Annotated in this window: 52 protein-coding genes (2 of these 52 cut by a window edge); 21 read left to right on the top strand and 31 right to left on the bottom strand. The window is 68.8% G+C overall.

Going from position 1 to position 55,808, the window contains the following annotated elements:
• Positions 1–21: the beginning of a catalase/peroxidase HPI gene (gene katG, locus ABD927_RS06890; protein WP_345247672.1), read on the bottom strand. The gene continues 2,181 nt to the left of window position 1, outside the view; only the first 21 of its 2,202 coding nucleotides appear in the window; its start codon is at positions 19–21; its stop codon lies off the left edge, out of view.
• Between the two features lie 259 nt (positions 22–280).
• Between katG and ABD927_RS06895 the strand changes: the two genes are divergently transcribed.
• The 5 genes from ABD927_RS06895 (at position 281) to phoU (ending at position 6,520) form a co-directional block, all read left to right on the top strand.
• On the top strand, positions 281–2,752 hold the full coding sequence (locus ABD927_RS06895) for an ABC transporter permease (protein ID WP_345247909.1): 2,472 nt from the start codon (positions 281–283) through the stop codon (positions 2,750–2,752).
• A gap of 9 nt (positions 2,753–2,761) precedes the next feature.
• Complete coding sequence (locus tag ABD927_RS06900) at positions 2,762–3,199, top strand: group II truncated hemoglobin (RefSeq protein WP_345247674.1); 438 nt, start codon at positions 2,762–2,764, stop codon at positions 3,197–3,199.
• A 241-nt stretch (positions 3,200–3,440) separates the two neighbouring features.
• Positions 3,441–4,925, top strand: coding sequence for a DNA recombination protein RmuC (locus tag ABD927_RS06905; protein ID WP_345247676.1), 1,485 nt, complete (start codon positions 3,441–3,443; stop codon positions 4,923–4,925).
• Between the two features lie 109 nt (positions 4,926–5,034).
• Positions 5,035–5,721, top strand: coding sequence for a ribose-5-phosphate isomerase RpiA (gene rpiA, locus ABD927_RS06910; RefSeq protein WP_345247678.1), 687 nt, complete (start codon positions 5,035–5,037; stop codon positions 5,719–5,721).
• A gap of 100 nt (positions 5,722–5,821) precedes the next feature.
• A complete protein-coding gene (gene phoU, locus ABD927_RS06915) occupies positions 5,822–6,520 on the top strand; it encodes a phosphate signaling complex protein PhoU (protein ID WP_345247680.1) in 699 nt (232 codons plus the stop codon).
• Positions 6,521–6,591: 71 nt separating this feature from the next.
• Here phoU and ABD927_RS06920 read toward each other — a convergent pair whose 3' ends face one another.
• The 8 genes from ABD927_RS06920 to ABD927_RS06955 form a co-directional block, all read right to left on the bottom strand.
• Positions 6,592–6,864 (bottom strand): oxidative damage protection protein, encoded by a 273-nt coding sequence (locus tag ABD927_RS06920; RefSeq protein ID WP_345247682.1) that lies wholly within the window; start codon positions 6,862–6,864, stop codon positions 6,592–6,594.
• 47 nt (positions 6,865–6,911) lie between these two features.
• Positions 6,912–7,220 carry a DUF4387 domain-containing protein gene (locus ABD927_RS06925; protein WP_345247684.1) on the bottom strand — a complete coding sequence of 103 codons (309 nt, stop codon included), beginning with the start codon at positions 7,218–7,220 and terminating at the stop codon, positions 6,912–6,914.
• A gap of 11 nt (positions 7,221–7,231) precedes the next feature.
• Positions 7,232–8,620 (bottom strand): acyclic terpene utilization AtuA family protein, encoded by a 1,389-nt coding sequence (locus tag ABD927_RS06930; protein WP_345247686.1) that lies wholly within the window; start codon positions 8,618–8,620, stop codon positions 7,232–7,234.
• A 46-nt stretch (positions 8,621–8,666) separates the two neighbouring features.
• Positions 8,667–9,689, bottom strand: coding sequence for a phosphoglycerate dehydrogenase (locus ABD927_RS06935; protein WP_345247688.1), 1,023 nt, complete (start codon positions 9,687–9,689; stop codon positions 8,667–8,669).
• A 33-nt stretch (positions 9,690–9,722) separates the two neighbouring features.
• Entirely contained in the window at positions 9,723–11,849 is a 2,127-nt protein-coding gene (locus tag ABD927_RS06940) for a hydantoinase/oxoprolinase family protein (protein WP_345247690.1), read from the bottom strand.
• A 3-nt stretch (positions 11,850–11,852) separates the two neighbouring features.
• Positions 11,853–13,517: a hydantoinase B/oxoprolinase family protein gene (locus ABD927_RS06945; RefSeq protein WP_345247692.1), complete on the bottom strand. Its 1,665-nt coding sequence runs from the start codon at positions 13,515–13,517 to the stop codon at positions 11,853–11,855.
• Positions 13,518–13,654: 137 nt separating this feature from the next.
• Entirely contained in the window at positions 13,655–14,545 is an 891-nt protein-coding gene (locus ABD927_RS06950) for a LysR family transcriptional regulator (RefSeq protein WP_345247694.1), read from the bottom strand.
• A gap of 5 nt (positions 14,546–14,550) precedes the next feature.
• Positions 14,551–15,468, bottom strand: coding sequence for a LysR family transcriptional regulator (locus ABD927_RS06955; protein WP_345247696.1), 918 nt, complete (start codon positions 15,466–15,468; stop codon positions 14,551–14,553).
• A 109-nt stretch (positions 15,469–15,577) separates the two neighbouring features.
• Between ABD927_RS06955 and ABD927_RS06960 the strand changes: the two genes are divergently transcribed.
• From ABD927_RS06960 to ABD927_RS06975, 4 genes are all read left to right on the top strand, one after another.
• Complete coding sequence (locus ABD927_RS06960) at positions 15,578–16,570, top strand: Bug family tripartite tricarboxylate transporter substrate binding protein (RefSeq protein ID WP_345247698.1); 993 nt, start codon at positions 15,578–15,580, stop codon at positions 16,568–16,570.
• A gap of 16 nt (positions 16,571–16,586) precedes the next feature.
• Positions 16,587–18,002 (top strand): 3-isopropylmalate dehydratase large subunit, encoded by a 1,416-nt coding sequence (gene leuC, locus ABD927_RS06965; RefSeq protein WP_345247700.1) that lies wholly within the window; start codon positions 16,587–16,589, stop codon positions 18,000–18,002.
• Positions 17,995–18,630: a 3-isopropylmalate dehydratase small subunit gene (gene leuD, locus ABD927_RS06970; RefSeq protein ID WP_345247702.1), complete on the top strand. Its 636-nt coding sequence runs from the start codon at positions 17,995–17,997 to the stop codon at positions 18,628–18,630. The genes leuC and leuD overlap by 8 nt, the downstream gene beginning before the upstream one ends.
• Before the next feature lie 115 nt (positions 18,631–18,745).
• A complete protein-coding gene (locus tag ABD927_RS06975) occupies positions 18,746–19,486 on the top strand; it encodes an IclR family transcriptional regulator (protein WP_345247704.1) in 741 nt (246 codons plus the stop codon).
• A gap of 48 nt (positions 19,487–19,534) precedes the next feature.
• Here the strand turns inward: ABD927_RS06975 and ABD927_RS06980 are convergent, their stop codons facing one another.
• Positions 19,535–20,314, bottom strand: coding sequence for an HpcH/HpaI aldolase family protein (locus ABD927_RS06980; RefSeq protein ID WP_345247706.1), 780 nt, complete (start codon positions 20,312–20,314; stop codon positions 19,535–19,537).
• Between the two features lie 36 nt (positions 20,315–20,350).
• Positions 20,351–21,721 carry a Rieske 2Fe-2S domain-containing protein gene (locus ABD927_RS06985; RefSeq protein WP_345247708.1) on the bottom strand — a complete coding sequence of 457 codons (1,371 nt, stop codon included), beginning with the start codon at positions 21,719–21,721 and terminating at the stop codon, positions 20,351–20,353.
• Between the two features lie 189 nt (positions 21,722–21,910).
• On the opposite strand from ABD927_RS06985, the gene ABD927_RS06990 reads away from it, so the two are divergent.
• A complete protein-coding gene (locus tag ABD927_RS06990) occupies positions 21,911–22,894 on the top strand; it encodes a Bug family tripartite tricarboxylate transporter substrate binding protein (RefSeq protein ID WP_345247710.1) in 984 nt (327 codons plus the stop codon).
• 36 nt (positions 22,895–22,930) lie between these two features.
• On the opposite strand, the gene argA is transcribed toward ABD927_RS06990, so the two are convergent.
• A complete protein-coding gene (gene argA, locus ABD927_RS06995) occupies positions 22,931–24,280 on the bottom strand; it encodes an amino-acid N-acetyltransferase (protein WP_345247712.1) in 1,350 nt (449 codons plus the stop codon).
• A 38-nt stretch (positions 24,281–24,318) separates the two neighbouring features.
• Between argA and hrpA the strand changes: the two genes are divergently transcribed.
• Positions 24,319–28,221: an ATP-dependent RNA helicase HrpA gene (hrpA, locus tag ABD927_RS07000; RefSeq protein ID WP_425570203.1), complete on the top strand. Its 3,903-nt coding sequence runs from the start codon at positions 24,319–24,321 to the stop codon at positions 28,219–28,221.
• 4 nt (positions 28,222–28,225) lie between these two features.
• Here hrpA and ABD927_RS07005 read toward each other — a convergent pair whose 3' ends face one another.
• Positions 28,226–28,609: a thioredoxin family protein gene (locus tag ABD927_RS07005; RefSeq protein WP_345247714.1), complete on the bottom strand. Its 384-nt coding sequence runs from the start codon at positions 28,607–28,609 to the stop codon at positions 28,226–28,228.
• An 84-nt stretch (positions 28,610–28,693) separates the two neighbouring features.
• On the opposite strand from ABD927_RS07005, the gene ABD927_RS07010 reads away from it, so the two are divergent.
• Both ABD927_RS07010 and ABD927_RS07015 read left to right on the top strand, forming a co-directional pair.
• Positions 28,694–29,497, top strand: coding sequence for an EI24 domain-containing protein (locus ABD927_RS07010; protein WP_345247716.1), 804 nt, complete (start codon positions 28,694–28,696; stop codon positions 29,495–29,497).
• Entirely contained in the window at positions 29,494–30,303 is an 810-nt protein-coding gene (locus ABD927_RS07015) for a competence/damage-inducible protein A (protein WP_345247718.1), read from the top strand. Before ABD927_RS07010 ends, ABD927_RS07015 begins: the two co-directional genes overlap by 4 nt.
• A 70-nt stretch (positions 30,304–30,373) precedes the next feature.
• On the opposite strand, the gene ABD927_RS07020 is transcribed toward ABD927_RS07015, so the two are convergent.
• The 4 genes from ABD927_RS07020 to ABD927_RS07035 all read right to left on the bottom strand — a co-directional run bounded on the left by ABD927_RS07020 (position 30,374) and on the right by ABD927_RS07035 (position 34,155).
• Positions 30,374–31,354 carry a Bug family tripartite tricarboxylate transporter substrate binding protein gene (locus tag ABD927_RS07020; RefSeq protein ID WP_345247719.1) on the bottom strand — a complete coding sequence of 327 codons (981 nt, stop codon included), beginning with the start codon at positions 31,352–31,354 and terminating at the stop codon, positions 30,374–30,376.
• Positions 31,355–31,383: 29 nt separating this feature from the next.
• Positions 31,384–32,316, bottom strand: a complete 933-nt coding sequence (locus ABD927_RS07025) for an amidohydrolase family protein (protein ID WP_345247721.1) — start codon at positions 32,314–32,316, stop codon at positions 31,384–31,386.
• 15 nt (positions 32,317–32,331) lie between these two features.
• The gene (locus ABD927_RS07030) at positions 32,332–33,270 is read right to left on the bottom strand and encodes a hydroxyacid dehydrogenase (protein WP_345247723.1); all 939 of its coding nucleotides are present in this window, start codon (positions 33,268–33,270) and stop codon (positions 32,332–32,334) included.
• Between the two features lie 81 nt (positions 33,271–33,351).
• Positions 33,352–34,155, bottom strand: coding sequence for an HpcH/HpaI aldolase family protein (locus ABD927_RS07035; protein ID WP_345247725.1), 804 nt, complete (start codon positions 34,153–34,155; stop codon positions 33,352–33,354).
• Between the two features lie 147 nt (positions 34,156–34,302).
• On the opposite strand from ABD927_RS07035, the gene ABD927_RS07040 reads away from it, so the two are divergent.
• Positions 34,303–35,259 (top strand): LysR family transcriptional regulator, encoded by a 957-nt coding sequence (locus ABD927_RS07040; protein ID WP_345247727.1) that lies wholly within the window; start codon positions 34,303–34,305, stop codon positions 35,257–35,259.
• 73 nt (positions 35,260–35,332) lie between these two features.
• On the opposite strand, the gene phaP is transcribed toward ABD927_RS07040, so the two are convergent.
• Entirely contained in the window at positions 35,333–35,914 is a 582-nt protein-coding gene (gene phaP, locus ABD927_RS07045; RefSeq protein WP_345247729.1) for a TIGR01841 family phasin, read from the bottom strand.
• 390 nt (positions 35,915–36,304) lie between these two features.
• Between phaP and ABD927_RS07050 the strand changes: the two genes are divergently transcribed.
• From ABD927_RS07050 to ABD927_RS07060, 3 genes are all read left to right on the top strand, one after another.
• Positions 36,305–37,291: a tripartite tricarboxylate transporter substrate binding protein BugD gene (locus tag ABD927_RS07050; protein WP_425570204.1), complete on the top strand. Its 987-nt coding sequence runs from the start codon at positions 36,305–36,307 to the stop codon at positions 37,289–37,291.
• Between the two features lie 477 nt (positions 37,292–37,768).
• A complete protein-coding gene (locus ABD927_RS07055) occupies positions 37,769–38,542 on the top strand; it encodes a response regulator (RefSeq protein WP_345247731.1) in 774 nt (257 codons plus the stop codon).
• 4 nt (positions 38,543–38,546) lie between these two features.
• Positions 38,547–39,389 (top strand): response regulator, encoded by an 843-nt coding sequence (locus ABD927_RS07060; RefSeq protein ID WP_345247733.1) that lies wholly within the window; start codon positions 38,547–38,549, stop codon positions 39,387–39,389.
• Between the two features lie 45 nt (positions 39,390–39,434).
• Here ABD927_RS07060 and ABD927_RS07065 read toward each other — a convergent pair whose 3' ends face one another.
• The 6 genes from ABD927_RS07065 to ABD927_RS07090 all read right to left on the bottom strand — a co-directional run bounded on the left by ABD927_RS07065 (position 39,435) and on the right by ABD927_RS07090 (position 45,187).
• Positions 39,435–40,322, bottom strand: coding sequence for a beta-keto acid cleavage family enzyme (locus tag ABD927_RS07065; RefSeq protein ID WP_345247735.1), 888 nt, complete (start codon positions 40,320–40,322; stop codon positions 39,435–39,437).
• Positions 40,319–41,362 (bottom strand): amidohydrolase family protein, encoded by a 1,044-nt coding sequence (locus tag ABD927_RS07070; protein WP_345247737.1) that lies wholly within the window; start codon positions 41,360–41,362, stop codon positions 40,319–40,321. The genes ABD927_RS07065 and ABD927_RS07070 overlap by 4 nt, the downstream gene beginning before the upstream one ends.
• A 113-nt stretch (positions 41,363–41,475) precedes the next feature.
• Positions 41,476–42,441, bottom strand: a complete 966-nt coding sequence (locus ABD927_RS07075) for a tripartite tricarboxylate transporter substrate binding protein (protein WP_345247739.1) — start codon at positions 42,439–42,441, stop codon at positions 41,476–41,478.
• A gap of 160 nt (positions 42,442–42,601) precedes the next feature.
• Entirely contained in the window at positions 42,602–42,913 is a 312-nt protein-coding gene (locus ABD927_RS07080; protein ID WP_345247741.1) for an AtuA-related protein, read from the bottom strand.
• Entirely contained in the window at positions 42,910–44,295 is a 1,386-nt protein-coding gene (locus ABD927_RS07085; protein ID WP_345247743.1) for an acyclic terpene utilization AtuA family protein, read from the bottom strand. Before ABD927_RS07085 ends, ABD927_RS07080 begins: the two co-directional genes overlap by 4 nt.
• A gap of 19 nt (positions 44,296–44,314) precedes the next feature.
• Positions 44,315–45,187, bottom strand: a complete 873-nt coding sequence (locus ABD927_RS07090) for an IclR family transcriptional regulator (protein WP_345247745.1) — start codon at positions 45,185–45,187, stop codon at positions 44,315–44,317.
• 236 nt (positions 45,188–45,423) lie between these two features.
• Between ABD927_RS07090 and pbpG the strand changes: the two genes are divergently transcribed.
• A complete protein-coding gene (gene pbpG, locus ABD927_RS07095; RefSeq protein ID WP_345247747.1) occupies positions 45,424–46,458 on the top strand; it encodes a D-alanyl-D-alanine endopeptidase in 1,035 nt (344 codons plus the stop codon).
• 159 nt (positions 46,459–46,617) lie between these two features.
• Here pbpG and ABD927_RS07100 read toward each other — a convergent pair whose 3' ends face one another.
• The 7 genes from ABD927_RS07100 to ABD927_RS07130 form a co-directional block, all read right to left on the bottom strand.
• Positions 46,618–47,427, bottom strand: coding sequence for an IclR family transcriptional regulator (locus tag ABD927_RS07100; RefSeq protein ID WP_345247749.1), 810 nt, complete (start codon positions 47,425–47,427; stop codon positions 46,618–46,620).
• 184 nt (positions 47,428–47,611) lie between these two features.
• Positions 47,612–48,643, bottom strand: coding sequence for an aldo/keto reductase (locus tag ABD927_RS07105; RefSeq protein WP_345247751.1), 1,032 nt, complete (start codon positions 48,641–48,643; stop codon positions 47,612–47,614).
• A gap of 151 nt (positions 48,644–48,794) precedes the next feature.
• The gene (locus ABD927_RS07110) at positions 48,795–49,823 is read right to left on the bottom strand and encodes a quinone-dependent dihydroorotate dehydrogenase (protein ID WP_345247753.1); all 1,029 of its coding nucleotides are present in this window, start codon (positions 49,821–49,823) and stop codon (positions 48,795–48,797) included.
• A 13-nt stretch (positions 49,824–49,836) separates the two neighbouring features.
• Positions 49,837–50,583 carry an arginyltransferase gene (locus tag ABD927_RS07115; protein WP_345247755.1) on the bottom strand — a complete coding sequence of 249 codons (747 nt, stop codon included), beginning with the start codon at positions 50,581–50,583 and terminating at the stop codon, positions 49,837–49,839.
• Positions 50,580–51,446 (bottom strand): leucyl/phenylalanyl-tRNA--protein transferase, encoded by an 867-nt coding sequence (aat, locus tag ABD927_RS07120; RefSeq protein ID WP_345247913.1) that lies wholly within the window; start codon positions 51,444–51,446, stop codon positions 50,580–50,582. The genes ABD927_RS07115 and aat overlap by 4 nt, the downstream gene beginning before the upstream one ends.
• Positions 51,447–51,549: 103 nt before the next feature.
• Positions 51,550–52,164 (bottom strand): NUDIX hydrolase, encoded by a 615-nt coding sequence (locus ABD927_RS07125; RefSeq protein ID WP_345247757.1) that lies wholly within the window; start codon positions 52,162–52,164, stop codon positions 51,550–51,552.
• A 90-nt stretch (positions 52,165–52,254) separates the two neighbouring features.
• Positions 52,255–53,655, bottom strand: a complete 1,401-nt coding sequence (locus ABD927_RS07130) for an MFS transporter (protein ID WP_345247759.1) — start codon at positions 53,653–53,655, stop codon at positions 52,255–52,257.
• Positions 53,656–53,807: 152 nt separating this feature from the next.
• Here ABD927_RS07130 and ABD927_RS07135 point away from each other — a divergent pair, with 152 nt between their 5' ends.
• The 3 genes from ABD927_RS07135 to ABD927_RS07145 form a co-directional block, all read left to right on the top strand.
• Complete coding sequence (locus ABD927_RS07135; protein ID WP_345247761.1) at positions 53,808–54,677, top strand: pirin family protein; 870 nt, start codon at positions 53,808–53,810, stop codon at positions 54,675–54,677.
• A 149-nt stretch (positions 54,678–54,826) separates the two neighbouring features.
• Positions 54,827–55,621, top strand: coding sequence for a class II aldolase/adducin family protein (locus ABD927_RS07140; RefSeq protein ID WP_345247763.1), 795 nt, complete (start codon positions 54,827–54,829; stop codon positions 55,619–55,621).
• A gap of 34 nt (positions 55,622–55,655) precedes the next feature.
• A protein-coding gene (locus ABD927_RS07145) for a Bug family tripartite tricarboxylate transporter substrate binding protein (RefSeq protein ID WP_345247765.1) crosses the window boundary here: on the top strand, positions 55,656–55,808 show its 5' end (the start). 828 nt of this gene lie beyond the right edge of the window; the window shows 153 of its 981 coding nt (coding positions 1–153); the start codon lies at positions 55,656–55,658; its stop codon lies beyond the right edge, outside the window.

Here is a 55,808-nt window from a genome sequence, read left to right on the forward strand (position 1 = left end):
GCACTTCGATTCGGTAGACATGTGTTTTCCCCTTCTATGTCGACGACTGCCGGGTGGCGAATCCGTATGGGCAAGATACGCGTGCGGGCATCATTCGTAAAATTAATTACCTGTATTGAAACGTTAGGTAATTTCAAATGGATACATCGCTTGCCGATCGTACTGTTCAGCCCAGGTAACTTCCGTAAACAAATATTATGTGGATGGGCCGGATTCTCCGGCTCGTTCCGGGAGCACGGTCTTGCGTGATTTTTCGTCCTTGTTGAGCCAGGCCTGGCGCATGGCGGCGCGCGACTGGCGGGCCGGCGAATTGCGGCTGCTGGCCCTGGCGCTGGTGATCGCGGTGTCGGCTGTAACCAGCGTCGGTTTCCTGGCCGACCGCATCCGCGGCGCATTGGTGCGCGATGCCGGACAACTGCTCGGCGCCGACCTGGTGATCCAGTCCGACACGCCGCCGTCGGCCGCGCAGCGGGACCGCGCGCGCGAGCTGGGGCTGGAGGTATCGGGAACGATCCAGTTCCCGTCGATGGCCGGCGCCGGCAGCGGCGACGACGCGCGCTCGCAGCTGGCGGCGCTGAAGGCGGTCGAGCCGGGCTATCCGCTGCGCGGCGGCGTGCGCGTGGCGCTCGACCCGGCCGGCCCCGACACGCCGGCCGGCGGTATTCCCGAGCACGGCACGGCATGGGTCGATCCGCAGCTGCTGGGCCTGCTGCAGGCGCGCGTGGGCGACGAACTGCAACTGGGCGACAAGCGTTTCCGGATAGCCCGCCTCATCACGATCGAGCCCGACCGCGGCATGAATTTCATCAATATCGCGCCGCGCGTGATGATCCGCGCCGACGACCTGCCCGGCACCGGGCTGGTGGCCTTCGGCAGCCGTATCACCTACCGCCTGCTGGTTGCCGGCCGGCCCGAGGCCGTCAGGCAGTACGCGGGCTGGGCGGCCGCCAACCTGGAGCGCGGCCAGCGGATCGACACGCTGGATTCGGGCCGGCCCGAGATGCGCCAGACGATCGACCGCGCGCAGCGTTTCCTGTCGCTGGTGGCGCTGCTGGCGGCGCTGATCGCCGCCGTCGCGGTGGCACTGGCGGCGCGCCGCTTCACGCTGCGCCACCTCGACGGCGTGGCCGTGATGCGCTGCCTGGGCGCCACGCAGCGGCGGGTGTCGCAGTTGTTCGCGGCCGAGTTCCTGATCCTCGCGCTGGCCGCCTCGGCAGCGGGCAGCGTGATCGGCTATGCCGCGCACGAAGCGCTGATCGCCGCGCTGGGCGACTTGATCACTACCGAACTGCCGCGCGCCACGGCGCTGCCGGCGCTGCAGGGCTTCCTGGCCGGCGTGTGGCTGCTGCTGGGCTTCGCCCTGCCGCCGCTGGCGCAGTTGCGGCACGTGCCGCCGGTGCGGGTGTTGCGGCGCGATACCGGGATGCCGCAGGCCCGCACCGCGCTCGGCTACGGCGTGGGGGCGTTCGGCTTCGCTTTGCTGTTGCTGTGGTTCGCGCAAGACCTGCTGCTGGGCGCGATGATCGCGGGCGGGTTTTTCGGCGGCTTCCTGGTGTTCGCCGGCGCGGGCTGGTTCGGCGTGCGGCTGCTGGAGCCGGTGCGGCGCTGGCAGCGCGGCTCGGTGGCGCTGCGTTTCGCGCTGGCGGGCGTGGTGCGGCGGCGCGGCGCCACGGTGGCGCAGGTGTGCGCGCTGGCGGTGGGCCTGATGGCGCTGTTGCTGCTGTCCATCACGCGCACCGACCTGGTCGACGGCTGGCGCCGCGCGGCGCCGCCCGATGCGCCCAACCGCTTCCTGATCAACATCCAGCCCGACCAGCGCGACGCGGTCAGGCAGGCGCTGCGGCAGGCGGGGCTGGAACAGGTCGAGTTGTACCCGATGATCCGCGGCCGCCTGATCGCGATCAACGACCGGCCGGTGGGGCCGGCCGACTACGAAGACACGCGCGCCAAGCGGCTGGTGGATCGCGAATTCAACCTGTCGTACATGGACGAACTGCCCGGCCACAACCGGCTGGCCGGCGGGCGCTGGCTGCATCCGGATGCGGCCGAGGTATCGATGGAGGAGGGCATCGCGCAGACCTTGGGCATCCATGTGGGCGACATGCTGCGCTACGACATCGCCGGCAACCAGATAGACGTGCGCGTGGCCGGACTGCGCAAGGTGGACTGGGATTCGATGAAGGTGAATTTCTTCGCGATCATGTCGCCCTCGGTCATGGCCGGCATGCCGCAAAGCTGGATCACCTCGCTGCACGTGCCGGACGACCGCGCCGGCGCGATCGGCGACCTGGTGCGCCGCTTCCCGAACCTGACGGTGTTCGACACCGGCGCCATCCTGCGCCAGGTGCAGGCGGTGCTCGACCAGGTGGTGGCGGCGGTGCAGTTCCTGTTCCTGTTCACGCTGGCCGCCGGTTGTCTGGTACTGTACGCGGCCCTGGCCTCCACGCGCGACGAGCGGGTGCGCGAGGCCGGGCTGCTGCGCGCGCTGGGCGCGACGCGGCAGCAGCTGTCGGCGGCGCAATGGCTGGAGCTGTCGGCCGTCGGCGCGCTGGCCGGCCTGCTGGCCGCGGCCGGCGCCTCGGTGGTGGCCGCGCTGCTGGCGCATTTCGTGTTCGATTTCGGCTGGCAGCCCAAGCTGTGGGTGTGGGTGGCCGGCCTGGCGGCCGGCATGCTGTGCGCCATGGCCGGCGGCTGGATGGGGCTGCGCGGCGTGCTGACGCAGCCGCCGCTGGCCACGCTTCGTGAGGCCTGATAATTTTTTATGCAAGCAGACAACAACACATCGACTTCGCCGGCGGCAACCGCCGAGCCGGCCGTCACGATCTTCGAGCGGATCGGCGGCGAGGAAAAAGTGCGCGCATTGGTCGATCGCTTCTACGACCTGATGGACCTGGATGACGACCTGGCCGAACTGCGCGCGGCGCACGGGCCCTCGCTCGACAACGCCCGCAACAAGCTGTTCTGGTTCCTGTGCGGCTGGATGGGCGGGCCGGACCATTACATCAGCCGCTTCGGCCACCCGCGGCTGCGGGCGCGCCACCTGCCGTTCTCCATCGGCCGCGCCGAACGCGACCAGTGGGTGGTCTGCATGGGCCGCGCGATGCAGGACGTCGGCGTCGAACCCGCCCTGGCCGAGCGGCTGCTGGGGTCGTTCTACGAAACGGCCGACTGGATGCGCAACCGGCAGGAGGCGCCATGAGCGCGCCCGCCCGGCCGCCCGAAGGGCGCGCGCCCTCCCCCGGGGAGGATGTCGCGCAGCGACAGGAGGGTACACCAGTGAGCGCGCCCGCCCGGCCGCCCGAAGGGCGCGCGCCCTCCCCCGGGGAGGATGTCGCGCAGCGACAGGAGGGTACACCAATGAGCGCGCCCGCCCGGCCGCCCGAAGGGGGCGCGCGCCCTCCCTCAGGAAGGATGTCGCGCAGCGACAGGAGGGCACACCCATGACTGAGCTTCTGCCGTGGATCGCCGCGATCGCCGCCGTGGCGGCTGCGGTCGGCGCATGGATCGCCGTCCTGGCGCGCGGCCGGCAGGCGGGCGACGGTCGCCTCGATCAGGTACTGGCGACCCAGGAGCGCCTGGAACGCGCTTTGCGGGCCGAGATCGGCGAAAGCCAGCGCGGCTTGCGCACCGAATTGTCGGAATCCGTGCGCGGCCTGCGCGGCGAGCTGGTGCAGGCGCTGGCGCAGGGCCAGCAGTCCTTTGGGCACCAGCATGCGCAGCAGGCACAGGTATTGAACCAGCAGCTCGACGCCTTCGCGCAGAACCTGGTGGCGCTGACCACGCAGCTGCAGGAACGCTTCGAGACGGTGCGCGCCTCGCTGGCGCGCGACGCGGCGGCCACGCGCGAGGAAAGCAGCCAGTCGCTGCGGCGCTTCGCCGAACAGTTCTCCGAACAGCTGAGGGCGCTGATCGACGTCAACGACCGCCGCATGAACGAAGTGCGGACCGCGGTGGAACAGCGCCTGAAAGACCTGCAGACCGACAACGCGGCCAAGCTCGAAGAGATGCGCCGCACCGTCGACGAGAAGCTGCACGCCACGCTGGAGCAGCGGCTGGGCGAATCGTTCCGGCTGGTGTCCGACCGTCTCGACGCCGTGCACAAGGGGCTGGGCGAGATGCAGACGCTGGCGGCCGGCGTGGGCGACCTCAAACGGGTGCTGACCAACGTCAAGGCGCGCGGCACCTGGGGCGAAGTCCAGCTCGGCATGCTGATCGAGCAGACCATGACGCCGGCCCAGTACGGCCGCAACGTCAAGCCGGTGCCGGGCAGCGACGAGCTGGTGGAGTACGGCATCCGGCTGCCGGGCCGGGGCGACGGCGGCGCGCCGGTCTGGCTGCCGATCGATTCGAAGTTCCCGAAGGAAGAATACGAGCGCCTGGTCGAGGCGCAGGAGCGCGCCGACGCCGAAGCGCTGCGGGCGGCCGGCACGGCCTTCGAGCGCTGCGTCGAGCTGGAGGCCCGGCGCATCGCCGGCAAATACGTGGCGCCGCCGCACACCACCGACTTCGCCATCATGTTCCTGCCCACCGAGAGCCTGTATGCCGAAGTGCTGCGGCGCACCTCGCTGGTCGACCGGCTGCACGGGCTGCGCATCAACGTGGCCGGGCCCAGCACTTTGGCGGCGCTGCTCAACAGCCTGCAGATGGGCTTTCGCACGCTGGCGATCGAGCAGCGTTCGTCGGAGGTCTGGAAGGTGCTGGGCGCGGTCAAGTCCGAATTCGGCAAGTTCGGCGATGCGCTGGCCAGCGTCAAAAAGACGCTGGAGACCGCCAGCAACAAGATCGGCCAGACGGAGACCCGCACGCGGGTGATGCTGCGCAACCTGCGCACGGTCGAGGCGCTGCCCGAAACCGAGGCGCAGCAGTTGCTGGGAAGCGACGACGCCGCCGACGAGGAACCGGGGGCGGAGGCGGGCGGCAACTGAGCCGCCGGGCCGCGACCCTGGCCAGCCTTGCCCGCGGCCGGCCCGCGCGGGGCGGCGCGGCGCTCTGCTAAAGTGTCTTCCTGTCTTTCATCCGCGGGTTCATCGCTCCATGCTTTCCCAACAACAGCTCAAGCAGCAGGCGGCCGATGCCGCCCTGGCCTTCGTCGAGGAAGTCGCCGCGCCCGACGTCGTGATCGGCGTCGGCACCGGCTCGACCGCCGACCTGTTCATCGACGGCCTGGCCGCCTACCGGGGCCGCATCCGCGGCACGGTGGCCAGCTCCGAGCGCAGCGCCGCGCGGCTGGCGGGCCACGGCCTGGCCGTGTTCGACCTGAACGACGTGGCCTCCATGCCGATCTACGTGGACGGCGCCGACGAGATCGACGATCACCTGCACATGATCAAGGGCGGCGGCGGCGCGCTCACGCGCGAGAAAATCGTCGCGTCGGTGGCCGAGCGCTTCATCTGCATCGCCGACGAATCCAAGCTGGTGGAAAACCTGGGCGCCTTCCCGCTGCCGGTGGAAGTGATTACTATGGCGCGCGAGGCGGTGGCGCGCGCGCTGCGCCTGCTGGGCGGCCAGCCGCGCCTGCGCGCCGGCTTCACCACCGACAACGGCAACGTGATCCTCGACGTGCACGGCATCCGGATCGCCGAGCCGAAAGGCCTGGAAAAAGTCATCAACGACATCCCCGGCGTGGTGACCTGCGGGCTGTTCGCGCTGCGCGGCGCCGACGTCGCGCTGCTGGCCACGCAAAACGGCGTGCGGCGCCTAGATAAACCCAGGCATGTATAGAGCCCCTGGCCGGGTGGTCGACATATTCTTGTCATGTACCGTTCATAAACTTCGCTATCCGAAATAAGCGACTGCCCACGACCATTCGTCAGGAGCCGGCATGACCGAACATACCCACAAGCAATTCGATACGGAACTCGAAGAAGTCAGGTCGCGCTTTCTGCAGATGGGCGGTCTGGTCGAGTCCCAGATCACGGCGGCCATCGATGGCCTGGCCAACGGCGACCTGGTCGCGCTCGAGCGCGTGATCGTCCGCGACGCGGAGGTCAACCAGTTCGAGATCGAGCTCGACGAGGCCTGCAGCCACATCATGGCGCGCCGCCAGCCGGCGGCCGGCGATCTGCGCATGCTGATCACCGTGATCAAGATGATCACCGACATGGAGCGCGCCGGGGACGAGGCCGAGAAGATCGCCCGCATGTCCAAGATGATCCACGAAGCCGGCCGCATGAACATGCCCGCGGTCGAGCTGTGGCACATGGCCAACAGCGTGGTGACCATGCTGCGCAAGGCGCTCGACGCCTTCGCCCGGCTCGACGCCCAGGCCGCGGCCCAGGTGGTGCGGCAGGACAAGAGCGTGGACACCGAATGGCAGGGCGTGATCCGCCAGCTGATCACCTACATGATCGAGGATCCGCGCACCATTTCGCGTTCGATCGAGCTGCTGTTCATCGCCAAGGCGCTGGAGCGCATAGGCGACCATGCCAAGAACATGTGCGAGCTGGTGGTCTACATGGTGAAGGGTCGCGACGTGCGGCACACCGGCGTAGACAACGTGGAGCGCGAAGCCGCGAGCTGACCGGGCCGCTCGACGCAAAACAAACGGGCCATGCGGCGTTTCGGCATGGCCCGTTCGTTTGGGGATCGTCTTCAGGCCGAGGGCGGGACGTAGCCCTGGGCTTCGACGTTGCCGTCTTCGAACAGGAAGCGCTGCATCTGCTGCGCCAGGTACTTGCGGGCGCGCGCGTCGGCCAGGTTGAGGCGGTTTTCGTTGACCAGGCGTGTTTGCGTCTGCATCCATTCCTGCCAGGCCTCTTTCGAGACGTTCTGCCAGATCTTGGTGCCGAGTTCGCCGGGGTAGGGCGGGAAGTCGAGCCCTTCGGCTTCGCGCTTCAGCTTGACGCAATAGACTGTTCTTGCCATGGGGCACCTGCCTGCGTGATTCGTTGCGATCCCCGGATTGTATCGAATCAGGGGATTTCGATGTCCACCAGCGGCGCGTACTGCTGGCCGCCGTGGCCGTCGGTGTCGAGCAGGTCGCCCTGGAAGCGCGGGCGCGGGATCGAGGCCTTGAAGGCCAGCGCCTCCGGCACCACGAAGAACTTCACGTCGTCGGGCGGCACCCGGTAGATGCCCGCGATCAGCTCGCGCGTCAGCACCTTGCTGTCGCGCACGCGGCGGAAATTTTCTTCTTCGGCAAACATGATGTCGAAGGTCAGCTCGAACGGCCCTGCGTTCTTGCTGCGGATCAGCCGCGCCAATTCGCCCAGTGTGGTCATGTTCGGTCTCCTCAGCCGACGGTTACGTGTTCGATGGGGAACATTTCGTAGGGGTCGTCCGGTTCGACGACGTGGTTGACGCAGAACCGGTAGGCCGGGCCGCGCTCGATGTGGGCGGGGCTGTAGGTGCAGGCCACGCCGGTGATGAAGCCCTTCCATTCCGGGATCGGCAGGTGCAGGGCCTGGTGGCGCGCCATCGAGACGATGGTGGAGGCGGCTTCCTGGGTGGCGGCGGTCACCTCCAGCACCAGGCAGACCTCGTGCGACTTGACCTCGCGCACCGGTTCCAGCGGCCCCATCACGCCGTCCTTGCCGTAGACGCGGATGTTGAACAGGTGCTTGCCGGCCTCCGGATCGTCGGCGAAGACGTCGGCCACGCGCTTGGCCACGGCGGCGCGCAGGCGTTCCAGCCAGCTGTCGAGCTGGCGGATGATGTAGGGATCGCGGATGCCGCCGATCACGATGCTCTGGTAGCCCGCCATCTCGGCGCCTTCCAGCTTGACGGTGTACGTTTGCGCCGGTTCGAAGCGGCTGCCGCGCACCCGCACGCGGCGGTCGTCCAGCGCCTCGTAGCTGGCGGTGGTCAGGTCCAGCACGCCGCTCGATTCGATCAGGCGGTAGGGGTCGGCGTTTTCGTACAGGCTGTGGGCGGCCACGCTGAGCGGGCTGCAGCGCAGTTCCGGGTCGAGCGGTTCGAGGTCGAAGTGGTCGGCGCGCAGCGTGGCAAGCATCGAGTCGGGGGCAGGGCGCGCCACCGCGGCGGCGGCGCCGCATTCGAGGATCTTGGCGGCGTGCCAGGCGATGCCCGGCGCCACGCCCATGCGGATCGGGATGCCGGCGAAGATCGCGCAGTCGCTGGAGCGGCCGGCGATCACCACCTCGGCGCCTTCGTCGAGCGCGCGCAGATAGGGTTCCTCGCCCATCATGCCGACGATGCGGGTGGAGCGATCGATCACGCCGGCGTCGAATTCGGGCGCCGGCTTCAGCGGCTTGATGCGGCCTTCGGCCAGGCGCTTCTTGAGGTATTCCTTGTCCTGCTCGGCATGGATCAGCGCCAGCTTGAACGACAGCTTCTCCTCGCGCGCGATGTCGAGCACCATCTGCCTGACCAGTTCCAGGTGGGGCTTGCCGCCGGCCGTGCCGGCCGAGCCGAGCAGCAGCGGGATCTTCGCCTTGCGGGCCGCCTTGAGCATCAGCCGCAGGTCGCGCTTGATCGCGCGCAGCGGGAAAGCGGTCTTGCCCGAGCCGAGCGAGAACGGCCCGGGATCGGTGGAGCCGGCGTCGCAGCCGATGAAATGCGGATTGCGGGCCAGGCCCGCCTCCAGCGAACTCTCCTTGAAACCCGAGCCGCATACGCCGGATGCGGCCAGCACCCGTACTTCGACTGAGCTATCGGTCATATCGTGCCTCGTTGGTGTAGTGATTGTCGTCATGCCGGAAAAGGCCTCAGGCGGATTGCGGCCGGTTCGTGCGGCCGTCGGCCACCACGCACTCGGGCGGCGGCGAACCGCCGTCCAGCACCGCCACGATGGAACGCGCCGCGATCATGTTGGTGCGGTCCAGACCTTCCTTGGTCGAGGCGCCGGCGTGCGGCGTGGCGACCACGTTGGGCAGCGCCAGCAGTTCGTCGGTGACGGAACGGTAGGAGGGATCGCTTTCGCTCATGAACACGTCGAGCCCGGCGCCGCCCAGGCGGCCTTCCTTGAGCGCGGCCAGCAGGTGGGCGTCTTCCACCAGGCCGCCGCGGGCGGTGTTGATCAGGATGGCGGTGCGCTTCATCTTCCCGATAGTGTCGCGGTTCACCAGATGGCGGGTGGCGTCGGTGAGCGGCGCGTGCAGGGTCAGGTAGTCGCTCTGCGCGAACAGCGTGGGCAGGTCTGCATAGGCGATGCCGGCCTCGCGCGCATAGGCGGCGTCGGGTCGCGGCGCGTGGACCAGGATGTTGCATTCGAAACCGCGCAGCCGCTGCACCACGCCGCGGCCGATGCGGCCCAGCCCGACCACGCCCACCGTCTTGCGGTAGAGGTCGGTGCCGAGCAGGATCGACCAGTTGCCGTTCAGCATGTTTTGCTGCGATTCGCGCAGGCGGCGGCCGACGGCGATCATCATGCCGATGGCGTGGTCGGCCACCGACGCGGCATTGCCGCCGGCCGCCACCGCCACCACCTTGCCGAGGTCGCGCGCGGCGTCGAGGTCCACGCGTTCGTAGCCGACGCCGCGCCGCGACACCACCTGCAGCTTCGGCAGCGCCTGCAGCAGCGCGCGGGTCACGCGCGCATGGCCGACGATCCAGCCGTGGGCATCCTTCAGCAGGCCAACCAGGTGGTCGTGGGTGAGTTCGCCGTCGGCCTGGCCGGGCGGCAGCTCGGCGATTTCGACCTCGCAGCCGTTGGCGTGCAGATAGGCCAGGGTTTCATCGTCGAAGAAGCGCTGGGTGACGACGATCTTGCGCTTGTTGCTGGGGGGCATGAATCTCCTCCTGGATTCGATGGCGGCGCAAGCTTACGAAGCGTGCGCCGGGGCGGCCTCGGCGGCCTGCGCCCGGGTCTGGCCGTAGTCGATGTCGACCACCAGGTTGTAGTGGTCGTCGATCCGGAACGTGCAGTCGGGGCCGACGCAGCAGGTCGACTCGCGTTCCTCGATCACGGCCGGGCCATGCCATACCTGGCCCGGCTCCATCCCGTAGCGGTCCAGTACCTGGCTGGGCACGTCGCCGAAGCCTGCAAAATACACCGGCCGCTCGCCGCGCAGGGGCGAACCGCTGCCCGACGGGTGCGCCAGGCTGATGCGCCGGCCGGGCAGCGCCGCCGCCAGGCGCCAGTTGGTGACTTCCAGCGGCACGTTGTCGACCACGTGGCCGAACAGGCCGGCATAGGTGTCGGCGAAGGCCTGGCGGATCGCGTCGGCGTGGCTGGCATCCAGCGGGCCCTGGGGCAGGGTGACCGAGATCTCGAAGGCCTGGCCCAGGTAGCGCATGTCGGCGGTCCAGGTCAGGGACAGTTCGCCCAGATCCGAGCCGGCCTGCCGCAGCAGCGCGCGGGCGCAGGCTTCCATCTCGGCGTACAGGGCGTTGACGTGGGCCCAGTCGGCCTGGGCCAGCGCGGTGGCGTAGCCGCGCACCAGGTCGACCGCGGGCGCGGCCACCAGGAAGCCGAAGGCCGAGATCACGCCCGCGCCCGGCGGCACGATCAGCCGCTTCACCTTGAGCAGCTTGGCCAGCGCATAGGCGTGAACCGGGCCGGCGCCGCCGAAGGCGATCAGCGAATAGGCGCGCGGGTCGCGGCCTTTTTCCGACAGGTGCATGCGGGTGGCGGCCGCCATGTTTTCGTCGACGATGCCCTGGATGCCGCGCGCCGCCGCCACCGGGTCGATGCCGAGCGGGTCGGCCAGGCGCCGCTTGAGCGCGTCCTTGACGGCGCCCAGCGACAGCGCCATTTCGCCGCCCAGGAAGTATTGCGGGTTCAGGTAGCCGAGGAACAGGTCGGCGTCGGTCACGGTGGGCTCGGTGCCGCCGCGGCCGTAGGCCACCGGGCCGGGCACGGAACTCGCGCTGCGCGGGCCGACCTTCATCAGGCCGACGCTGTCGATGCCGGCGATCGAACCGCCGCCGGCGCCGATCTCGATCATGTCGACCACGGTTACGCGCAGCGGCAGGCCCGAGCCCTGCTTGAAGCGGTCCAGCCGGCCGGCCTCGAACTCGTGCTTGGTGTGCGGCTGGCCGTTCTCGATCAGGCACATCTTGGCGGTGGTGCCGCCCATGTCGAACGAGATCAGCCGGTTCTCGCCGGTGGCGTGCGCGATGTAGGAGGCCGCCATGGCGCCGGCCGCCGGCCCCGATTCGATCAGCCGCACCGGGTAGGCCTTGGCGTCGTCGACCGTGGTGATGCCGCCGCCCGACAGCATGATGTAGAGGTCGCCTGCGAAGCCCAGGCCGGCCAGGTCGCTGCCCAGGCGGTCCAGGTAGCCATGCACGCGCGGCTGCACGTAGGCGTTGACGCAGGCGGTGTTGCTGCGTTCGTATTCGCGGATCTCGGGCGCCACCTCGGCCGACAGGGTCACCAGCAAGCCGGGGTACATGTCCTTGATGATGGCCAGCGCGCGCCGCTCGTGCGCCGGGTTGCGGTAGGAATGCAGGAAGGCCACCGCCAGCGCCTCGATTTTTTCCTCTTCCACCAGCGCGCGCACCGCGGCCGCCACGCCCTCTTCGTCGAGCGGCGTATGCTGGCTGCCGTCGGCCAGGATGCGGCCGGCCACGCCGCGGCGCAGGTAGCGCGGCACGATGACCGGCACCGGGTCCATGTACAGGTCGTCTACGTCGTAGCGGATCTCGCGGCCCATTTCGAGCACGTCGCGGAAGCCCTCGGTGGTCAGCAGCCCCACCCTGGCGCCGGTGCGCTCCAGCACGGTGTTGGTGATGAGCGTGGTGCCGTGCACGATGCTGTGCAGCTGCGACGGGTGGGTATCGGTTTCGGCCAGCAGCCGGCGGATGCCTTCGACGATGGCCACGCTCGGCGCTTCCGGCGTGGTCAGGCGCTTGCCGGTGCGGGTGATGCCGCGGGCCTCGTCGTGCAGGACGAAGTCGGTGAAGGTGCCGCCGATGTCGACGCCGATCAGTGTGGTTTTTTGCATGGCTTACCTGCTGGCGATGGCGTCGACCCGGGCGCCGTAGTCCTTGCGCGCCTGTTCGAGGGTCGTGTAGCCGTTGCGGATGTCGTAGGCGATGGCATCGAGCGAGCGTTCCTCGGGCGGCCCGTAGCCGCCGCCGCCGGCGAAATACAGCGTGGCGCTGGCGCCCGGTTCGATGGGGGTCTTGGATTTCAGCCGCGGGGTCTTGCCGTTGTCGAGCCGGGCCGAAGCCACCGCGCCGGCCTGGCCGCCCAGGATGCCGAGCGCGGGATGCTTCTCGCGGTCGCCGGTGATGGTCATCTGGATCGGCGTGGACGAGATGTTCTGCACCTCGATCTCCTGGCCCAGGCCGCCGCGGAAGCGGCCGGCGCCGCCCGAGTCCACGCGCAGCTCCTTTTTCTTGAACAGCAGCGACGACACCGATTCCAGCGCCTCGACGCTGCCGGCGCCCGAATTGGTCGGGAAGGCGGTGGCCGACAGGCCGTCGCGCCGAGGCGAGGCGCCCATGCCGGCGCTGGCGAACAGCGCCAGCGTGTAGCGTCCGCCCTGGGCATCGAGGCCCGAGAAACGGGCCCGCATCGCCGGCGCGCCGCCGCTGTCGGCGATTACGCGGTCGGGTATCACCTGCGACAACGCCTGGTAGATGGCGCAGCACAGGATGTGGCCGGTCAGGTGGCGCGCGGCCACCGGGGCCGGGTAGTTGGGATTGACGATGGTGCCGGCCGGCGCCGTCACCTTGATCGGCCGATACGAGCCGGCGTTGCGGCGCGTGCGCGGGTCCAGCAGGCATTTCACCGGGTACAGCGAATAGGCCTTGGTGTAGTTCAGCACGCAGTTGATGCCGCGGTTGATCTGCCTGGAGGTGCCGGCGTAGTCGAGCGTCATCTCGCTGCCGGCCACCGTGACGGTGCACTCGATGTGGGTGGGCTGGTGGTCGAAGCCGTCGGCGTCGACGCCGGCCCGGTAGACGCCGTCGGGAATGGCCTCGATGGCGCGCCGCATCGCCTGTTCGGCCTTGAGGTGGACGATGTGCGACAGGTGCTGGAAGTCCTTGAGCCCGGTGTCCTGCAGGAATTCGATCGCGCGCTGGCGGCACACCTGGTTGGCCGTCAGCTGGGCCTCCAGGTCGCCCAGCACCAGCTTGGGCAGGCGCACGTTCTTCAGGAACAGCTCCAGCATCGCTTCGTTGCGCTCGCCGGCGCGGTACAGCCGCATCGGCGGGATGCAGATGCCTTCCTCGAACAGCTCCTGGTTTTCCGCGCCCAGGCTGCCGCCGATGTCGGCCGAATGCGCGACCGAACCGGTGAAGCCCACCAGCCGGCCTTCGTAGAAAACGGGCGTGACCATCGCGATGTCGGGCAGGTGCCCGGCCGCCAGCCAGGGATCGTTGGTGATGACGCAGTCGCCCGGCTGCCATTCGCGGGCCGGGAATTTGGCCAGGAAGGAGCGGGTGGTGGTGCCCAGCAGGCCGGCGAAGGCGGGGATGCCGCCGCTGCACTCGGCCAGCGTGTCGCCGTCGGCGTTCATCAGCGCGGTGGCGTAGTCGTTGGATTCGCGGATGATGGTGGTGAAGGCCGTGCGCAGCAGCGCGGTCGCCGATTCGTCGGCGATGGCGATCAGCCGGCTCCACCAGATCTCGAGCGTGATGGGGTCGATGTCTTCGTTGTGCATGGAATGGAATCCTCGGTTCGTCGCCTGTTCCCCAGGAGCGAGGGGCGATGATATAGACCGGGGACGGACGCCGGTTTAGCGATGGTGCAAGCGAGCTTTCGCGCTGCGCGAAAGCTGCCCGCGAAGCCGCGCCGCGCCTAGCGCATGGCGTCGGGCGTGCGCAGATGGCCGATGAATTCCTGGGCCGGCGCCGACAGTCCTTGCTCGGAACGGGCGCCCACGTAGATCTCGCGCCGTGCCCAGGATTCGTCGAGCCGCAGCGCGCGGATGTTCATCGAGGCGGCGTGCGGCTGGGTGAACTGCGCCGGCATCACGCCGATGCCCAGGCCCTCGTGCACCATGCGGCAGAAGATGTGGCCGCTGCGGACGTGGAACCGGACCTTGAGCCGCATCGCGCTGTGGGCCAGCAGGGTGTTGAGCAGCGAGCTGCCCAGCGGCTGGCCGATATAGGGGTATTCCAGGGTGTCGACGAAGCGCACGCTGGCGCGGCCGGCCAGCGGGTGGTCGCCCGGCACCACCACGCACAGCTCGTCGGAATGGTAGGGATAGGTGGCCAGGCCGTCGTGCGGGGTGGTGGCGGCGAAGATGCCGATGTCGAAGCGGCCGTCGCGCACGCCGTCGATCACCTCGGTGCTGCGCAGTTCGCTCAGCTCGATCACCACGTTGGGGTGGGCCCGGCTGAAGTGGCTCAGGTCGGTGGGCAGGAACTGGCTGAGCGCGGTGCCGATGGAGGCGATCCGCAGCTGGCCCTTCATGCCGGGCGTGTACTGGTGCAGGTCGGACTGCATCTGGTCGATGCGGAACAGGATCTCGCGCGCGTGCTGCAGCAGCGCATGGCCGGCCGGCGTGAGCGAGACGCCGCGCGCATGCCGCAGGAACAGCGCGGCGCCGCTGGAGGCCTCCAGGTCGGTGATGCGCTTGCTGACGGCGGCGATCGCCAGGTGGACCTTTTCCGCGGCGCCCGACAGGCTGCCTTCTTCGGCAACCGCCACGAAGATCCGCAAGGTGGAGAATTCGAGCTGTTTCATGGTCCCTACCAGTATGCGCCGCCGTTGGCGCCGCGCTGCCGCTCGAAGCGCTGCAGCAGGAAGTCGAGGAAGCTGCGCACCCGCGACGACATGTGCATGCGTTCCGGATAAACGGCGTAGATGTCGGCATCCGGAGTGGACCACGAATCGAGCACGGTGCGCAGCTTGCCGGCGCGCACGTGGGCGGCGGCCTCCCATTCCGAACGCATCACGATGCCCTGACCCGCCAGCGCCCAGCTGAGCGCGACCTCGCCGTGGTTGGTGCTGACCGGGCCGCGCACCTTGACCGTCTTCCTGCGATGGCGCGACTCCAGGCGCCAGGTGCCGTAGGCCGCTTCGCTTTCGCGGATCACGATGCAGGAATGGTCGGCCAGGTCTTCGGGCGCCTGCGGCGTGCCGGCCCGCTCCAGGTAGCGCGGCGCGGCGTACAGGCGGCGCCGGTTGCACGCCAGCCGGCGGGCGATGATGCGTCCGTCGGCCGGCTCGCCGAAGCGGATGGCGATGTCGAACATGCTTTCGCGCGCGCTGGAGACGCCATCCGACAGGTGCAGCTGCAATTCCACCTCCGGATAGCGCCGCGCGAACTCGGTCATCGCCGGCCCGATGTGCAGGCGGCCGAAGCCGAGCGTGGCCTCTACCCGCAGCAGGCCCTTGGGCGCGGTGTGAGCGCCGGTGACGTGCTGTTCCAGCTCGGCGATCTCGCCCAGGATGCGCTGGGCGCCTTCCAGGTACAGCCGGCCCTCCGGCGTGATGCTGGAGCGGCGGGTGGTGCGATTGAGCAGGCGCACGCCCAGATGGCGCTCGATGGCCGCCAGCCGCTTGCTGACCACCGGCGGCGTGACGCCCAGTTCCTGCGCGACTGCGCGCAGGCTGCCCATCTCGGCCACCAGCACGAAAAAGGACAGGTCGGAGACGGGTTCCATTGTTAACTATGAAGACACAATAAGTTTTTGTAGAAATAATTATAAAAAACGCAGAATCCATATACTAAAAAAAAGAATCGATATTCCAAATCATCCGAGGAGACTATAGATGTTGACCAACGCAATCGCCTGGCGTCGCTGTCGGAACGTTCTTGCGGCGCTCATCGCCACGGCTGCCGGCGCCGGATCCGCCTGGGCGCAGGCCTACCCGACCAAGCAGATCCACGTGATCGTGATGCATTCTCCCGGCTCCAGCGGCGACACCGTCGCCCGCACCGTCATCCCCCGCATGTCGGAAATCCTCGGCCAGCCGATGGTGATCGAGAACCAGGCCGGGCTGGGCGGCGTGGTGGGCGCCACGCAGCTGAGCCGCGCCGACAAGGACGGCTATACGCTGGGCGTGGTATCGCTGAACTACGCCATCAACCCGAGCCTGACCAAGGTCACGTACGATCCCATCAAGGACATCGTGCCGGTGTCGATCATGACTTCCGGCCAGGCGATGCTGACGGTCAATTCCAAGGTGCCCGCCAAGAACCTGCAGGAACTGCTGGCCTATGCCCGCAGCAAGCCCGAGCAACAGAAGCTGACCTACGGCTCGCCTGGCGTCGGTTCGGTGTTCCACCTGGCGTTCGAGCTGCTGGCCTCGGCCACCAACACGCACTGGCTGCACGTGCCGTACAAAACGTCGAGCGGCTTCATGACCGACCTGATGGGCGGCCAGATCGATGCCGGCTTCGTCAGCCCGGGGCTGGCCGTGCCGCTGATCAAGGCCGGCAAGGTCCGCCCGATCGCCGTCGGCAGCCTGGAGCGCGCCAAGGTGCTGCCCGACGTGCCGACCCTGGACGAGTCCGGCGTGCCGGGCTACGACGTGAATTCCTGGGTGGCGCTGCTGGCGCCGGCCGGCACGCCCGACGCCGTGATCGACAAGCTGAACGCGACGGCGGTGAAGGTGCTGCGGATGCCGGAGGTGGTCAACTCGCTGGCCGAAGCCGGCTATGGCGTGACCGCCAGTTCGCCCCAGGAGGCCCAGGCGACCATCAAGTCCGACCTGGCCAAGTACGCCAAAGTCATCAAGGACGCCGGCATCCAGATCCAGTAACCGGAGAACGCCCGCCATGGCGCCCCGCACGCTTTACCAGAAACTGGTCGATTCGCACACCGTACTGCGCCTGGACGAACAGAACGTCCTGCTGTACGCCGACCTGCACGTGATGAACGAGTACACCAGCCCGCAGGCCTTCGCCGGCCTGCGCGAGCGCGGGCTGCCGGTGGCCGCGCCGGCGCAGCAGATGGCGGTGGTCGACCACATCATCCCTACCCATCCGGTGGCGCACCGGATCATCGCCGATCCGGCCTCGGCGCTGCAGGCCACCAACCTGAAGCGCAATTGCGACGACTTCGGGCTGGCGATGTTCGATACCAACGACCGTTTCCAGGGCATCGAGCACGTGGTGGCGCCGGAGTTCGGCATGGTGCGGCCGGGCATGGTGGTGCTGTGCGGCGACAGCCACACTACCACCTACGGCGCGCTCGGCGCGCTGGGCTTCGGCATCGGAACCTCGGAAGTGGAGCACGTGCTGGCGACCCAGACGCTGGTCTATCGCACCGCCGCCGACATGCGCATCCGGGTCGACGGCGAACTGGCGGCCGGCGTCACCGCCAAGGATCTGGTGCTGCACATCATCCGCCGCATCGGCGCGCAGGGCGCGCGCGGCCACGTGGTCGAGTTCTGCGGCGACGCGATCTCGGCACTGTCGATCGAAGCTCGCATGACCCTGTGCAACATGGCGGTGGAAGCCGGCGCGCGCGGCGCGCTGATCGCGCCCGACGAGGCGGCGATCCGCTACGTGCTGGAACGCGCCGTCGACATGGCGGGCATGGAAGAGGCCGCGCGCGAATGCTGGCGGCAGCTGCGGTCCGACGACGACGCGCGCTTCGACGTCGAGCACCGCTTCGACGCCGCCGCGGTCGGCCCCTACGTGAGCTGGGGCACCAGCCCCGACCAGTCGATCGAGATCGGCGAACGGGTGCCGGCGCCCGAGGCCGCGCAGGATCGGCTGGAGCGCCTGGCGCTCGAAAAGGCGCTGGCCTATACAGGCCTGTCCGCCGGCGTTTCGCTGGACGGCCTGCCGGTGCAGCGGGTGTTCATCGGCTCGTGCACCAACGGCCGTATCGAAGACCTGCGCGCGGCGGCCGCCGTGGTCAAGGGCCGCAAAGTGCATCCGGGCGTGCGGGCGATGGTGGTGCCGGGCTCGGGCGCCGTGCGGCGGCAGGCCGAGGAAGAAGGCATCGCCGCCATCCTGGCCGATGCCGGCTTCGAATGGCGCCAGCCCGGCTGTTCGATGTGCCTGGCCATGAACGACGACGTGCTGGCGCCCGGCGAGCGCTGCGCCTCGACCACCAACCGCAATTTCGAAGGGCGGCAGGGCCGCGACAGCTACACCCACCTGATGAGCCCCGCGATGGCCGCCGCCGCCGCGCTGGCCGGCTGTATCACCGACGTCCGTCACCTGGAGAGCACGCTTGGCTGAGCATTCCACGATCGAAGGCGTCGCGGCGCCGCTGCCGATCAGCAATCTCGACACCGACCAGATCATGCCCAAGCAGTTCCTGCGCGGCATCGACAAGGCCGGTCTGGACCGCGGCCTGCTGTACGACATGCGCTTCGACCCGCAGGGCCGGGCGCGGCCCGATTTCGTGCTGAACCGGCCGGAATACGCGGGCTGCCGCATCCTGGTGGGCGGCCCCAACTTCGGCTGCGGCTCCAGCCGCGAACACGCGGTCTGGGGGCTGATGCAGTTCGGCATCCGGGCCGTGGTGGCCCCCAGCTTCGGCGAGATCTTCTACTCCAACGCGATGAACAACGGCCTGCTGCTGGCGGAAGTAGAGGAAGCCGATGCGCTGCGCTTCATGGACGAGGTCGCCACGCCCGGCGGCAACCGGCTGTCGATCGACGTCGCCGCGCTGACGGTGCGCAGCGCCGCGCACGCCGCGGCTTTCCCGATGCTGCCCATGCACCATCGGATGTTCTTGAACGGCTGGGACCTGGTGGGCGCGTCGGTGGCGCACGACGACGCCATCCGCGCGTTCGAAGCCGCGCACTGGCGGCGCCAGCCGTGGCTGCAAGGCGTGGCGGCGAAGACCCGCGCGCGGCTGTAGCGCGCCGGCCTTGCCGCGGGCGGGCGGCAGGCGCAGGGCCGCCCTTGCGCCGCATCCTCGGATGATATAGTCGGCCTGGGCTGCGGCCCACTCCGTTCCGAGGATGATCTGGCACATGAAAGACGAAGAGCTGCGCACCGTCGCCGCCGTAGAACGAGCATTGCATCTTCTCGACACTTTCCGCTCCGCGCGCAGGGCCCTGACCCTTACCGAGATCGCCGCGCGCACGGGGCTGTACAAGAGCACCGCGCTGCGGCTGGCCGCCACGCTGGAACGCTTCGGCTACCTGCTGCGCCGGCCCGACGGCGCCTACCAGATCGGCTCCACGCCGTTTTACCTGGGGGCGGTCTACCAGCAGACCACGCAGCCCGCGGAGATCATCCTGCCGGCGCTGCGCGAGCTGGTGGCCGAGTTCGGCGAAAGCGCGTCGTTCTTCATCGAGCGCGACGGCCTGCGGCTTTGCCTGTACCGCGTGAACTCGCCGCAGCTGGTGCGCGCGCACCTGTCGCCGGGCGACATCGTGCCGATGGACAAGGGCGCGGCCGGCAAGATCATGATGGCCTTTCGCGAGCCGTTCGATCCGGCCTATGCGCGCATCCGCAAGAACCTGGTGGTGTCGTCGGCGGGCGAGGTCGCGCTCGACATGTCGGCCGTGGCCGCCGCGGTGTTCGACGCGCAGGGCATCGCCGGGGCGCTGGCCATCACCGGCCCGCAGCGGCGCTTCAACCGCGGCGTGGTGCGGCGGGCGGAAGCGCAGCTGCTGAAGGCCGCATTCCGCATCACGCAGGGGCTGGGCGGCGACATGGGCCGCTTCAGCGGGCCGCTGGCGCTGGTCGCGGCCGACGAGCAGGCCTGAGGCGCAGGCCGGGCGCCGGGCGCGCCTGGCGGCTGGCCGTCGCGGCAGTCAGGCCTTCGCGGCGGGCGCGACGTAGCGCCGGTGCAGCGCCTCGGCCTGGCCGCGCAGCATCGCGATGTCGGCGCCGACGGTCAGCACGTTGGCGCCCGCCGCCGCGTACCGGCGCGCGTCGTCTTCCGTCAGCGCCGTCATGCCTGCCGCTTTGCCGTTGCGCCGCGCGCGCCGCAGGCCCGCGTCGATCATGGCTTCCACCTCCGGATGCCGCGGCTGGCCCAGCAGGCCGCAGTCGGCCGCCAGGTCCTGCGGCCCGAAGGTGATCAGGTCCACGCCGTCGATGGCGCAGATCGCGTCTAGTTCGTCGCAGGCCTGGCGGGTCTCGATCTGGATCCCGACCGCGATCTGGCCGTTGGCCGCGCCGAAATAGCCGTCGTCCGGCCGGTAGCCGACGGCGCGCATGCGGGCGCCGATTCCGCGCCGGCCCGCCGGCGGGTAGCGGGTGGCGGCCACCGCCGCCTGCGCCCCGGCCGTGCTGGTGACTCCGGTGAAGACGAAGTTCTGGATGCCGAGGTCGAGGTAGGGCAGCAGGGCCTCGGGCGCCATGGCGGGAATGCGCACGGCGGCGCTCATGCCGCTGCCGCGCATGGCGGCGAGCTGCTGGTGCACCACGGGCAGCGAGGTGGGCGAATGCTCGATGTCGAGCAGCAGGTAGTCCAGCCCGCTGTGCGACAGGATTTCCACCGTCTGGAAGGCCGGGATGAAGCAGTAGATGCCGTACATCGGCTGCCCGCCGGCGAGCTTGCGCTTGTATGGGTTGTCGTAGGAGGCCATGGTCGTCTCGATGGGGAAGGTTCCGGGGAGCGGCCGTCAGGCCACCGGCACGCCGGCGGCGCGTTCCTGCTGTGCACCGCCGTCGTACATCGACCCCAGGTGCCCGTGAACGTGGCCGAAGCGCCTGACCATGACTTCCTCCAGCGTCATGCTGCCCGGGCAGACGGCATTGCCAGAGCGGACCTTGTAGCCGTCGGGGTGCGAGGGCGCGACGGGTTCGATGCCATCGGCCAGCTTGCGCGCCGTCTCCAGCCACAGTTTGCGCATGCGGGCGATGCCGGCGTCGGAAGCCACCAGGAATTCCTTGCTGCGGTCGTAGATCACGCCCTGGCTTTCGTTGATGGCGGTGTCCTGCTCGCCGATGCCCACGATGCCCGAGTACGTCTGGGTCTTCTGCAGCTCGCGGTCTATCAGGTAGTCGTTGGCCCGGTTGCGCTTGGGCGTGAACTGGTCGTCCAGCGCCGGGTGCACCGCCGAGCCGCTGCCCAGCTGCTTGCGCTCCTGCTCGGTCAGCTCCCGCTCGGGGTTCCAGGTGTAGCTGAACACCCAGGCGTTCTCGTCGTCGATCGGCACGACCGTCTGGCCGTGGTAGTTCTCGCCCTCGGAGCTGCCGGGCGCGAGCGAGGTGCTGGGCATCAGGAACTGGATGATGCGCCAGTAGGCGTCGTCGCCGTCAGCGCGGCGCTTGCCGGCCACCGTCATGCCCAGGTCGTTCGGCAGCGGCCGCACGTGGATCGACGGACAGCCGTCCTCGACCACCCAGCGCAGCCGAGGGTCCACTTCGGTCGTGCTGAAGTTCGCCCCGTACATCATCTTGCCCCAGGCGTCGCGGTTGCGGCTGATGGGAATGTGCAGATACGAGAAGTGGGTGGGGTCGAGGATGCCTTCGGCCGCCTGGGCCCAGTTGGCGAACTGGCGGCGCTTGGTGATGAAGCGCCGTTGCGGCGCCACCAGCCCGAACTCCATTCGCGGCAGCTCGGGCTGGTGCTCGGGCGGGCCCATATAGCACCAGACGTAGCCGCCGAACTCGCGCGTCGGATAGGCGGCGATGCGCACCCGGTTCTTGAGCGCCGCGCCGTTTTCCACCGAGGGCAGGTCCACGCACCGGCCGGTGGCGTCGAACTTCCAGCCGTGGAACACGCAGCGGATGCCGTCCTCTTCATTGCGGCCGAGGAACAGGCTGGCGCGCCGGTGCGGGCAATGCTCGTCCAGCAGGCCGACGCGGCCCGAGCTGTCGCGGAAGGCGACCAGGTCTTCGCAAAGAATGCGCACGCGCACGGGCGGGCAATCGGGTTCGGGCAGCTCGCTGGCGAGCAGCACGGGCAGCCAGAACCGCCGGAACAGGCGGCCCATCGGCGTGTCGGGCCCGACGCGGGTGAGCAGGCGGTTGTCTTCGGGCGTCAGCATGAGGTCTCCTTCGTTGTATGTCTTGGCGCGCGCGACGCAATTTATAAAAAAGAACTATGTTCTAATTTATTTGGAACATTATTCTACGAGTATGTTATTGTCAATTCGCGGCCGGTGGAATACGGGAAGGGCGCATCGCCGCAGGCGGTACGGAAAAGCCCTCCACAAGAAAAAAGCGAGGAGACGACATTGGAAGCAGCAGGAATCGGAAAGAAAACGGGGCGCGCGCTGGCCGCCGCCGCGATGTTCTTGTGCGCATCGCTGGCCGCGGCGCAGCCGGCCGCAGAAGGGCCCATCAAATTCGTCATCATCACCGCGGCCGGCGGCGCGTCCGACCAGATCGCGCGGCTGATCGGCGAGCGCCTGACAACGCTGACCGGCAGGACGGTGCTGGTGGAGAACCGGCCAGGCGCCGGCGGCAACATCGCCACGCAATTCGTGGCGCGCGCCCATCCGGACGGCGCGACTTTTCTCGTGACGTCGAACAACCACACCATCAATCCCTTCATCTACAAAGAGGCCGGCTACGACCCCGAGCGCGACCTGATGCCCGTCATCCAGCTGGGCGCGGGGCCCAGCGTGCTGGCCGTCCATCCCTCGGTCCCGGCGCGCACGCTGAAGGAGTTCGTGGCGCTGTCCAAGCGCAAGCCCGGTTCGCTCAGCTACGCTTCGACCGGCCTGGGCAGCGCCTCCAGCCTGGCGGGCGAACTGCTGAAGGTGAGCAGCGGGCTCGACATGGAACACATTCCCTACAAGGGCGGGGCCGAGGCCATCACGGCCGTGCTCGGCGGCCAGGTGCCGGCCATCGTCACCTCGCTGACCTCAGCCGGTCCGCATATCAAGTCGGGCAAGCTGCGGCCGCTGGCCGTCGCCACCCCGCAGCGCTGGCCCGGCGATCCCGACATCCCGACCATGGCGGAATCGGGCTGGCCCGACTGTAAGTACGAAGTGTGGCAGGGGCTGCTGGCGCCGCGCGGCACGCCGGCCGCGGTGATCGAGAAGATGAACGCCGACGTCGGCCGCGTGCTGGCGATGCCCGACGTGAAAGAGCGTTTCATGACGCTGGGCTACCGGCCGGTGGGCGGAACCACCGAGGCTTTCAGGAAGATGCTGGCCGAAGATCGCACCCAGGTCGCGCAGATCGTCAAACGGGTGAACATGCACGCGGACTGACGGCGGCAGGGCGCAGGGCCGCGCGGCCGCCGCCCATTACAGCCGCTTGATGAACACCTGGCTGTTGCGGCTGCGGTCGTAGTGGCTTTGCTTGTCTTTCGGCAGGTCGGCCACGCTGCCCTGCACGAAGCCGCGCTTGATGAACCAGTGCGCGGTACGGGTGGTCAGCACGAACAGGCGGTTGATGCCGGCCGCGCGGGCGCGGCTTTCGATGTGGCGCAGGAGCTTGTCGCCTTCGCCCTCGCCCTGCCATTGCGGGTTGACCGTCAGGCAGGCCATCTCGGCCATTTTCTCGCCGGCGTAGGGGTAGAGCGCGGCGCAGCCGTAGATCACGCCGTCGTGCTCGGCCACCGAGAATTTCTCGATGTCGCGCTCGATGCTGCCGCGGCCGCGGCGCACCAGCGTGCCGTCGTTCTCCAGCGGCTCGATCAGCTGCACGATGGCGCCGATGTCGTCGATGGTGGCGGCGCGCAGGTCGTCCAGCGTGTCTTCCACTACCATGGTGCCCACGCCGTCGTGGGTGAACACCTCGAGCAGCACGCCGCCGTCGAGATCGAACGGGATCAGGTGGGCGCGCGCCACGCCCAGCTTGACCGCGCGCGACGCATGGCGCAGCACGACCGCGGTGCCGGCGTCGAGCTCGCCCTGGGCCACCAGGGCGTCGGCATCCTCGCGCGCCAGTTCGGTGTCGACGTTGCCGTCCTTGTCGACGATGCTGGGGGCGTCGGTCAGGAAGATCAGCTTTTCGGCGCGCAGCGCCACCGCCACGCTGGTGGCCAGGTCTTCCATCGACAGGTTGAAGGCCTCGCCGGTGGGCGAAAAACCCAGCGGCGACAGCAGCACGATCGAGCCGTGGTCGATGGCGTGCTTCAGGGCCTCGGTATCCACCTTGCGAACCATGCCGGTATGGCGGAAATCCACGCCCTCTATCACGCCCACCGGCCGGGCGGTGATGTAGTTGCCCGATACCACCCGCACGTGGGCATGCGACATCGGCGTATTGGGCAGGCCCTGGCTGAACGCGGCCTCGATGTCCAGGCGCAGCTCGCCGGCGGCTTCCTTGGCGCATTCGAGCGCGGCGGCGTCGGTGATCTGCAGGCCTCGGTCGAACTGGAACGAGATGCCCTTGAGCCGGAGCTGCTCGTTGACCTGGGGCCGCGAGCCGTGCACCAGCACCAGCCGCACGCCCAGCGAGCTCATCAGCGACAGGTCCTGGATGAGCACGTTGAGCGCGCCGGCCTGCACCAGCTCGCCGCCGAAGGCGACGACGAAGGTCTTGCCGCGGAAGGCGTGCACATAGGGCGCGACTTCGCGGAACCAGCGGACGAACCGGGCGTTCAGGTCGGGATCGACCGGCGCGGCGGTGGGGGTCGGAGCAGCGTTCATCGCGAAATTATAATAAGCGGTTAATTCAAGATCTCCACATGGCTGCACAATCCGCCAAGACTGTACCTCCCGCACGACGCCGCAACCCGGTTCCGCCCATCGTCTACCCCGAGGAGCTGCCGGTCAGCGGCCGCCGCGACGAAATCGCCCGCGCGCTGGCCGCCCACCAGGTCATCATCGTCAGCGGCGAGACCGGCTCGGGCAAGACCACCCAGCTTCCCAAGATCTGCCTGGAACTGGGCCGCGGCTCGGCCGGAATGATAGGCCATACGCAGCCGCGCCGCCTGGCGGCGACCTCGGTGGCGCGCCGCATCGCCCAGGAATTGAACACGCCGCTGGGCCAGGTGGTGGGCTACCAGGTGCGTTTCAACGACCGCACCGAGCCCGGCGCCTCGGTCAAGCTGATGACCGACGGCATCCTGCTGGCCGAATCGCAGCGCGATCCGCGGCTGCGCGCCTACGATACGCTGATCATCGACGAGGCGCATGAACGCAGCCTGAACATCGATTTCCTGCTGGGCTACCTGCGCCAGCTGCTGCCGCGCCGGCCCGACCTCAAGCTGATCATCACCTCGGCCACCATCGACGCCGAGCGTTTCGCGCGCCATTTCGCGCCGCCCGGGCAGGACAGCGTGCCGGTGATCGAGGTCTCGGGCCGGATGTATCCGGTCGAGGTGCGCTACCGGCCGGTCGACACCCGCGGCATGCAGGCCGCCGACGACGACGCGCCCGAGGCGCCGCGCCGGCCCGAGCGCGGCCGCGAGCGGGAACGCGAGAACCTGTCGCGCGACGAGGAGCGCGACATGATCGACGCCATCGTCGACGCCGTGGACGAGTGCGCCCGCCATGGCCCGGGCGACGTGCTGGTATTCCTGCCCGGCGAGCGCGAGATCCGCGAGGCGGCCGAGGCGCTGCGCAAGCACCATCCGGCCGCCACCGAGGTGCTGCCGCTGTTCGCCCGGCTGTCGCAGGCCGAGCAGGAGCGGGTCTTCCATCCGCAGGGCAACCGGCGCCGCATCGTGCTGGCCACCAACGTGGCCGAAACCTCGCTCACGGTGCCCGGCATCCGCTTCGTGGTCGACAGCGGCCTGGTGCGGATGAAGCGCTATTCCTGGCGCAACAAGGTCGAGCAGCTGCGGATCGAGCCGGTCAGCCAGGCCTCGGCCAATCAGCGGGCGGGCCGCTGCGGCCGGGTCGGGCCGGGCCTGTGCATCCGCCTGTACGACGAGACCGATTTCGCCGCCCGGCCGCGCTTCACCGATCCCGAGATCCTGCGCTCCTCGCTGGCCAGCGTGATCCTGCGCATGAAATCGCTGCGGCTGGACGACATCGAACGCTTTCCCTTCGTCGAGACGCCGCCCGGGCGGGCCATTGCCGACGGCTACCACCTGCTGCAGGAATTGGGCGCGATCGACGACGCCAACGACCTGACCGAGGTCGGCCGCGAGCTGGCCCGGCTGCCGGTCGACCCGCGCATCGGGCGCATGATCCTGGCCGCTCGCGAGCAGTCCTGCCTGGCCGAGATGCTGGTGATCGCCGCCGCGCTGTCGGTGCAGGACCCGCGCGACCGGCCGCTCGAAGCCCAGGAGGCGGCCGACCAGGCGCACGCCAGGTTCGCCGACGAACGCTCCGAATTCATGGCCTTCCTCAAGCTGTGGAAGTGGTACGAAGAGGCCGTCGCGCACAAGCAGTCGCAGCGTAAGCTGGTCGAACAGCTGCGGCAGAACTTCCTGTCGCCGGTGCGGCTGCGCGAATGGCGCGACGTCCATTCGCAGCTGGCGGCGGTGGTGGGCGAGCAGGGCTGGCGGCTGAACCAGACCGAAGCCACGCTGGAGCAGGTCCACCTGGCGCTGTTGTCGGGCCTGCTGGGCAACATCGGCACCAAGAGCGAGGAAGACGCCCAATACCTGGGCGCGCGCGGCATCCGCTTCTACATCCATCCGGGGTCGCGGCTGGCCAGGAAGGCCGGGCGATGGGTGGTGGCGGGCGAACTGGTCGAGACTTCGCGCCTGTTTGCGCGCTGCGTGGCGCGCATCGACCCCGGCTGGATCGAGCGGGCCGGCCGCCACCTGCTGCAGAAGAACTGGTCCGACCCGCGCTGGGAAAAAAAGGAGGGCAGGGTGGTGGCCAACGAGCGGGCCACGCTGTACGGGCTCACCATCTATTCCGGCCGCCGCATCGACTACGGCCGCATCGACCCGGTCCGCGCGCGCGAATTGTTCATCCGCGAGGCGCTGGTGCCGGGCGAGATCGAGACCCGGCAGCCGGTGGGCGGCAAGCCAGGCGGCGCGGCGACCTTGCCGTTCATCGCGCACAACCGCAAGCTGGTGGCCGAGATCGAGAAGCTCGAGCACAAGTCGCGCCGGCCCGACATCCTGGTCGACGACGAACTGATCTTCGCCTTCTACGACCGCCAGCTGCCGGCCGACATCCACCAGGCCGTCACGCTGGAGAAGTGGTACCGCGAACAGGTCGCGCGCGGCGGCAAGGAGGCCGCGCGGCTGCTGTTCCTGTCGCGCGACGAACTGATGCGGCACGAGGCGGCCGGCGTCACCACCGACGTGTTCCCGAAGAAGCTGACGCTGCACGGCATCGACATGGCGCTCGACTACCATTTCGAACCCGGCTCGCCGCGCGACGGCGTGACGCTGTCGGTGCCGCTGTTCGCGCTCAACCAGCTCGATCCGCAGCGCTGCGAATGGCTGGTGCCGGGCATGCTGAAAGAAAAGGTGCAACTGCTGCTGAAGTCTTTGCCGCAGAAGCTGCGCCGCCATTGCGTGCCGCTGCCCGAGTACGCGGCCGGCTTCTTCGACCGCTGGTTCGAGCTGGCGCAGAAGCCCGACCGCGGACTGATCGACACCCTGGTCGCCGACGTGCGCGAGCATACCGGCGTGCAGCTGGCGCCGGGCGACTTCAAGCTGGAGACGCTGCCGGCCCATCTGTTCATGAACTTCCGCGTGCTCGACGAGCACGGGCGGATGCTGGCGATGGGCCGCAACCTGGCCCAGCTCAAGGGCGAACTGGGGCGCGAGGCGCAGGCCACCTTCCAGCAGGTGGCGGCGCGCGACAAGGAAGTGGCGCATGCGCTGGCGCACGAGAACCTGACCGACTGGAGCTTCGGTCCGCTGCCCGAGCTGCTGGAGATCCGCCGCGGCGGCCTGTCGGTGATCGGCTATCCGGCGCTGGTGGACCGCGGCACGCATTGCGACCTGGACGTGTTCGACGACCCGGCCGAGGCCGCGCGCCATCACCGCGCCGGGCTGCTGCGGCTGTTCCGGCTGCAGCTGAAGGACCAGGTCAAGTTCCTGGAAAAGAACCTGCCGGGGATGACCCAGATGAGCATGCTGTACATGCCGCTGGGCACGCAGGAAGAACTGCGCGACCAGATCATCGACGCCGCGCTGGCGCAGGCCTGCCTGGCCGAGCCGCTGCCGGCCGACGCCGCCTCGTTCGAGGCGCGCCGCAACGAAGGCAAGGGCCGGGTCGGCCTGCTGGCGCAGGAAATCGCGCGGCTGGCCGGCGCCGTGCTGGCCGAATGGGCGGCCGCGCAGCGCAAGCTGCCGCAGACCCGGCCGCACGCCGCCGCCCATGCCGACATGGAACAGCAGATGCGGGCGCTGATGCCCAAGTGGTTCATCCGCGACACGCCGCAGCCGCAGCTGTCGCACTTCGTGCGCTACTTCAAGGCCGTGCAGGCGCGGATCGACAAGCTGCGCGCCGATCCGGCGCGCGACGCGCGGCTGATGGCCGAGATGGCGCAGCTGACCGCCCCCTACCAGCGCGCGCGGGCGGCCCGCAAGGGCGTGGCAGACCCGCGCCTGGACGAGTTCCGCTGGATGCTGGAAGAGCTGCGGGTGGCGCTGTTCGCACAGGAGCTGCGCACGCCGATGCCGGTGTCGGTCAAGCGCCTGCAGAAAGCCTGGGAGGCAATGCAGCGCTAAAGAGTTACGCCAGTTGCCGGCGCAGCGGGGGGCCGGGGTGCGCGGCCGGCGCGGCCGGGCCGGCGGCGAAGGCTTCGAGCAGCCGCTCCAGGTGGCCGATGTGCGGCAGCATCGGGCCGTAGAACAGCGTGCGGCCGGCGGCGTCCTGCACCAGCAGGGTGGGGAAGTCTTCGATGTCGTCGTCGCCGGCGAGATCGGGATGCTCTTCGATGTCGACCCAGGCGAACACGCTGCCGGGCCGGCGTTCGGCCAGTTCGGCGAAGCGCGGCTGGTATTCTCGGCAGGTGCCGCACCAGGCCGCGCACAGGCAGGCCACCAGCAGCGCGTTCGGGTCGGCCAGCCGCTCGCGCAGGCGGGCGGCGTCGGAATCGGGGAAATAGACCGGCATGAGGACTGGTAACGGTAAGTTTCTTCGGCCATTATGCCTGTGCCGTGACGCATACTTGCTCCGTATCCGTTTTCAAGGGAATCCATGCCGGTCGATCCTCGTTCGCCGTACTCCCCTTCAGCCGTTTCCGTTTCCGTCGCGTCGCAGGGCCTGGACGGCGTGGCGCGCGCCTTCGGCCGGGCCGTGGTGTCGCAGTTCCGGCCGCCCATGCTGCTGGCGCTTCTGCTGCCCTTGCTGGCGGCGCTGGTCGGCGCCTTCGTCCTGATCTGGCTGTTCTGGACGCCGCTGAGCGACTGGCTGCGCGACTCGGTGTTTTCCTCGCCGGTGTTCGGCAATATCGACGGCCTCCTGATCGCGGTCGGCATCGCGTCGATCAAGCTGTGGCTGGTGCCGCTGGCCGCCGCGCTGATCCTGCTGCCGCTGTCGGGCATCCTGGGGCTGGTGGTGGCGGCGGTGGGCGTGATGCCGCTGGTGCTGCGCCACCTGGAGCAGCGCGACTACCCCGGCCTGCGGCGGCAGGGGCGGGGCGCGCTGGCGGCCGGCATCTGGAATGCGCTGTGGGTGACCACCGCCTTCGTGCTGGGCTGGTTCTTCACGCTGCCGCTGTGGCTGCTGCCGCCGCTGGCCGTGCTGCTGCCCATCTTCTGGTGGAGCTTCGCCTTCACCCGCATGCTGCGCTTCGACGCGCTGGCCGACCATGCCTCGCCAGCCGAGCGCAAGGTCCTGATCGCTCGCCACAACAAGGGCTTCTGGATGCTCGGCCTGATCTGCGCGCTGATCAACCTGCTGCCGCCGGCGTGGTTCCTGCTGCCGGTGTTTTCCGCCCTGCTGTTTTCGCACTTCGCCCTGGAGGGGCTGCGCCGGCTGCGCAGCGAGACGATCCAATGACCAACGTTTCCCCATCGCAGCGCCGCATCGGCCTGTTCATCATCGGCGACGAGATCCTGTCGGGCCGCCGCCAGGACCGCCATTTCGCCAAGGCCGTCGAGTTGCTCGGCGCGCGCGGCCTGCGCCTGTCGTGGGCCCAGTTCCTGGGCGACGACCGCCCGGCGCTGGTCGATGCGCTGCGCCGCAGCTTTGCCAGCGGCGACATCGTGTTCTCGTGCGGAGGCATCGGCGCCACCCCCGACGACCACACCCGCCAGGCCGCCGCCGAAGCCCTGGGCGTGCCCACCGTGCTGCACGACGAGGCGCGGGCGCTGATCACCCGCCGCTGCCAGGAAAGCGCCGCGGCCGGCAAGGGCACGGCCGACATGACGGCGCCCGAAAACGTGCAGCGCCTGCGGATGGGCGAATTCCCGGCGGGCAGCCAGATCGTGCCGAACCCCTACAACCAGATTCCCGGCTTCTTCATTCGCGACCATACCTTCGTGCCCGGCTTCCCGGTCATGGCGTGGCCGATGATCGAATGGACGCTCGACCAGCGCTACGCCGACCTGCACCATGCGGTGCCGCACGTGGAGCATTCCTTCCTGGTGTTCGAGCTGGCCGAATCCACCATCGCGCCGGTAATGGAAGCGATCGAGGTGAACTGGCCCGGCATCAAGGCCTTCAGCCTGCCCAGCATGGGCGAGCACGGACGCCGCCACATCGAGCTCGGCGTCAAGGGCGACCCGGCCGCCGCCGCCCTGGCCCTGGAATTCCTGCGTTCGGAAGTCCGGCGCCTGGGCGGCGAATTCGCCGCCGCCTCCTGACCCCGCCCCGGCACGTCGTTCGGCCCGGTGCCGCCTTGCCGCGCGGCGCCCGGCTGCAACTGCCAGCCCGTCATTGTTTCTCGATATGGGCATCGGCGATGAGCCGGTCCCACGTCGCGATGTCCTTTTTCAGGGTGGCCTGGGACTGCATCGGGGTCGTCGATCCGGCTACCAGGCCGAACTCGAGCAGTTTCGACCTCACATCGGGCATCGCCGCAACCGTCCCGATTTCCCTGCTCATGCGATCGACGATGGGCCGCGGGGTGCGGGCGGGCGCCGCCAGACCGTTCCAGGCGGTGAACACTTCGAAGCCTTTGAGGCCGCTGTGCGCGAACGTGGGCACGTCGGGCAGGCCGGGAAAGCCTTGCGGATCGGTGATGGCAATCGCGCGCAGGGTGCCGCTACGGATCTGCGCCAGCACGGGTGCCAGCGTGTCGATGCTGAACTGGATGTTGCCGGCGCGCAGGGCCACGATGAGGTCTGGCGAGCCCTTGAATGGCACCAGTTGCACGTCGATGCCGGCCACCGACTTGAAATATTCGCCGGCCAGATGCTGCAAGGTACCGATCGCCGTGATGCCGACGAAATACTTGCCCGGACTGGCCTTGGCCGCGGCGATCACATCTTCGAGCCGCTTCAGCGGATTGTTGGCCAAAGTCACCAGAGCCAGGCTGTGGCGGGTCAGCTCGGAGATCATTTGGAAATCGTTCACCGGATCGAACGGGAGCGACTTGAACAGAGCCGGGGTCATTGCGAAGTTGCCGCTGGCGGCGTGCAGGAAGGTATAGCCGTCGGGCGGCGACTGCTTGACGGTCTGGCCCGCGACGATGCCGCCGGCGCTGGGCCGGTTGTCGACGTAGACCTGCACCCCCAGGCTCGCCGTGAGCTTTTCGGCGGCGATGCGCCAGCTGACGTCGGCCGCGCCGCCGGCGGCATAGCCCGTGACGATGCGGATCGGCCGCGTTGGCCAGGGCTCCTGCGCTGCCGCGCCGAAACCGGCGCCGGCGAGGGACGCGGCCCCGAGGGTCCGGAGAAAGTGTCTGCGTTGCATATGGAGTCTCCCCATGGTGGATGGGCGCGTCAATCGAAGCGGTACAAGCGCGCCGGGTTGTCGACCAGCACCTTGCGCTGGCATTCGATGCTGCCGAGCCATCTTCTGAGGCGGTTGGCGGCATGGCCGTCGTCGATCGGATGGAATTCGTTGACGATGTCGCGCGTGAACGGCACGCCGGGCCAGGCGCCGGTATGCGGCCAGTCGGAACCCCACACCAGTCGGTCGGGGTTGGCCTGGCACAAAGCGTGTACCAGCGGGGCGGCGTCATCGCAGTCAGGCAGCTCCGAGACCCGGTGCGCGCCCGACAACTTGACCCATACCTTGCCCGAACGCAACAGGGCCAGCAGCGTGCCGAAGCCGGGCTGCCCCGTGCCCAGGCGGGCCGGCGCCTTGCCCAGGTGGTCGATCACCAGCGGCGTCGGCAGTGCGTCGATGACGCCGCGCAGCGCGTCGATCACCGCCAAGTTGGTATAGATCTGCACATGCCAGCCGAGCGGTGCCACGCGGGCCGCAGCCGCGCGGAGCGCGGCTGCGGCGGCGACCGGTTCGTTCTTGCCGAAGCTTTCCAGGTTGACGCGCACACCTCGCACGCCGGCCAGATCCATTTCCGCCAGCGCCTGGTCGCTCGTGTGCGCAGCGATGACGGCAACTCCGCGCGCGCTGGGCCCCACGCGCCGTATCGCATCGAGCAGACAGCGGTTGTCGGTGCCATAGGCGCTGGGTTGCACGATGACCACGCGCCCGAAGCCCAGGGCGGCCTGGTGTTGCAGCAGGTGCTCGGCCGAGGCAGTGCGCGGCGTGTAGCCCCGGTCCGGGTCATAGGGGAAGCGCTGCGGGTCGAGTACGTGCACATGGCAGTCGCAGGCCGGGCCGGGCAGGCCCGCAGCGGGGACCTCGTGGCGCACGCCGAAAAGGGCGACCGGGCCGTCCGCCGTCCCGGTGGAAGATGACTTGGCCACGGCGTATCCTCCGTTCTATACGACACGGTGGAAAGGCTCGCCGCCTTCCAGAACGTGCACTAACTGCCGGGCCGCGGCGAGCGAGCTTTTCGCTTGGGTTTCATGGGTGCCGGCACCGGCGTGCGGAGTGGCGACGACGTTAGGCAAGGCCAGCAGCGGGTTGCCCGGCTGCGGCGGTTCGCCTTCCTCCCAGGCGTCGAGCCCGGCGCCGAATAGGCGGCCTTCCTTCAGCGCCTCGCACAGCGCGGTCTCGTCGACCAGGCCGCCGCGCGAGACATTGATCACGATGGCCGTGCGCTTCATCCGGCCGATTGCGGCGCGGTCGACGATGTAGCGCGTTTCATCGGTCAGCGGCACGTGCAGCGTCAGCACGTCGACCTGGGGCCAGAGTTCGTCCAGATCGGCGATGCGCTGGTGCGGCAGGTCGGCCCAGGCGTCGGCCGGCGCATAGGGGTCGTAGGCCAGCAGGCGGCAGCCGAAGGCCTGATGGTACAGCCTCGCCGCGCGCACGCCGATGTTTCCCATGCCAATGACGCCGACCGCCTTACCCGCCATTTCCGTGCCCAGGAAGCGGGGGCGGATGATTTCTTCGCCGGCGCGGATGCGGCGGTCGAATTCGGGGATGCGGCGCGCCACCGCCACCGTCAACCCGAAGGCCAGCTCGGCCACGGCATCGCTGTTGATGCCGGGGGTGTTGCACACGATCACGCCCTTGGCCCTGGCGGCATCGAGAGCGATGTTGTCGATGCCGACCCCTTGCTTGGACACCACTTTGAGTTTCTTCGCCTTGGCGAAATCGTCGGCGCTCAACTGGCGGCCGCGGATCATGATGCCGTCGGCGTCTTCGTGCCAGCGCCCGGCCCGCGGGTCGCCGAAGGGAATCACTCCGGGTACGCGTTCCTTGAGGTATTGAATGCCCGACGTTTCGAAGGCGTCGAGGACGTAGATCTTCATGGTGCTTTCTCCGTGGGTGGGCACGCCGGGCGTTGCATCGGCGGGGCGTGCGGGCACTGGAATGAGGTTGGGCTGCGGCCGTCAGAGCGGAATCGCGTGCAACGACGCCGCCCGCTCTTTGGCCGCGGCCGCCATGAACGCCCATTCGTTGCCGGCCGTAATGAAGCGCACGCCCATCTGGATGACCTTGCGCGTCACTTCCTGGTTTGTGCCGAGGCCGCCTCCGCCCGGTGTCTTGCCATGGGCGCGGCAGGCCGCGATGACGCGGGCATAGGCCTGTTCGATCTCGGGCCGGCCGAACTGGTTGGGAAAGCCCATCGATGACGTCAGGTCGGTGGTGCCGATGTGCAGGATGTCGACGCCGGCGATGGCGGCGATCTCCTCGGCCAGGGCCAGCGCCTGCGGCGATTCGAGCATGACGACGAGCGTGGTCAGCGCGTTGACGGCGGCGCGCTTGTCGTCGTCGCTCAGCCGCGCCGCGTCTCCGGCGAACCAGTCTTCCGGAATGGGACGGTCGCCGTACGGCGCGCATTTGCATGCCCGCACCATGGCGTGCACCTGGTCGACCGAGGTGATCTTGGGCACAACGATGCCGAGCGCGCCTGCCTGCAGCCGCCGCGTTGCGCACGCAGGGTCGGCGCTGGGAATACGGATCAGCGCCGTGATGCCCGCCTTCAGCGCTGCCTGCGAAATCGGCGTGGCGGCGGGTTCGGGAATGACGCCGTATTCCAGGTCGACGTAGACGGCGTCGTAGCCGGCAGTCTTGGCGGCGTTGGCGATGCCGGGGGCCTCGACCTGCTTGACGATCATGGCCAGTGCCAGGCGGCCGGCGCCCAGCGCCTCGGCCAGCGTGTTCCGGGGAAGAGGCGAGCGTGGCGCATCCATCGTATGTCTCCTTATGGCGCAGCGAGGTTCGTCGCGCTGTCGCCGCTATTCCGTCGTTGCCGGGGACCGGGTGGGGAGGACTATACGCAGGCGTTTACATAGCCAAAAGCGATATATTTTTATCACCTGAATACCATAGGTAATCATATGGACGATACCGAAAGCCTGCTGGCGCGCCTGCGCTTTCGCCACTTGCAGATGCTCGATGCCCTCGAACGCACGGGCAGCCTGAGGGCGGCCTCGGGAACGCTGAACGTGACGCAGCCCGCGCTGAGCAAGGCGCTGAAGGAACTGGAGGAGGTATTGGGATTCGCCCTGTTCCAGCGGACGCGGCGGGGATTGAGGCGCACGGCGCAGGGGGCCGTCCTGGTGCACGGCGCCCGCCTGCTCATCGAAGAGCTGAAGCATGTTCGCGTGGAGGCGCACGCCGCCGGGCCGTCGGGCAGCGTCGGCGCGGTGCTGCGGCTCGGGGCGCCGCAGTTCGTCGCGATCAGTCTGGTGCCGGGCGTCATCAAGCTGTTGGCGGCGCAGGCGCCGAGGGTCATGGTGACGTTGCGCGAAGGCAGCGTGCTGCATCTGTTCGACGTCCTGCTTGCCGGCGAGGTCGACGCCCTGCTGACGATCTACACCCCGGAATCGCTGGCGGCGGCGGCCGGCAAGGCGGTCCGCTACGAGAAGATCGCCGATGAGGACTATGCCGTCATCGCCCATCCTTCGCATCCGCTCACCCGCGAGGCCACCGTACCGTGGGAACGGCTGGCGCAGGAGCCGTGGATCCTGAATTTCCGGCCGTCGTTCAATCGCCAGCTGCTTGAGCAGTGTTTCCTGCGTGCGGGTACGCTGCCGCCTGTTCCCGTCGTCGAATCCGACAGCCCCGTCACCAACGTGCGGCTGGCTGCCGAGGGACTGGGGCTGACGGTGGTGACCGGCCGTACCATGCGCGAGGCCGAGCGTGCCGGCGGCATCCGGCGGGTACGCGCGACGCCGCCGATGACGCCCACCGCGCTGGGCATGGTGTACCTGCCGTCGGCCGAGGCGCATCCGCGCATCGCCTCGCTCAGGGCGGCGTTGTTATCGCTGGGTGCCGGCGGGGCCGCGGCTTAGCGCCGCCCAAGACAAACGCCTGCGGCCGCTCTCCGGAGGGAGCGGCCGCAGGCGTCGGGAACGCGTGGCGCGGTCAGGCCGCGGCAGCGGTGGTCTTGCGGGCGCGGGGAGCGGCTTTCGCCACCGAATCGCTGGCCGCCTTCAGCGTGGCATTGGTGGCCGCGGTGAGGTTCGACTCGGCCACTTCGGCCGCCTGCTTGGCGGCCTTGCTGACGGAGTCGTAGGCCGAGGTGGCGGTGGCCAGCGACGACTTGATCAGCGCCAGCGCGCTTTCCGAGCCGGCCGGCGCGTTCTTGGCCATCTGCTCGACGGCTTCGTTCACCAGGCGCTGGCCCTCGGCGATCTGGGCCTCGCCCAGCTTGGCCAGTTCGGTCTGCACGCCCGAGATGATGTCGTAGACGTGCTTGCCGTAGGCCAGGGCCTTTTCGGTGCTGGGCTGGGCCAGCGCCGAGGTGAAGGCCAGGGCGTCCTGGCCGTCTTTCAGTTCGAATGCTTCCTGGGCCTTGAGCGACACTTCGTCGAGCGTGGCCTTGGCCACCTTCAGGTGCAGGTCGACCAGCCTCTCGAAGCCGGCGAACGCGGTGTTCTGCGCAGCGAGGATGACATCGAAGGCGGCCTTTTGGCTGGCCAGAGCGCGCTCGGGGGTTGCAAACATGGAAGACTCCTTTTTCGCTTTGTCTACCTGACGGGCGATCGGCAGCGAGAAGCGATGTTTCCCGAGTTCCGATCCGGCATGCAGCGCCGCTCCCGCGAAGCGGAATTGCTGCGTTGCACAAAACATATTTTAAGGACGGATGCGCCGATGTCAAGTGACACTTTCTTGATCGGGACATCCCGTACCGGGGACGGAGCCAAGCCATGTTGCTGCATCGCGACATCCCCATGCCTTCAAAATGGTGCGCGATCACCGCCGCGCGGTCTTGATGCAGAACAAACACCTAGTGTTTTGTTGCTTCCGTAGGCTCCGTACTACCTTACACTCACATTAACGCTGCCGGCAGGATGCCCGGCACGTCAAAAAGACCAATGCCGTAGGAGACTTCACATGGCAATTTGCAGCAAATTCCTGCCGGCCGCGCTGGCCGGCGCCGCGATGGCGGCCGTTCTGCCGGCCCACGCGGCAAGCCAGAACTTCCCCACCCATCCGGTCACGATGATCGTGCCGTTCGCCGCGGGCGGGCCCACCGACGTGGTGGCGCGCTCGCTGGCCGAGGCGATGCGCAAGTCGCTCGGGCAGACCGTGGTGGTGGAAAACGTCGGCGGCGCCGGCGGCACCATCGGCACGGCACGCGTGGCGCGCTCGCCGAACGATGGCTACACCATCCTGCTGATGCACATCGGCTTTTCGACCGCGCCGGCGCTGTACCGCAAGCTGCCGTACAACGCCTCCACCGACTTCGCGCCGATCGGCCTGACCGTCGACGTGCCGATGACCCTGGTGGCGCGCGACAATTTTCCGGCCGCCAACTTCAGCGAATTCCTCACTTACGTGAAGGCCAACAAGACCAAGCTGTCGATGGCCAATGCCGGCATCGGCTCGGCCTCGCACCTGTGCGGCCTAATCTTCATGAGCACCATCGGCGCGGAATTCCAGACCATCCCGTACAAGGGCACAGGCCCCGCCATGAACGACCTGCTGGGCAAGCAGGTGGACTTCATGTGCGACCAGACCACCAACACCACCGGCCAGATCAAGGGCGGCAAGGTGAAGGCCTACGCCGTCACCAGCAAGACCCGGGTGGCCAGCCTGCCCGACCTGCCCACGATGGACGAGGCGGGCCTGAAGGGCTTCGAGGTGGGCATCTGGCACGGCATGTGGGCGCCGAAGGGCACGCCGCAGCCGATCATCGACAAGCTGCAGGCCTCGCTGAAAGATGGCCTGAACGATCCGGCCTTCAAGCAGCGCATGGCCGAGCTGGGCGCCATCGTGCTGGCCGACGAAGCCAACCCGGCCGCGCTCGACAAGAAGGTCAAGAGCGAAATCCCGCGCTGGGGCGAGCTGATCAGGAAGGCCGGCGTGTACGCCGACTGAGGTTTCGCAACGCCGTGTCCCGGGCCGTCGCAGCGGCTCCGGGGTACGAGACACAGGATAGGGGTCCGGCGCCGGGCCGCCTGGCTATCTAGCCGGCGGCCCGGCGTTTTTCTTAGGGCAGGGAAAGTGCCGGCCTCGCCCAACGGTAAACAAATACAAATTTTCCGCCTCCTGCGGGCTTCCCGGCGTTCCGGCAAAGCAAATGTACCCGCTGTAAAAGATGGTCACACTCTGGTCCAGCTACAAGGCATGGGAGGAAACATCGAGCCCACGGCGCGCAGCGTGGCCCGGCTCTCCGGCCCAAGGCGGGCCTCCGCAGCAACAGCGCTGCAGCGCATAGCCGCTGCAGCAAAGCAAAACCGCTTGCGGGCAAAGAAACGGGTCGGGAGGAGCGGCAGAATTGCAGGCTTTGCAAGACGGCTGCGACGCGGTCGGCATTCATCACATCCCGTCGGGCGCAGACGCGAAAAAAGCTTCATGACCCATAGTGCACACATCCTGCTGGTGGACGACCACATCGAAGAGTTGGAGTTGCTGATACGGGCGCTGCGTACGGCCGGCTTCCGGGTCAGCATCGCCCATGACGGCGTCAAGGCCCACCTGCGCGCGCAATCGCTCAAGCCCGACCTCATCCTGATGGACGTCCAGATGCCCGGCATGGACGGTTTCGCCACCTGCCGGCTGCTGTGCGCCAACCCCGCCACCTGGTTCATTCCCATCATTTTCCTGTCGGATGCCAATAGCCTGGGCGAACGCCTGGAAGGCCTGCAGATCGGCGGCGTGGACTACATCGCCAAGCCGTGCGCGCCGGAAGAAGTCATCGCGCGCATCCGCATCCACCTGAAGCGGCGCGGGCCGGAGGCCGGGGCCGCCATGGAACCCGGGCCCAAGGTCCCCAGCGACGATCCGCTGGTGCTGGCGGCCGTCCGCTACCTGACCGAGCACATGCGCGACCCGCCCAGCCTGTCGGAACTGGCCCGACTGCTGGGCACGAACGACCGGATGCTGTCGCAATCGTTCCGCAAGCACCTGGGGCAGACGGTGTTCGGCTATCTTCGGGAAGAGCGGCTGCGGTTTTCCCAGAGGCTGCTGGCCGACACCAATCTGAGCATCACGGCCATTTCCGACGAGGTCGGCTTTTCCAATGTGGCGAATTTCGCCACCGCGTTCCGGGCGCGTTTCGGCAAGACGCCCAGCGCGTGGCGGCGCGATCGGCAGGAGACCGATCCGGGGCGGGTCGAGAGTGCGTGAGCGCATGAGCCTCATGCCCGAACCGGGCTATCTGTATGCCTTCCTGTGCGAAATGGCGGACAAGGGCCGGCTGTTCGCGCAGCGGCGGAACGATGCCTTCGCCTGCCGGGTGGCGTCGGACCTGCCCGTTGCCGTGTTGGCCGATTTCCATTACCTGCGCCAGGTGATCTTCACGCTGCTGGGAAACGCCGCGAAATTCACGCGCGACGGCAGCATCCTGTTCGAGGTGTCGAAAATCGCCGACGAGGCGGGCGGCGCGCGCCTGCTGTTCGCCGTTACCGACAGCGGCACGGGATGCAGCCCGGGTCTGGCGGCCGTGCGGCAATTGCTGCGGGGCATGGGCTCGGCGCTGAAGCTGGAGCCCGCCGCCGGCGGCGGCAGCCGTTCCAGCTTCGAACTGGTCTTGCCGCGGGTGGACGAGAACACGCTGGACGCGGCCTTCGCCGAAAGCCTGCCGTCCTGCGTGGACGGCGCCGGGCGCCGCATTCTGCTGGTGGACGACGACTCGGCCGACCTGGCGTGGCTGGGCGAGCTGCTGGCCGGCTACGGCTTCGAGGTGATGAGCGTGCCGGGCGGCCGCGAGGCGTTGCAGGCCTTGCGCACCGGCCGCTTCGACCTGCTGCTGTGCGACCAGGCCATGCCGGGCATGGACGGCTGGAAACTGCTCCGGCAGGCGCGCGCCGGCTGGCCGGACCTGCCCGTCGTGCTGTATTCGGCGGCGCCGCTGCGCCGTCCGCCGGGGGCCGAAGGCCTGGATTTCGACGCCGCGCTGCTCAGGCCGGCGGCCGGCGACGATCTGCTGGCCTGCATCGATGCCTGCGCGCGGCCTTGGCCTGGATTGAAATGAGCCGTGATCCGGCTTCATGCAGGTTCGGGCCATTCCGGCCCGTTCCTAGCGCGGCGCCATCTTCCTCAACCCCAGTATTTCCCGCGCCTCCCCCGCCGTCGCCAGCCTGCCGCCCAGGTCGGCGACGATGCGCGCCCCTTTGCCCACCAGCGCCGCATTGTCCGGCGCCAGCACGCCCTTTTCGATGTAGATGTTGTCCTCCAGCCCCACCCGCACGTGGCCGCCGAGCAGGAAGGCCTGGGCCAGCATCGGGAATTCCCAGCGGCCGATGCCGAAGGCGGCCCAGTTGGCCCCCTGCGGAAGAATGGAGCGCAGGTACTGCATGGTGGCCGGCGTGGCGCTGGCGCCGTATTTGACGCCGAGCACGATCTGGAACAGCGGCGGCGCGTCGATGATGCCGTCGCGCAGCAGGTCGTGCGCGAGATGGATGTCGCCGGAGTCGAACACTTCGAGCTCGGGCAGCGTGCCGGCCTCGCGGATCAGGCTGGCCATGGTGCGAACGCTGGCCGGCGTGTTGATGACCACCGAGCTGCCGGAATACATGGTGTTCAGGTCGAGGCTGCACATTTCCGGGCGCAGCGCCACGATGTGTTCGACCCGCGGCTCGGGCCGCATCAGCGTGCTGCCGGGGGCCGCCACCTTCGGATCGTCGGCGCCGGGAATGAAGCGCTGCCCGGGGCCGGTGGTCAGGTTGATCACCACGTCGACGTCGCTGGCGCGGATGCGTTCGACTACCTCGCGATAGTGCGCCAGTTCCATGCTCGGCCGGCCGTCGGCATGGCGCACGTGGATGTGGACGATGGCGGCGCCGGCGCGCGCGGCGTCGATACAGGCGGTGGCGATCTGTTCCGGCGTGCAGGGCAGGCCGGGGTGCTGGGCCACCGTGGTGATGTTGCCGGTGACGGCACAGCTGAGGATGGTGGGTTCGCTCATAGGGGTAGCTCGAGTCGGTAGGTGTCGATGGCGGTGCCGGCGAACAGCGCCGCGCGTTCGGCGGCCGATGCCTGCCCGGCCAGCCGCTTGAAGGCATTCCACAGCGTCGCGTAGCCGCAGGAGGCCTTGTCGACCGGGAAGTTGCTTTCGAACATGCAGCGCTGCGCGCCGAAGGCGTCGAGCGTGGCGTCGAACCAGGGCCGCCAGTCTTGCGCCAGCGCCGCGGACGACGGCGGCGCAGGCCGCAGGTGATAGCCGGCGCCGCCCAGGCGCATGCCGAGCCCGCCGAACTTGACGACCACGTTGTCGCAGGCGGCCAGCGCGGCGATGTTCCGCCGCCAGTCGGCGAAGGTGCGCTCGCGTTCGCCGGCGTAGTGGCCGATGCCGATCGGCCCGCCGATGTGGTTCAGCACGATGCGCGTGTCGGGAAAGCGGCGCGCCAGGGCCGCCACTTCGCCCATCTGCGGATGGTAGACCCAGGCGTCGTAGCTCAGCCCCAGCGGCGCCAGCCGGGCGAAGCCGGCCAGGAAGCGCGCGTCCTGCATCACGCCGGGGCGCGTGCCGAGTTCGGGGTTGACCACTTCCGGGTCGGCATCCCAGGCCGTGCTGTGGCGCACGCCGCGCAGCCGGCCCGCGCCGGCCTCGGCGTGGGCGTCGAGCACTTCCTGCACTGCTTCGCCCATCAGCAGGTCGGCATGGCTGACGATGCCCGCGCACACGCGTCCGCCGCTGGCCCGCGCGCAGCCCGCCGCGAACTCCGTCTCGCCCACCGCGCGCAAGGCCTCCGGCCCCTCGGTGCGGTACATCGAGCGGCACTGGATGAACACCGTCGCCACCACGTTGTGCCCGCTATCCAGATCCGCCGTGATCTCGTCCAGCAGATAGCGCCATCCGGGCCGCTGCCACAGATGATGGTGGGCATCGACGATCGGCACGCCGGGATCGATCGCCTGCTCCGCGCCCAGCGCCAGCCAGGCCGCATCCACCGGCAGCGGCCGCCCATGCCCGGTCGTGGGCATGGTATTCACATCGCTACTCATGGCACCTCCTGCGAGTAACGAACTCCCCCGCCATCCAGGACGCCGCGGATCCGGCTCCGCCGGTCCGCCAGCGTCGCCCCTTGAGGGGCGCGCGGAGCGCGTAGGGGTGGGCTTTAATCCACATGGGCGCCCGACAGCTTCACCACCTTGGCCCAGCTGACCAGTTCGGTGTCGAGGAATTGCCGGAACTCGTCCGGCGTCTTCACCAGCGGTTCGGCGCCCAGGCTGGCCAGGCGCTCGCGCACCGACGGCTCGGCCAGCACCTCGCGGATGCGGTCGTTCAATGTCTGCACGATGGCCGCGGGCGTGCCGGCCGGCGCCGACACGCCGTACCACACCGAGGCGTCCACCTGCGGATAGCCGGCCTCGGCCATGGTGGGCACGCCGGGCGCGATGTCGGAGCGGTGCGTACCGGTCACGGCCAGGGCCTTGAGCTTGCCGCTGGACGCATACTGCTGCCATACCACCAGCGAGTCGAAGCAGAATTGCACCTGGCCGGCCACCGTATCGGTGATGCACGGCGAACTGCCCTTGTAGGGTACATGGACGATGTCGATGCCGGCCACGGACCGCAGCCATTCCATCGCCAGGTGCGGCGCGGTGCCGCTGCCGGCGCTGCAATAGTTGAGCTTGCCGGGCGAGGCCTTGGCGGCCTTGACCAGGTCGGGCAGCGTGGCGAAGCCGGCGTTCGGGTTGGCCAGCAGGATCAGCGGCGCAGTGGAGAAGGTGGCCACCGGCACGAAATCGCGCTGCACGTCGTAGCCCAATTCCTTGTACAGCGTCTTGTTGATCGCGTGGGCGGCGCCGATCACCAGCAGCGTATAGCCGTCGGCCGGCGACTTCGCCACCACCTCGGCCCCGATGTTGCCGCCCGCGCCGCCGCGGTTGTCCACCACGAACGACTGCCCCATGCGCTTGCCGAGCTCCGCGGCGATCAGCCGCGCGGCGATGTCGGTCGGCCCTCCGGCCGCATACGGCACGACCAGCCGCACGGGCTTGTCGGGATAGGCGGCGAAGGCCTGCGGGACGGCGGTCAGCCAGGCGAGCGCCGAGACCAGCACGGTATGACTGAACTTCATCGAAATCTCCTCCTGTCGTTATATATATGTCCCCCTCCAGGACGCCGCGGATCCGGCTCCGCCGGTCCGCCAGCGTCGCCCCTTGAGGGGCGCGCGAAGCGCGTAGGGGTGGGCTTTCCCCGGGCGCGCGAAGCGCGTAGGGGTGGGCTTAATCCGGGGCTTAATCCTCCAATTCGATCCCCAGCACGATCGTGCTGAGCGACTTGCCGTGCGGATCCAGCCGCAGCGAACGCGTCACGCCGCCAGCCAGCGCGTTCTCGATGACGAAGTTCAGCGCCCGCAGCTTCGGGATCTCGTAGCGGGTGACCGGCCCCTTGGCCAGGTGGGCGTAGGCCGCCATCACCCGCTCCGCCGTGAGCTGCCGCTGCAGCCGCTCCCAGGCCGCGTCGTCGTAGGCGATGACCGCCACGTTGGAGGTATTGCCCTTGTCGCCCGAACGCGAATGGGCCAGATCGTGAACCAGGGTGCTCATCGTTTTTCTCCGGAATCGTCCACCACCACGATTTGCGTCTCGACCCAATGGCGCGGAATCAGCACCGAATTGACGGCGATGATTTCCTTGGCGCCGTAGTTCATCGGGCCGCCGGCGGCCGCCGGGCCCTGCATGTTGAGCTGGCGCACTTCGTCGCCCAGCAGGTTGGCGCTGCGCTTGTCGGGGCAGCGGCCGGCCACGCGCAGCCGCACTTCGTACGGTTCGGGCCGCTCGCCGGCGCGGCCCGGATCGCCGTGCAGCGCCGAGATGCCGATCAGGTCGACCTGCAGTTCGCTGGCCACGCCGCCCTCCAGCCGGAACCGCTCCTTCACCACGTCGGCCGCCAGCCGCGCGCGCGCCAGCGCGTTGACGCCGGCGTAGGCGATCTCGCCCACGCCGATGTAGCCGTCGAAATAGCCGATCACGGCCTTGAAGCTGTCGGTGCGCGGCCTGGCGATCGGGTCGTGCACCGTCACGCGGTCGGGCGAGACTTCGCGGAAGCTCAGCTCGGTCAGGTCCACCACGCAATCGGGCGTGATGTAGCGCCTGGGGTCGTGGATTTCGTACAGCGCCTGTTCGGTGCAGGTCATGCGGTCCAGCCGGCCACCCGAACCGGGCGGCTTGCCGACCGCGACCCGGCCGTCGCGCGTGATGTCGGCGAAGGGGTAGGGCAGCTCGGCCAGGCGCGGCACGTCTTTCTTGCCCGGGTCGGCGAAATACCCGCCCGTGACCTGCACCGAGCACTCCAGCAGGTGGCCGGCGATGGTGCCGGCGGCCAGCATGGCATAGTCGTCGTACGACCAGCCGTGATGATGCAGCGCGACGCCGAGGAACAGCGACGGATCGGCCACGCGCCCGGTCACGACCACTTCGGCCCCGGTATCGAGCGCGGCGCGGATCACGTCGGCGCCCAGGTAGGCGTTGGCCGAGGCGATGCGCGGCAGCAGCGATTCGAGCGGCTCGCCGCCGTCGAGCAGCTGCAGCTCCGGATGCCGGCGCACTTTCTCGGTCACGTCGTCGCCCAGCACCGCGGCGCAGCGCACGCCTTCCACGCCCACCGCCGCGGCTTCGCGCCGGATGGCGTGGGCCGCGCCCAGCGGATTGGCCGCGCCCATATTGGTCACCAGCCTCACGCCCTGTTCGCGGCACAGCGGCATGAAGGCATGCACGCGCTCGGCCAGCATCGGGTTGTAGCCCTTGTCGGGGTGGCTTTTCCGGTTCAGCGTTTCGCGCGCGATGGTGCGTTCGGCCAGGCACTCGCATACCAGGTAGTCCAGCTCGCCGGTTTCGAGCAGCTTGACGCCCGGGTAGACGCGGTCGTCGGCCATGCCGGCGCCCGTGCCGATGCGCACGGTATCGGCGCCATGTCGTCCTGTTTTCATCGGATCTCCACAGAAGAAATCATTGCCGCACCGCGTTGGCGTATTCGCGCGCGATGCGTTCGCTCGCCTCGCGCAATTGCGCGACGTGTTCGAGTTCCTGTTCCAGCGGCATCGATGCGGAGGGCGTCACCAGCGCGAGGCTGCCGATCACGCGCCTGTCTTCCGGCAGCAGGATAGGCACCGCGATGCCCACCACCACCGGCGCCAGCTGGCCGCGGCTGACCGCGTAGCCCCGGCGCCGCACGGCGGCCAGGGCGCGGCGGAATTGCTGCCAGTCGTGGCCCAGCCCGGCCTGCGCGATGTGCGCGATGCCCGACAGATACGCCTGGCGCATGCGGGGGGGCGACAGCCAGGCCAGCAGCACCAGCGAGCCGGCGCCGCGGAACAGCGGAAACGGCAGGCCGCGCGCGCGCTTGATCGTCAGGCGCTGGCCGGCGTGCTCCAGCTCGTCGGGGCCTTCCTTGTAGATGCACATCACCTGGTCGTCGCGGTACAGCTCCTGCACCAGCAATTGGCGGTCGTCGCGCCGCACGGAAGGCAGCACGGCGCGCGCGGCGCGGTACAGCGGATCGGTCAGCTCCAGCAGGCGTTCCAGTTCGACCACGCGCGGGCCGAGCGAATAGCTGCCGCCGCTGCGCTGGGTGAGCAGGCCGGCGTCGCACAGTTCGCGCACGTAGCGGTAGGCAGTCGAGCGGGTATAGCCGAGCCGGGCGATCACGTCTTCCACGCGCACCAGCGGGCTGGCCAGCGAGAACAGGCCCAGGATGTCGAAGGCGCGGCCCAGGCTGGTGGCGGCGCCGTCGGCCGGACGGACGGATGCGGCGGCACGGGCCGGGTCGGCCGGCGGGTCGTCGAAGGGAAGGTCTGGCAGCGCCAGGTGGGGGTCAATCATCCTGTTTTTTCGGAAACGCTACTGAATTCCGAATTCTAGGATTTCCTATGTAGTCCGAAATAGTGGGAATCGATTAGGTATTCACCCCAATGGTGGAAGCTACTAGTTGTAAAAACTACCGTCCGAGCCTAACCAATAACTTAAACAAGCACCTATAAGTACTTCATTTGATTGGCGATTTTTTCGGCGAATTCTGATAATCTCCGTGCCTTGGGCCGATTGTCGAAGGAGAAAGCATGGGGCGCATCACAAACCGGATCTGGATCGCTGCGTTGTCATGTGCCCTGACGCTGGGTACCGCGCTGCCGCCCGCCACCGCCGCCACGGCCGCTTCCCAGCAAACCGCCAAGTCCAAGGCCGTCAAGGCCGCCAAGAAAGCCCCGGCCAGAAAGGTCACCGCCAAGGCCAAGCCCAAGGCGAAGGCGCGCGCCAAGGTCACCGCCAAGGCCGGCGTCGCCACTCATATCCGCCATGCGTCGTTCACGCCCCAAGAGGAAATCGAGCGCGTGCCCGGCAAGCTGTCGCTGCGTTCGAACGTGGCCTTCGTGCAGGACCTGGAATCGTCCGACGTGCTGGTGGCCAAGAACGACGACGCGGTGCTGCCGATCGCCTCGATCACCAAGCTGATGACCGCGCTGGTGGTGGTCGACGCCAACCTGCCGCTGGACGAGGAAATCGAAGTCACCAACGAAGACATCGACACGCTCAAGCACACGAGTTCGCGCCTGGTGGTGGGCACCCGCCTGTCGCGGCGCGACATGCTGCACCTGGCGCTGATGTCGTCGGAGAACCGGGCCGCCAGCGCGCTCGGCCGCAACTATCCCGGCGGCCTGCCGGCCTTCGTGCAAGCGATGAACGCCAAGGCGGCGCTGCTGGGCATGCACGACACGCACTACGTGGAGCCGACGGGGTTGTCCAGCAGCAATGTGTCGAGCCCGCGCGACCTGGTGCGGTTGATGCAGGTGGCCGTCCAGCGGCCGCTGATCCACGAATTCACCACCGCCAGCAGCTATACGGTGCCTGTCCGGGGCCGGCTGCAGACCTTCCGCACCACCAACCAGCTGGTCGCCAAGCCGGACTGGGACATCGCGCTGTCGAAGACCGGCTTCATCAACGAAGCCGGCCGCTGCCTGATCATGCTCGCCAAGATCGGCGGCCGCGACCTGGCCATCGTGCTGCTCGATGGAATGGGTTCCCTGACCCGCACCGCCGACGCCATCCGCATCCGCCAGTGGCTGCAACACCACGGCGGCACCATGGCATCGATGTAGAGAAGCGTTCCCCCCTGCGCGCTTCGCGCCCCAGACACCAAAATACGGCCGCCCCACGAACCCACCTATCCGGGATGCGGCGGATCCGGCTCCGCCGGTCCGCCCGCATCGCCCCCTTGAGGGGGGCGGCCGCAGGCCGCGCGAAGCGCGTAGGGGCGGTCAAGTCTCGTAGCCCAGGGCGTCGGAGATCTGGGCCGCGGTGTCCATCAGGGGGGCGATCCAGTCGTCCTGCAGGCGGTCGGCGGGGGCCGAGATCGATAGGCCGGCGATCAGTTTGCCGGTGTCGTCGCGTACGCCGGCGGCGATGCAGCGCACGCCGATTTCAAGTTCCTCGTTGTCGCGCGCGTAGCCTTCGGTGCGCACGTGCTCCAGTTCCGCTTCGAGCTGTTCGAGCTCGGTCAGGCTGTTGCGGGTGTGGCCGGTGAGGCCGGTACGCGCGGCATAGCCGCGGATCAGGCGCGGGTCGTCGGCCGACAGGAACAGCTTGCCGGTGGAGGTGAGGTGCAGCGGCGCGCGGCCGCCGATGGCGCGCACCACCTGCATGCCCGAGCGTTCGCTGTAGGCGCGGTCGATGTAGACGATCTCGTCGCCCTGGCGCACCGACAGGTTGACGGTCTGGCCCGTGATCCGGTGGAGCCGGCGCATCGGCGCGATGGCGACGTCGCGCACGTTCAGCCGGCCCTTCACGAGGTGGCCCAGCTCCAGCAATCGCATGCCCAGGCAATACATGCCGCTGTCGACCCGGTCTACATAACGGCCGCTGACCAGGTCGTTGAGGATGCGGTGGGCCGTGGACGGGTGCAGGCCGGTGGTCTGGGCGAGTTCCTTGAGGCTGACGGGATCGGGTTGCCCGGCCAGCGCATCGAGCAACTGCATGGTGCGTTCCAGGACCTGGATGGTGATGTGGGGCGGCTGGCCGCCTATGCCGGCGTGGCCGGCATCCGGCAAGGGGGAAGAAACTCGGGCCATGGGAAAGTCGTTTCCTGCACAGACAGGCCCTTATTTTATCTCATATCGTGAAATTCGGCTTATTCGGAGCATGCCGGATTGACAAATATATTGCAGTGCAACTTCCCAGTATCGAAAAGACATCCCAGGGAGATCGACCGGCCGGCTGCTGCGGTGCCGCATGAGTGTGCGACACCGCGTTCCGTCATTGCGCCGGATTAGGGATCTCGGCATGGACGGCATCGATCCGCGCCAGCGTCTCGTCGTCCAGCCGGATGTCGAGCGCGCCGATCGCGGCCTCCAGTTGTTGCAGCGACGTGGCGCCGATGATGGTCGAATTGACGTACCAGCGCGAGTAGCACCACGCCAGCGCCATCTGCGCCGGATCTAGGCCGCGCGAGCGGGCGATCTCTTCGTAGCGGCGCGCTGCCTCCAGCACCGAGCCGCGCATGTAGCGCGGGCTCCATTGCGGGAACAGCGTGAGGCGGCCGGGCGCGCCGGCGTCGCGCGCGTACTTGCCGCTCAGCTGCCCGGCCGCCAGCGCGCCGTAGGCCAGCAGGCCGACGCCGGTGCGGAAGCACACCTCGTCCAGCGCCTGCTCGAAGCTGCGGTTGAGCAGGCTGCAGGCGTTCTGGATGGTGGCGATGCGCGGCAGCCCGGCCTTTTCGGCGACCCGCAGGAATTCCATCACGCCGTACGCGCTTTCGTTCGATACGCCCAGGTGCCGGATCTTGCCGGCGCGGATCAGATCGTCGAACACGCGCAGCTGCTCTTCGATGCCGAAGGCCTCGCGCTCCTGCGCGGGGTCGAAGCGGGTCTGGCCGAACACAGGCACGTTGCGCGCCGGCCAGTGGATCTGGTAGAGGTCGAGGTAGTCCGTCTGCAGGCGGCGCAGGCTGCCTTCGATGGCGGCGCGGATGCAATCGGCGTCGTAGCGGCCGCCGCGGATCCAGTCGCGCCCGCGCGAGGGGCCGGCCACCTTGCTGGCCAGCACCACGCGGTCGCGCGGCTGCTTCTTCAGCCAGGTGCCGACGATCTGCTCGGTGCGGGTATAGGTTTCGGCGCTGGGCGGGGCAGGATACATCTCGGCCGTGTCGATGAAGTTGATGCCGGCCGCCAGCGCGCGGTCGAGCTGCGCGTGGCCCTCGGCCTCGGTATTCTGCTGGCCGAAGGTCATGGTGCCGAGGCAGATGGCCGAGACGTCGATCCGGGTGGTGCCGAGCTTGGTTTTCTTCATGTCGCTGCCTGCAGGAAAAGGTGAATCGGTGCCCGGACGCGCAGTCCGAACGCATGAAACGGCCGTCCCTTCCCCAGGGCACAGCGGATCCGGCTCCGCCGGTCCGCCAGTGCCGCCCCCTGGGGAGGCGCGCGTAAGCGCGTAGGGGGGGTCATCTCAACGCAGCGGCGCATTCGCCTACCAGCGCCGGGCCACGGTAGATCAGGCCCGTATACAGCTGGATGGCGTCGGCGCCGGCCTCGATCTTGGCCACGGCGTCGGCGCCGCTCATGATGCCGCCCACGCCGACGATGGCCAGCCCCTTGCCGGCTCGCCGCCGCAACCGCTCGATCACGCGCAGCGACGATTCCCGCACCGGCGCGCCCGACACGCCGCCGGCCTCGTCCGCATGCGGCAGGCCCGCCAGCGCGCCGCGCTCGACCGTGGTGTTGGTGGCGATGACGCCGTCGATGCCGTAGCGCGGCAGCAGGTCGGCGATGGCGTCGACCTGCGCGTCGTCCAGGTCGGGCGCGATCTTGACCGCCAGCGGCACGCGCCGGCCGTGGCGCTCGGCCAGGTCGCGGCGCCTGTCGTGCAGGGCCTGCAGCAGGCAGGTCAATTCGTCGCTGCCCTGCAAGGCTCGCAGGTCGCGCGTATTGGGCGAGGAAATATTGACCGTGACGTAGCTGGCGTGCGGGTAGACCGCCTCCAGCCCGCGCAGGTAGTCGTCGGCCGCGCGGTCGATCGGCGTGGCCGCGTTCTTGCCGATGTTCAGCCCCAGGATGCCGCCGGCCGCGCGCCAGGCGCTGCGCCGCACATTGGCCAGCAGCGCCTCCAGCCCCTGGCTGTTGAAGCCCATGCGGTTGATGGCGGCCTGCGCGCCCGGCAGCCGGAACAGCCGCGGCAGCGGGTTGCCCGGCTGCGGCAGCGGCGTGACGGTGCCGACTTCGATGAAGCCGAAGCCGAGCGCCGACAGCGCATCGACGTGGTCGCCGTTCTTGTCGAGGCCGGCCGCCAGGCCGACCGGGTTGGGCAGCGTCAGCCCCATGATCTGCACGGGCTGGTCGGGAATCTTCCGGCACAGGCGGGTGAGCCCGAGGCGGTGGGCGCAATCCAGGGTGGACAGGGTGACGGCGTGGGCGGTTTCGGGCTCGAGCGCGAAGAGCGCCGGGCGCAGCAGCGGGTAGGCGTGGAAAAGCACGGAGGAGAATGGGTCAGGGTGGTGGGTTCGGGATGGAAGGATCGAAGCGCTGCCACTCGCCGTTGGCCAGCACTTCGATGGGCTGGAAGGTAATCTTGTAGGCCATCTTGGGGCTGTCGGCGATCCAGTAGCCCAGGTACAGGTAGGGCAACTCCAGCAGCCGGCACTGCTCGATCTGCCACAGGATGTTCCAGGTGCCGAGGCTGCCGGGGTAGGCGGGATCGTAGAAGGTGTAGACCGACGACAGGCCGTCGGACAGCACGTCCATGATCGACACCATCAAGAGCCGGCCGCCGGGTTCGCGGAATTCCACCAGCCGCGTGTTGACCCTGCTCTGCAGCAGGAACTGGGCGTATTGCTCGCGGCTGTCCTGGTCCATGCCGCCGCCGCGGTGGCGGGTCGACTGGTAGCGCAGGTACAGCGCGTAGTGCTCGGCGCAGTAGGCCAGCTCGGCGATGAAGATCTGCAGGTCGGCGTGCCGCTTCCAGGTGCGGCGCTGGGTGCGGCGCGGCCGGAAGTCGTCCACCGGGATCCGCACCGGCACACAGGCGCGGCAGCCATCGCAATGCGGCCGGTAGGTGAACACGCCGCTGCGGCGAAAGCCCAGCCGCACCAGCTCCGAGTACACGTCGGCATTGATCAGATGACTCGGCGTGGCCACCTGCGAGCGCGCCAGCCGATCGGGCAGATAGCTGCACGGATAAGGCGCCGTCGCATAGAACTGCAACGCGGAAAACGGCAAGTCTCGAAGATGGGTCATGTAAGTTTCCCATGGTGCCGCCCGCCCCCTCCAGGATGCGGCGGATCCGGCTCCGCCAGTCCGCCCGCATCGCCCCCTTGAAGGGGGGCGGCCGCAGGCCGCGCGGGGGCGGGCATCCCTTCCGGTCCGCCCGCATCGCCCCCAGGGGGGCGCGCGAAGCGCGTAGGGGGGCACATCTCCTTCCATGGCGGGCCGGGCATCGCCACCGATTCTACAAGCCTGCGCGCGAACTCGTCGCGCGGGATCGTCACCCCGCCCAGCGAAGCGAGGTGGCGGGTGTCCTGCTGGCAGTCGATCATCGGCACGCCGTGGCTCTGCAGGAAGCGTACCAGGTAGGCCAGCGCGATCTTCGAGGCATCCGGCACCCGGGTGAACATCGATTCGCCGAAGAAGGCCCGCCCCAGGCTGACGCCGTACAGGCCGCCGCACAGCCGGCCGTCGATCCAGGTTTCCACCGAATGCACGTCGCCGTGGCGATGCCAGCGCAGGTAGGCCTCCTGCATTTCGGGGGTGATCCAGGTGGCCGGGCGCTGGCCGTCGCGCGGCGCTGCGCAGGCGTGCAGCACCTCTTCGAAGGCGGTGTCGACGCGCACCTGCACCCGCGGGTCGCGGGCGACTTGGCGCAGTTTTTTGCGCAGCGAATGCGAGGGCGCGAAGCGGTCGCAGAACAGCACCATGCGCGGGTCGGGGCTCCACCACAGGATGGGCTCGCCCGGCAGGTACCAGGGAAAGATGCCGCGCGAATAGGCGTCCCGCAGGCGCGCCACCGACAGGTCGCCGCCCACGGCCAGCAGCCCCGGCGGCGAGGCCAGCGCCTGCGACAGCGGCGGAAACGGCGTGTCGGGCCCCAGCAGCGCCGGCATGCGTGGCGGGCGCGGACCGGCGGCGCTCACGGCCGGCCTTCCCGGCGGGCCGGCGACGGCGGGCGTCGCGGGCGGTTGGCTGCCGAGCGCATGCCGCTGCCGCTCAGGACGACGGGACGGTGGCCACCGGAGCGGCCACCCCGGGCGGCAGCGAGCGGCTGTGCACGCCGAAGGCGCCGCGCGTGCGGTCTTCGAAATACAGCGTCAGCGCGGTCGAGATCGAGCGGAAGGCCAGGTCGCGCCAGGGAATGTCGGCCTCGGCGAACAGCGCGACCTCCAGGCTTTCCTCGCCGGGCGAGAAATCGAGATCGGTCAGCCGGGCCAGGAAGAAGAAATGCACCTGGTCGACCTGCGGGATGTCGATCACCGCGAACAGTTCGCCCAGCTCGAAATGCGCGCCGGCCTCTTCGCGGGTTTCGCGCGCGGCGCCCTGGGCGGTGGTCTCGCCCAGCTCCATGAAGCCGGCTGGCAGGGTCCAGAAGCCCCGCCGCGGCTCGATCGCGCGGCGGCACAGCAGCACCTTGTCTTCCCAGACCGGGATGGTGCCCAGCACGTTGCGGGGGTTCTGGTAGTGGATTGCGCCGCAGTAGTCGCAGACGTCGCGTTCGCGGTTGTCGTCGTCCGGGATGCGGCGCGTCAGCACATTGCCGCATTGCGAGCAGTAGCGCTGGCTGCGGGGAGCGGGAAAGTAGCTGGCGGCGCGAAGCGGAACGGTCATGTCGGGGCCGGAAGGCGGGCGGCGCGCCGGAAGCCCGGCCGCCGCGGATTGCGCTTATGGGAGTAGGGGAATTATAAGGGGCGCAGGCGCCTACGCTTTCGACTTCTGCCGCGTGATTTCGTCTCCGGCATTGTGCGGCAGGCGGGCGGTGATGGGAATGGAGGCGACGATCAGCAGCCCCATCAGCAGGAAGGCCGGCCAGAAATCGGTCCACAGGAAGGCCTCGCGGCCATGCAGGTCGCGCGTGAGGTTCAGCGCCACGCCGGACACCGTCACCCCCATGCCCAGCGACACCTGCTGCACCACGCTGGCCAGGCTGGTGGCGCGCCCCACGTCGCGGCTGTCGAGGTCGGCGTAGGCCAGTGCGTTCAGGCTGGTGAACTGCATCGAGGGGAAGAAGCCGCCCAGCAGCACCACCGTCCAGATCAGCCAGTGCGGGGTGCCCGGCATGAACAGCCCGCAGGCCGCGATCGCCAGGGCCGACAGCACGGCGTTGTAGATCAGCACCCGCCGGAAGCCCAGCCGGTGCAGGATGCGCAAGGCCATCGAGCGCATGAACAGCGCGCCGAAGGCGGTGGCGCAGGTGATCGAGCCCGAGGCGAAGGCCGTCATGCCCAGGCCTTCCTGCAGCATCAGCGGCAGCAGGAAAGGCAGGGCGCCCAGCCCGACGCGGAACAGCGCGCCGCCCGCCACGCTGGCGTTGAAAGTGGGGATCTGGAAAAAGCGCAGGTCGAGCAGCGGCCGCTCGACGTGGCGCGCATAGAACACGTAGACCAGCAGCAGCAGCCCGCCCGCGGCCGCCATCCAGGCCGCCGTCGACGGCGCGATCAGCGTGCCGTCGATCAGCGACAGGCCCAGCATCGCCGCGCCGCCGCCCAGCGCCGACAGCGCGAAGCCAGGCCAGTCCAGCCGGCCGGGGTGGGGCTCGCGCCGGTCTTCGATGTAGCGGCCCGCCAGGTAGATGGCCAGCGCGCCGGTGGGCACGCTCACCAGGAAGATCAGCCGCCAGTGCAGGTAGGTCGTCATGAAGCCGCCCAGGATCGGGCCGACGATCGGGCCGAGCTGGGCCGGCACCGTCAGGTAGATCATCGCCCGCACGAATTCCGTCTTCGGCACGGAGCGGAAAATGATGATGCGGCCGACCGGCACCATCATCGCGCCGCCCACCCCCTGGATGAAGCGGGCCACCACCAGCATCGCCAGCGAGGTCGACGACGCGCTGAGCAGCGCGCCCGCCACGAAAATGCCGATCGCCGTGCGGAACACGGTGCGCGGGCCGAAGCGGTCGGCCACCCAGCCGCATACGGGAATGAACATGCCCAGGCTCATCACGTAGCTGGTGACGGCCAGTTTCAGGCTGACGGGGTCGTGGCCCAGGTCGCGCGCCATCGCCGGCAGCGCGGTGACGAGCACCGTCGAATCCATGGCTTCCATGAAAAGCGCGCAGGCGATGACCAGGGGGATGACGAGCGGGCCGAGGGCTAGGGGCATGATGCGGAACTGCGAGGGAGGGGAAGGCGGTGGCGGTGCAACCCCCGATTATCGCATTACTAGGGGTAGACCCTAGGAATCGGGCAGATCGCCCCCATGTTTGCTGCGATGAGGCGCCGGCGCATCGCCGGGCCGATGAGAGGACTCCGTCAATGAAACCGATCCTGGGCATCCACAGCGCGCCCCGTCCCCACTGGGTGGGAGACGGCTTTCCCGTGCGCTCGCTGTTCACCTACGATGGGCTCGGCCGCGAGCTCAGCCCCTTCCTGCTGCTGGACTACGCCGGCCCGGCGCATTTCGAGCCGACGGCCGCGCGCCGAGGCGTGGGCAGCCACCCCCACCGCGGTTTCGAGACGGTCACCATCGTCTATGGCGGCGAGGTCGCGCACCGCGACTCCACCGGGCAAGGCGGCGTGATCGGCCCGGGCGATGTGCAATGGATGACCGCCGGCGCCGGCATCCTGCACGAGGAATTCCATTCCGAGTCCTTCGGCCGCAGCGGCGGCGACCTGGAAATGGTGCAGCTGTGGGTCAACCTGCCGGCCCGCCACAAGATGGCCGAGCCCGGCTACCAGGCTATCCTGGACGCGCAGATCCCCGCGGTCGAGTTGGCCGACGGGGCCGGCACGGCGCGCGTGATCGCAGGCCAATTGCAGGGCGCCCGCGGCCCGGCCCGCACCTTCACGCCGATGGACGTCTGGGACCTGCGCCTGCGGCGCGGCGGCGTGGCCCGGCTGCCGGCGCCGGCCGACCGCGCCGCCGCCGTCGTGGTGCTGCGCGGCACGGTGCTGCTCAACGGCGAAAGCGTGGTGCGCGAGGCGCAGCTCGCGGTGCTGGGGCGCGACGGCGAAGGCCTGGAGCTGGAGGCCAACGGCGACGCCGTCGTGCTGGTGCTCAGCGGCGAGCCGATCGACGAGCCCATCGTCGGCTACGGCCCGTTCGTGATGAACAGCCGCGAAGAGATCGTGCAGGCGATCGACGACTTCAACAGCGGCCGGTTCGGCGTCCGTGCGGCGGTCTGAAAGGCGGGGGCCCGTTGCGGCGGGCCGCCCTTGCCACGATTGCATTTCTATGAATAAATATGCAAAAAACACGGTGAACGAATAAGGCCCCGGCAGCAGCGTTTCGCCACGCGGCGCTGCCTCCGGGCGCCGGCATGGAAGGAGACACCATGAGCACCACCACCGCAGTGCCGGAACGCCAGGCGGCCCCCGCCGCGATGTCGGCCGAGGAATGGCAGACCCGCTGCGACCTCGCCGCCTGTTACCAGCTGGTCGACCTGTACGGCATGTCCGACCTGGCCGGCACGCACATTTCGGCCCGCGTGCCCGGCACCGAGCATTTCCTCCTCAATCCCTACGGCATGTTCTTCGACGAGATCACCGCCTCGTCGCTGATCAAGGTCGACGTCGACGGCAAGGTGCTCGACGGCCGCTCCGACCCGATCAACCCGGCCGGCTTCGTGATCCACAGCGCCATCCACATGGCGCGGCCCGAGCTGACCTGCGTGCTGCATACCCACACCCGCGCCAACAACGCGATCGCGATGCAGAAGGACGGCCTGCTGCCGCTCACGCAGAAGGCGCTGATGCTGCGCGACTTCCTCGGCTACTACGACTACGAAGGCGCCGCGCTCGACCTGGACGAGCGCGAACGCATGGCCCGGGCCTTCCCGCCCGGCCGGCGCGTGGTGATCCTGCGCAACCACGGCGCGCTGACCGCCGGCCGCAGCATCCCCGAGGCCTTCATGTTCATGAAGCGCCTGGAAGACGCCTGCCGCTACCAGGTCGACGGCCTGGCTGGCGGGCGCGAGCTGAACTGGCTGTCGGACAAGGCCGTGGAACGCACCGCCGCCCAGGGCACAAAGATCCTCGGCCCTGGCGGCCACGCCGAATACGGCCCGCGCTCCTGGCCGCCGCTGCTGCGCAAGCTCGAGCGCGAACGCGGCACCGCGTATAGAACCTGAACGCGACACGATCACACCACACCCGGGAGGGGAGATGCTTACCAGACGCAGGGCAATGCTGGCCGCCGCGGCGGCGCCGGCCGCGGCGGCCTTCGCGCGCGGCGCGGCCGCGCAGGACACGTGGCCGTCCAAGCCGATCCGTTTCGTGCTGCCGTTCGCCGCCGGCGGCAGCGCCGACGTGATCGCC

Source organism: Pigmentiphaga soli (assembly GCF_039541095.1).
GTDB classification, from domain to species: domain Bacteria; phylum Pseudomonadota; class Gammaproteobacteria; order Burkholderiales; family Burkholderiaceae_B; genus Pigmentiphaga; species Pigmentiphaga soli.

Excerpts from the sequence above, each read along its gene's own strand:
- ABD927_RS06900 (WP_345247674.1), top strand. The coding sequence starts at position 2,762 with ATGCAAGCAGACAACAACACATCGACTTCGCCGGCGGCAACCGCCGAG.
- ABD927_RS07105 (WP_345247751.1), bottom strand. The coding sequence starts at position 48,643 with ATGAAGAAAACCAAGCTCGGCACCACCCGGATCGACGTCTCGGCCATC.
- ABD927_RS06895 (WP_345247909.1), top strand. The coding sequence starts at position 281 with ATGGCGGCGCGCGACTGGCGGGCCGGCGAATTGCGGCTGCTGGCCCTG.
- ABD927_RS07100 (WP_345247749.1), bottom strand. The coding sequence starts at position 47,427 with ATGGCCCGAGTTTCTTCCCCCTTGCCGGATGCCGGCCACGCCGGCATA.
- ABD927_RS07115 (WP_345247755.1), bottom strand. The coding sequence starts at position 50,583 with ATGACCCATCTTCGAGACTTGCCGTTTTCCGCGTTGCAGTTCTATGCG.
- ABD927_RS07055 (WP_345247731.1), top strand. The coding sequence starts at position 37,769 with ATGACCCATAGTGCACACATCCTGCTGGTGGACGACCACATCGAAGAG.
- hrpA (WP_425570203.1), top strand. The coding sequence starts at position 24,319 with ATGGCTGCACAATCCGCCAAGACTGTACCTCCCGCACGACGCCGCAAC.
- ABD927_RS06930 (WP_345247686.1), bottom strand. The coding sequence starts at position 8,620 with ATGACCGATAGCTCAGTCGAAGTACGGGTGCTGGCCGCATCCGGCGTA.
- ABD927_RS07040 (WP_345247727.1), top strand. The coding sequence starts at position 34,303 with ATGGACGATACCGAAAGCCTGCTGGCGCGCCTGCGCTTTCGCCACTTG.
- rpiA (WP_345247678.1), top strand. The coding sequence starts at position 5,035 with ATGCTTTCCCAACAACAGCTCAAGCAGCAGGCGGCCGATGCCGCCCTG.
- ABD927_RS07130 (WP_345247759.1), bottom strand. The coding sequence starts at position 53,655 with ATGCCCCTAGCCCTCGGCCCGCTCGTCATCCCCCTGGTCATCGCCTGC.
- phoU (WP_345247680.1), top strand. The coding sequence starts at position 5,822 with ATGACCGAACATACCCACAAGCAATTCGATACGGAACTCGAAGAAGTC.
- ABD927_RS07030 (WP_345247723.1), bottom strand. The coding sequence starts at position 33,270 with ATGAAGATCTACGTCCTCGACGCCTTCGAAACGTCGGGCATTCAATAC.
- ABD927_RS06950 (WP_345247694.1), bottom strand. The coding sequence starts at position 14,545 with ATGAAACAGCTCGAATTCTCCACCTTGCGGATCTTCGTGGCGGTTGCC.
- ABD927_RS07075 (WP_345247739.1), bottom strand. The coding sequence starts at position 42,441 with ATGAAGTTCAGTCATACCGTGCTGGTCTCGGCGCTCGCCTGGCTGACC.
- ABD927_RS07005 (WP_345247714.1), bottom strand. The coding sequence starts at position 28,609 with ATGCCGGTCTATTTCCCCGATTCCGACGCCGCCCGCCTGCGCGAGCGG.
- ABD927_RS07035 (WP_345247725.1), bottom strand. The coding sequence starts at position 34,155 with ATGGATGCGCCACGCTCGCCTCTTCCCCGGAACACGCTGGCCGAGGCG.
- ABD927_RS07050 (WP_425570204.1), top strand. The coding sequence starts at position 36,305 with ATGGCAATTTGCAGCAAATTCCTGCCGGCCGCGCTGGCCGGCGCCGCG.
- ABD927_RS06975 (WP_345247704.1), top strand. The coding sequence starts at position 18,746 with ATGAAAGACGAAGAGCTGCGCACCGTCGCCGCCGTAGAACGAGCATTG.
- phaP (WP_345247729.1), bottom strand. The coding sequence starts at position 35,914 with ATGTTTGCAACCCCCGAGCGCGCTCTGGCCAGCCAAAAGGCCGCCTTC.
- ABD927_RS07070 (WP_345247737.1), bottom strand. The coding sequence starts at position 41,362 with ATGAGTAGCGATGTGAATACCATGCCCACGACCGGGCATGGGCGGCCG.
- pbpG (WP_345247747.1), top strand. The coding sequence starts at position 45,424 with ATGGGGCGCATCACAAACCGGATCTGGATCGCTGCGTTGTCATGTGCC.
- ABD927_RS07065 (WP_345247735.1), bottom strand. The coding sequence starts at position 40,322 with ATGAGCGAACCCACCATCCTCAGCTGTGCCGTCACCGGCAACATCACC.
- ABD927_RS07090 (WP_345247745.1), bottom strand. The coding sequence starts at position 45,187 with ATGATTGACCCCCACCTGGCGCTGCCAGACCTTCCCTTCGACGACCCG.
- ABD927_RS07140 (WP_345247763.1), top strand. The coding sequence starts at position 54,827 with ATGAGCACCACCACCGCAGTGCCGGAACGCCAGGCGGCCCCCGCCGCG.
- ABD927_RS06935 (WP_345247688.1), bottom strand. The coding sequence starts at position 9,689 with ATGCCCCCCAGCAACAAGCGCAAGATCGTCGTCACCCAGCGCTTCTTC.
- ABD927_RS06905 (WP_345247676.1), top strand. The coding sequence starts at position 3,441 with ATGACTGAGCTTCTGCCGTGGATCGCCGCGATCGCCGCCGTGGCGGCT.
- ABD927_RS06960 (WP_345247698.1), top strand. The coding sequence starts at position 15,578 with ATGTTGACCAACGCAATCGCCTGGCGTCGCTGTCGGAACGTTCTTGCG.
- ABD927_RS07020 (WP_345247719.1), bottom strand. The coding sequence starts at position 31,354 with ATGCAACGCAGACACTTTCTCCGGACCCTCGGGGCCGCGTCCCTCGCC.
- ABD927_RS07085 (WP_345247743.1), bottom strand. The coding sequence starts at position 44,295 with ATGAAAACAGGACGACATGGCGCCGATACCGTGCGCATCGGCACGGGC.
- ABD927_RS06920 (WP_345247682.1), bottom strand. The coding sequence starts at position 6,864 with ATGGCAAGAACAGTCTATTGCGTCAAGCTGAAGCGCGAAGCCGAAGGG.
- ABD927_RS06955 (WP_345247696.1), bottom strand. The coding sequence starts at position 15,468 with ATGGAACCCGTCTCCGACCTGTCCTTTTTCGTGCTGGTGGCCGAGATG.
- ABD927_RS07060 (WP_345247733.1), top strand. The coding sequence starts at position 38,547 with ATGAGCCTCATGCCCGAACCGGGCTATCTGTATGCCTTCCTGTGCGAA.
- ABD927_RS07015 (WP_345247718.1), top strand. The coding sequence starts at position 29,494 with ATGACCAACGTTTCCCCATCGCAGCGCCGCATCGGCCTGTTCATCATC.
- ABD927_RS06945 (WP_345247692.1), bottom strand. The coding sequence starts at position 13,517 with ATGCACAACGAAGACATCGACCCCATCACGCTCGAGATCTGGTGGAGC.
- ABD927_RS06985 (WP_345247708.1), bottom strand. The coding sequence starts at position 21,721 with ATGCTGACGCCCGAAGACAACCGCCTGCTCACCCGCGTCGGGCCCGAC.
- ABD927_RS06940 (WP_345247690.1), bottom strand. The coding sequence starts at position 11,849 with ATGCAAAAAACCACACTGATCGGCGTCGACATCGGCGGCACCTTCACC.
- ABD927_RS06980 (WP_345247706.1), bottom strand. The coding sequence starts at position 20,314 with ATGGCCTCCTACGACAACCCATACAAGCGCAAGCTCGCCGGCGGGCAG.
- ABD927_RS07135 (WP_345247761.1), top strand. The coding sequence starts at position 53,808 with ATGAAACCGATCCTGGGCATCCACAGCGCGCCCCGTCCCCACTGGGTG.
- ABD927_RS07080 (WP_345247741.1), bottom strand. The coding sequence starts at position 42,913 with ATGAGCACCCTGGTTCACGATCTGGCCCATTCGCGTTCGGGCGACAAG.
- aat (WP_345247913.1), bottom strand. The coding sequence starts at position 51,446 with ATGCCGGCGCTGCTGGGGCCCGACACGCCGTTTCCGCCGCTGTCGCAG.
- argA (WP_345247712.1), bottom strand. The coding sequence starts at position 24,280 with ATGAACGCTGCTCCGACCCCCACCGCCGCGCCGGTCGATCCCGACCTG.
- ABD927_RS06925 (WP_345247684.1), bottom strand. The coding sequence starts at position 7,220 with ATGACCACACTGGGCGAATTGGCGCGGCTGATCCGCAGCAAGAACGCA.
- leuC (WP_345247700.1), top strand. The coding sequence starts at position 16,587 with ATGGCGCCCCGCACGCTTTACCAGAAACTGGTCGATTCGCACACCGTA.
- ABD927_RS07125 (WP_345247757.1), bottom strand. The coding sequence starts at position 52,164 with ATGACCGTTCCGCTTCGCGCCGCCAGCTACTTTCCCGCTCCCCGCAGC.
- ABD927_RS07010 (WP_345247716.1), top strand. The coding sequence starts at position 28,694 with ATGCCGGTCGATCCTCGTTCGCCGTACTCCCCTTCAGCCGTTTCCGTT.